45 protein-coding genes and 2 tRNA genes (2 of these 47 only partly in view) are annotated in these 57671 nt (G+C 39.6%); 38 read left to right on the top strand and 9 right to left on the bottom strand.

The features are described 5' to 3' along the window. From OQ267_RS20580 to OQ267_RS20515, 14 genes are all read left to right on the top strand, one after another. A protein-coding gene (locus tag OQ267_RS20580; RefSeq protein WP_265837825.1) for a GumC family protein crosses the window boundary here: on the top strand, positions 1 to 1051 show its final stretch. Its footprint begins 1310 nt before the window's first position; the window shows 1051 of its 2361 coding nt (coding positions 1311-2361); its start codon lies off the left edge, out of view; it ends in the stop codon at positions 1049 to 1051. A gap of 37 nt (positions 1052 to 1088) precedes the next feature. Next, positions 1089 to 2612 carry a lipopolysaccharide biosynthesis protein gene (locus tag OQ267_RS20575; RefSeq protein WP_265837823.1) on the top strand — a complete coding sequence of 508 codons (1524 nt, stop codon included), beginning with the start codon at positions 1089 to 1091 and terminating at the stop codon, positions 2610 to 2612. An 8-nt stretch (positions 2613 to 2620) separates the two neighbouring features. Further along, complete coding sequence (locus tag OQ267_RS20570; protein WP_088302401.1) at positions 2621 to 4261, top strand: hypothetical protein; 1641 nt, start codon at positions 2621 to 2623, stop codon at positions 4259 to 4261. A gap of 46 nt (positions 4262 to 4307) precedes the next feature. After that, positions 4308 to 5357 (top strand): CgeB family protein, encoded by a 1050-nt coding sequence (locus OQ267_RS20565; protein WP_265837822.1) that lies wholly within the window; start codon positions 4308 to 4310, stop codon positions 5355 to 5357. A 157-nt stretch (positions 5358 to 5514) separates the two neighbouring features. Next, positions 5515 to 6561, top strand: a complete 1047-nt coding sequence (locus tag OQ267_RS20560) for a CgeB family protein (protein ID WP_265837821.1) — start codon at positions 5515 to 5517, stop codon at positions 6559 to 6561. A 12-nt stretch (positions 6562 to 6573) separates the two neighbouring features. Beyond that, complete coding sequence (locus tag OQ267_RS20555; protein ID WP_265837819.1) at positions 6574 to 7125, top strand: hypothetical protein; 552 nt, start codon at positions 6574 to 6576, stop codon at positions 7123 to 7125. Between the two features lie 20 nt (positions 7126 to 7145). Further along, positions 7146 to 8333: a glycosyltransferase gene (locus OQ267_RS20550; RefSeq protein ID WP_265837817.1), complete on the top strand. Its 1188-nt coding sequence runs from the start codon at positions 7146 to 7148 to the stop codon at positions 8331 to 8333. A 9-nt stretch (positions 8334 to 8342) separates the two neighbouring features. After that, on the top strand, positions 8343 to 9356 hold the full coding sequence (locus tag OQ267_RS20545) for a glycosyltransferase (RefSeq protein WP_265837815.1): 1014 nt from the start codon (positions 8343 to 8345) through the stop codon (positions 9354 to 9356). 20 nt (positions 9357 to 9376) lie between these two features. After that, positions 9377 to 10612, top strand: a complete 1236-nt coding sequence (locus OQ267_RS20540; RefSeq protein WP_265837814.1) for a glycosyltransferase — start codon at positions 9377 to 9379, stop codon at positions 10610 to 10612. Positions 10613 to 10618: 6 nt separating this feature from the next. Further along, positions 10619 to 11185, top strand: coding sequence for a WcaF family extracellular polysaccharide biosynthesis acetyltransferase (locus OQ267_RS20535; protein ID WP_265837812.1), 567 nt, complete (start codon positions 10619 to 10621; stop codon positions 11183 to 11185). 174 nt (positions 11186 to 11359) lie between these two features. Further along, positions 11360 to 12676 carry a WcaI family glycosyltransferase gene (locus tag OQ267_RS20530; RefSeq protein WP_265837811.1) on the top strand — a complete coding sequence of 439 codons (1317 nt, stop codon included), beginning with the start codon at positions 11360 to 11362 and terminating at the stop codon, positions 12674 to 12676. A 19-nt stretch (positions 12677 to 12695) separates the two neighbouring features. Then, positions 12696 to 13409: an exopolysaccharide biosynthesis polyprenyl glycosylphosphotransferase gene (locus OQ267_RS20525; RefSeq protein WP_265837809.1), complete on the top strand. Its 714-nt coding sequence runs from the start codon at positions 12696 to 12698 to the stop codon at positions 13407 to 13409. 36 nt (positions 13410 to 13445) lie between these two features. Next, entirely contained in the window at positions 13446 to 14561 is a 1116-nt protein-coding gene (gene gmd / locus OQ267_RS20520) for a GDP-mannose 4,6-dehydratase (RefSeq protein ID WP_088302417.1), read from the top strand. Next, complete coding sequence (locus OQ267_RS20515; protein ID WP_322974892.1) at positions 14554 to 15552, top strand: GDP-L-fucose synthase; 999 nt, start codon at positions 14554 to 14556, stop codon at positions 15550 to 15552. Before gmd ends, OQ267_RS20515 begins: the two co-directional genes overlap by 8 nt. Positions 15553 to 15678: 126 nt before the next feature. On the opposite strand, the gene OQ267_RS20510 is transcribed toward OQ267_RS20515, so the two are convergent. Together OQ267_RS20510 and OQ267_RS20505 are read right to left on the bottom strand one after the other, a co-directional pair. Then, positions 15679 to 16239 carry a DinB family protein gene (locus OQ267_RS20510; protein ID WP_265820200.1) on the bottom strand — a complete coding sequence of 187 codons (561 nt, stop codon included), beginning with the start codon at positions 16237 to 16239 and terminating at the stop codon, positions 15679 to 15681. A 153-nt stretch (positions 16240 to 16392) separates the two neighbouring features. Then, positions 16393 to 17082: a helix-turn-helix transcriptional regulator gene (locus OQ267_RS20505; RefSeq protein WP_088302418.1), complete on the bottom strand. Its 690-nt coding sequence runs from the start codon at positions 17080 to 17082 to the stop codon at positions 16393 to 16395. A 124-nt stretch (positions 17083 to 17206) separates the two neighbouring features. On the opposite strand from OQ267_RS20505, the gene OQ267_RS20500 reads away from it, so the two are divergent. Then, positions 17207 to 19684: an ATP-binding protein gene (locus OQ267_RS20500; RefSeq protein ID WP_265837808.1), complete on the top strand. Its 2478-nt coding sequence runs from the start codon at positions 17207 to 17209 to the stop codon at positions 19682 to 19684. Between the two features lie 35 nt (positions 19685 to 19719). Here OQ267_RS20500 and OQ267_RS20495 read toward each other — a convergent pair whose 3' ends face one another. The 3 genes from OQ267_RS20495 to OQ267_RS20485 all read right to left on the bottom strand — a co-directional run bounded on the left by OQ267_RS20495 (position 19720) and on the right by OQ267_RS20485 (position 21856). Next, positions 19720 to 21051, bottom strand: coding sequence for a sigma-54-dependent transcriptional regulator (locus tag OQ267_RS20495; protein ID WP_265837806.1), 1332 nt, complete (start codon positions 21049 to 21051; stop codon positions 19720 to 19722). 68 nt (positions 21052 to 21119) lie between these two features. Continuing rightward, positions 21120 to 21434: a hypothetical protein gene (locus tag OQ267_RS20490; protein ID WP_265820198.1), complete on the bottom strand. Its 315-nt coding sequence runs from the start codon at positions 21432 to 21434 to the stop codon at positions 21120 to 21122. Positions 21435 to 21541: 107 nt separating this feature from the next. Then, positions 21542 to 21856 (bottom strand): hypothetical protein, encoded by a 315-nt coding sequence (locus OQ267_RS20485; protein ID WP_265837805.1) that lies wholly within the window; start codon positions 21854 to 21856, stop codon positions 21542 to 21544. Positions 21857 to 22135: 279 nt separating this feature from the next. Between OQ267_RS20485 and OQ267_RS20480 the strand changes: the two genes are divergently transcribed. The 21 genes from OQ267_RS20480 (at position 22136) to feoB (ending at position 51650) form a co-directional block, all read left to right on the top strand. After that, a tRNA-Thr gene (locus OQ267_RS20480) sits at positions 22136 to 22208 on the top strand. A 120-nt stretch (positions 22209 to 22328) separates the two neighbouring features. Further along, the gene (locus OQ267_RS20475; protein ID WP_265837804.1) at positions 22329 to 23495 is read left to right on the top strand and encodes an amidohydrolase family protein; all 1167 of its coding nucleotides are present in this window, start codon (positions 22329 to 22331) and stop codon (positions 23493 to 23495) included. 82 nt (positions 23496 to 23577) lie between these two features. Continuing rightward, entirely contained in the window at positions 23578 to 24537 is a 960-nt protein-coding gene (locus OQ267_RS20470; RefSeq protein WP_265837803.1) for an NAD(P)H-dependent flavin oxidoreductase, read from the top strand. Positions 24538 to 24619: 82 nt separating this feature from the next. After that, positions 24620 to 24907 carry an acylphosphatase gene (locus OQ267_RS20465; RefSeq protein WP_088302425.1) on the top strand — a complete coding sequence of 96 codons (288 nt, stop codon included), beginning with the start codon at positions 24620 to 24622 and terminating at the stop codon, positions 24905 to 24907. A gap of 135 nt (positions 24908 to 25042) precedes the next feature. Next, positions 25043 to 26530, top strand: a complete 1488-nt coding sequence (locus OQ267_RS20460; RefSeq protein ID WP_265820194.1) for an oligosaccharide flippase family protein — start codon at positions 25043 to 25045, stop codon at positions 26528 to 26530. Positions 26531 to 26560: 30 nt separating this feature from the next. Beyond that, entirely contained in the window at positions 26561 to 26995 is a 435-nt protein-coding gene (dut, locus tag OQ267_RS20455; protein WP_265837802.1) for a dUTP diphosphatase, read from the top strand. A 410-nt stretch (positions 26996 to 27405) separates the two neighbouring features. Continuing rightward, on the top strand, positions 27406 to 29028 hold the full coding sequence (locus OQ267_RS20450; RefSeq protein WP_265837800.1) for a tetratricopeptide repeat protein: 1623 nt from the start codon (positions 27406 to 27408) through the stop codon (positions 29026 to 29028). After that, a complete protein-coding gene (locus OQ267_RS20445) occupies positions 29006 to 29797 on the top strand; it encodes a DUF4292 domain-containing protein (protein WP_265837799.1) in 792 nt (263 codons plus the stop codon). Before OQ267_RS20450 ends, OQ267_RS20445 begins: the two co-directional genes overlap by 23 nt. 194 nt (positions 29798 to 29991) lie before the next feature. Next, complete coding sequence (locus OQ267_RS20440) at positions 29992 to 31296, top strand: murein hydrolase activator EnvC family protein (protein WP_088302430.1); 1305 nt, start codon at positions 29992 to 29994, stop codon at positions 31294 to 31296. A 49-nt stretch (positions 31297 to 31345) separates the two neighbouring features. Then, complete coding sequence (locus OQ267_RS20435) at positions 31346 to 31708, top strand: Sec-independent protein translocase subunit TatA/TatB (protein ID WP_265837798.1); 363 nt, start codon at positions 31346 to 31348, stop codon at positions 31706 to 31708. An 11-nt stretch (positions 31709 to 31719) separates the two neighbouring features. Further along, positions 31720 to 31920 (top strand): Sec-independent protein translocase subunit TatA/TatB, encoded by a 201-nt coding sequence (locus tag OQ267_RS20430; RefSeq protein WP_216359256.1) that lies wholly within the window; start codon positions 31720 to 31722, stop codon positions 31918 to 31920. A gap of 18 nt (positions 31921 to 31938) precedes the next feature. After that, complete coding sequence (gatA, locus tag OQ267_RS20425; RefSeq protein ID WP_265837797.1) at positions 31939 to 33357, top strand: Asp-tRNA(Asn)/Glu-tRNA(Gln) amidotransferase subunit GatA; 1419 nt, start codon at positions 31939 to 31941, stop codon at positions 33355 to 33357. A gap of 121 nt (positions 33358 to 33478) precedes the next feature. Next, complete coding sequence (locus OQ267_RS20420; protein WP_265820189.1) at positions 33479 to 34885, top strand: lytic transglycosylase domain-containing protein; 1407 nt, start codon at positions 33479 to 33481, stop codon at positions 34883 to 34885. Positions 34886 to 35011: 126 nt separating this feature from the next. Then, positions 35012 to 37333, top strand: coding sequence for an NADP-dependent malic enzyme (locus OQ267_RS20415; protein WP_088302434.1), 2322 nt, complete (start codon positions 35012 to 35014; stop codon positions 37331 to 37333). Positions 37334 to 37339: 6 nt separating this feature from the next. After that, complete coding sequence (ruvA, locus tag OQ267_RS20410) at positions 37340 to 37924, top strand: Holliday junction branch migration protein RuvA (protein ID WP_088302435.1); 585 nt, start codon at positions 37340 to 37342, stop codon at positions 37922 to 37924. Positions 37925 to 37936: 12 nt separating this feature from the next. Beyond that, positions 37937 to 45118, top strand: coding sequence for a cell surface protein SprA (gene sprA / locus OQ267_RS20405; RefSeq protein WP_265837795.1), 7182 nt, complete (start codon positions 37937 to 37939; stop codon positions 45116 to 45118). 76 nt (positions 45119 to 45194) lie between these two features. Next, positions 45195 to 45575: a glycine cleavage system protein GcvH gene (gene gcvH, locus OQ267_RS20400; protein ID WP_088302437.1), complete on the top strand. Its 381-nt coding sequence runs from the start codon at positions 45195 to 45197 to the stop codon at positions 45573 to 45575. A gap of 11 nt (positions 45576 to 45586) precedes the next feature. Next, entirely contained in the window at positions 45587 to 45985 is a 399-nt protein-coding gene (locus OQ267_RS20395) for a VanZ family protein (RefSeq protein ID WP_088302438.1), read from the top strand. Between the two features lie 256 nt (positions 45986 to 46241). Continuing rightward, positions 46242 to 49061: an outer membrane beta-barrel family protein gene (locus OQ267_RS20390; RefSeq protein ID WP_265837794.1), complete on the top strand. Its 2820-nt coding sequence runs from the start codon at positions 46242 to 46244 to the stop codon at positions 49059 to 49061. Positions 49062 to 49316: 255 nt separating this feature from the next. Then, positions 49317 to 49535, top strand: a complete 219-nt coding sequence (locus OQ267_RS20385) for a FeoA family protein (RefSeq protein ID WP_088302440.1) — start codon at positions 49317 to 49319, stop codon at positions 49533 to 49535. A gap of 6 nt (positions 49536 to 49541) precedes the next feature. Further along, complete coding sequence (gene feoB, locus OQ267_RS20380) at positions 49542 to 51650, top strand: ferrous iron transport protein B (RefSeq protein WP_265837792.1); 2109 nt, start codon at positions 49542 to 49544, stop codon at positions 51648 to 51650. Between the two features lie 149 nt (positions 51651 to 51799). On the opposite strand, the gene OQ267_RS20375 is transcribed toward feoB, so the two are convergent. Then, positions 51800 to 52276: an Lrp/AsnC ligand binding domain-containing protein gene (locus tag OQ267_RS20375; protein WP_025145395.1), complete on the bottom strand. Its 477-nt coding sequence runs from the start codon at positions 52274 to 52276 to the stop codon at positions 51800 to 51802. A gap of 340 nt (positions 52277 to 52616) precedes the next feature. On the opposite strand from OQ267_RS20375, the gene OQ267_RS20370 reads away from it, so the two are divergent. Both OQ267_RS20370 and OQ267_RS20365 read left to right on the top strand, forming a co-directional pair. Then, positions 52617 to 52760, top strand: a tRNA-Asp gene (locus OQ267_RS20370). A 149-nt stretch (positions 52761 to 52909) separates the two neighbouring features. After that, positions 52910 to 53929 carry a LacI family DNA-binding transcriptional regulator gene (locus tag OQ267_RS20365; protein ID WP_253249068.1) on the top strand — a complete coding sequence of 340 codons (1020 nt, stop codon included), beginning with the start codon at positions 52910 to 52912 and terminating at the stop codon, positions 53927 to 53929. Between the two features lie 49 nt (positions 53930 to 53978). Here OQ267_RS20365 and frr read toward each other — a convergent pair whose 3' ends face one another. The 3 genes from frr to OQ267_RS20350 all read right to left on the bottom strand — a co-directional run. After that, a complete protein-coding gene (frr, locus tag OQ267_RS20360) occupies positions 53979 to 54542 on the bottom strand; it encodes a ribosome recycling factor (RefSeq protein ID WP_088302443.1) in 564 nt (187 codons plus the stop codon). Positions 54543 to 54579: 37 nt separating this feature from the next. Then, positions 54580 to 55284 (bottom strand): UMP kinase, encoded by a 705-nt coding sequence (pyrH, locus tag OQ267_RS20355; RefSeq protein ID WP_088302444.1) that lies wholly within the window; start codon positions 55282 to 55284, stop codon positions 54580 to 54582. Between the two features lie 159 nt (positions 55285 to 55443). Beyond that, on the bottom strand, positions 55444 to 57671 hold the 3' portion of the coding sequence (locus OQ267_RS20350) for a TonB-dependent receptor (RefSeq protein WP_265837791.1). It continues 1042 nt past the right edge of the window; the window shows 2228 of its 3270 coding nt (coding positions 1043-3270); its start codon lies off the right edge, out of view; the stop codon is at positions 55444 to 55446.

Below are 57671 nucleotides of genomic sequence, written 5' to 3'. Positions count from 1 at the left end.
GGAGCGACAGTATGTGAGTTTCAAACGCCAAATGGATATTAAACAAGGGCTTTATATTTATCTTTTGCAAAAAAGAGAAGAGGTGGCGCTGAGTTATGCATCAACCCTTAAGGATGCACGGATTGTAGAAAATGCCTATGCCGGAAAACCTGAATCGAAGAAAAAGGGACCTTTAACCATAGCCATCTTGCTCGGCATGATTTTTCCGGTGGGCTTATTGTCTTTCAGAAAAAACCTGAGGAATAGAATTTTAACGGTGAATGATATTCAGTTGGGTACATCGGTACCTGTTATTGCTGAATTGATTCATGAAAGCGGTAAGAATGAACTGGTGATGTTGAAGAAAGGGGCTTTTGCCATTACGGAGCAGATCAGGAACCTGCGAACCAATATTTTACAACAAACCAGTGCTTCCAGTAACCAGGTTATTCTGTTTGGTTCGAGCGTTGCCGGTGAGGGAAAAAGTTTTGTCGCCAGCAATTTTGCCTTGTCATTAGCGGCCACTGGTAAGAAAACCATTATTCTTGAATTGGACCTTCGAAAGCCACGGATTGCAAAAATATTCAGGGCTAAAAATTCATCTCTTGGCTTGAGCAGCTTTTTGGAAGGTAAAGCCGCTTTGAATGCCATTATTGAGCCTTCCGTTTTTAATGAGAATCTATCTATTATAGGAGCAGGACCAATTCCGTTGCATCCGTCTGAATTGTTAGAGGGTGGCCGGATGGCTGATTTAATTTCGCAGTTGAGCGCAGAATATGATCATATCATCATCGATTCGCCGCCTATGCACCTGGTAACCGATGGATTAATTCTGTCGCAGTTTGCAGATGTATGTTTGTATATGGTGAGGCATAATCACACGGCCAAATCAGAACTCAGTTTTATTGAGAAACTGTACCAGGAAGAGAAAGTCAAAAATATGTTTATCGTTTTTAACGGCATTTACATGGATAGCAGATATGGTTATGCATTGGATTATGGTTACTATAGCGAGAAAAGCAATAAAAATCTGGTTTCAGGTGCCTTTACAGATCTTGCCTTAAGATTCTAATCTTTATATCCATTCCACTTTAATTATAAGCTATTTCATGTCCGCTTCAAAAAGAATTCTTTCCGGAACCATCGCGTCCTGGGTACAAATCGCAGTGGCTATGCTGGCGCAAATATTACTGGTGCCCTTATATTTAAGTTACTGGGATGCATCTACCTATGGGTTATGGCTTGCGGTGTTGTCTTTTTCAAGCTTACTCAGTGCCTTCGATCTTGGTTTTCAGGAGTATATGGCCTATGAGTTTTTGAAGCTGGGCAGCCGGGTGCCAAAGAAGATAAGTAAATTACTTTCTTCGGGTATGATGGTGGCCATTATTTTAGGCCTGATTCAAATCATTGTGGTCTTGCTGATTTACTGGCTGGATATTCTGCCTATGATTTTTAAAGATCTCGGATCGGCATTAAGGGCAAAGGCCATACAGGCTTTTTATATCCTGTTGATTCAGTCGATCATCTGGCTGCTTTGCAACACGGTTGGTGGTTTATTAAACCGGATCATGGCTACTTTCGGCTATTACCCCCGGATGGCATGGTGGAGTGTACTTACCAATACCGTTTTGTTGCTATCACCAGCCATTTCAGTTGTTTTTGGCGCTAATCTCTTAACCGCGGGAATGGTCATGGCCATTGCCAAAGTGGCTTTTGATCTTCCTGTTTGGTTTGATATGCTGAGGCTGTTGAAGAAACACCATGTAAAAGTGATCAGGCCATCTGTTGCATTGGGATGGACCAGTTTTCGGAAATCTACCAATCTTTCCATAACCGGATTTTTGGAAAATGTTCGTCAGCAGGGCGCAAGACTAATCATGTCGCCCATTATGGGTGCTACTGGTATTGCGGTATTTTCGACCATCAGAACCGGATCTAATGTAGCATTGCAAGGTTTAAGAACGATTATTAATCCACTGATGCCTGAGCTCATGAATTTTTTGCATAAACGCGATCAGGAAAAAACAGAAGTGGCATTTAGTACATTGTGGTTAGTGACCATCGCCATCATTGCGCCGTGTTTACTTGTGGTTCAAACTTTTATCCCACTAATTTACAACACCTGGACAAGGGGCAAGCTGAGTTTTGATCCCTGGTTATTTGCCTTGCTTTCAATAGGAGTACTGGTTTATGCATTATCCCAACCCAGTATTGCTGTGGTGAAAGGCAATAATTTATTGAAACCACAACTGATGATTTCTATAATGAGTGCAGTTATTGCTGTAGTCGGAATCTTAATCCTGGTTCCGGTATTGGGCATTAAAGGTGCTGGTATGGCTTTGCTGCTGTCAGAAATTGCGGCATCAGTGGCTTTTACAAAAATTGCAGAGAAGTGGTTAATCAATGCTGGTTTGGAATGGCCTCATCAGGGTTTTAATGTAGCCCTATTATCGGTAGCATTTACCAGTATTGGGGTTGTATTGATGATCATTTTACCAAATGATGAACATTTAATTCTCACCATAGCTTTATTGCTATTGGCCTTTAACCTTTATCGGTACTGGTTAACCTTACCACAATTAGCGCTCATCAAGGCGAAAGCCATTTTAAATGTTTTCGGACATAAAAACTAAACCATATCATGAATATTCCGGCATATCAAAAAGATAAATCCTATTCAAACAGGAAAACCATACCCTTGGTTAAAGTGATGGTGGGCTCTACATTTTTGGGGCAGGCCAAATTTTATTCGAGGGTAATCCTGCTTATTGCCTTGTTTTTTCAGTGTTATTTCTTCTGGACCACTGATAACATTATTGCCATCGCGAATATTGCGATTGTGTGGTTAATCGTAACAGAGTTTATCATTACGGATGATATGATCAGGAAATATCCGTTATCGTTATTTATTGTCATCGGCTTTGCTTCCACACAGTTTTATTTCCCTTTGCTGTTTACTTCACTGGAATTTAAACCCGTGGTTTATAATTTAGAAAAACCGCAGGATGTTTTTTTTCATGCGAGCCTGGTATTAATTGTACTGTTCATCGCACATTATATTTACCGCTGGTTGCCTTTGCAAAGAGATCGGGAATCTTCTATTTTAAAGCGACTTGGTTTTTTTGAAACCCCACAGAATTTACAATTGTGGATTATGGGATTAATTGGTTTTCTGGCCAATATTTATGTATTGGTTTTTAATCAGTCTTTAGCTACAGAAATCAGTGGTGATGCTTCCGGGAAAGCCATTCAGGCACTCTTTCCCTTTGCCTATGCACCTTACTTTATTCCTTTTAAAGGCTTGTTTGGTGGCGTGGGAAAGGTTAAAAAATCTACCATTTATCTTTTGGTTGGCTTTACGGTTATGCTGTTCATCGTGAGTATTGCGAGGAATAGCCGTGGTGTGTTCATGATCGGTTTCGCATCTATTGGTTTCGCTTACTTTTTAGGCTTGCTCATTGGTATTTTCCGCATTCCTAAAGTGAATTATAAAATAGTTGTTCTGGCGATTTTTGGAATCTGGTTTGTTAACGGCCCGCTTGGAAATTTAGGAACAGCCATGTTGCTTGTTCGCGCTGAACGTTCAGACATCAGTAAAAAGGAACTGATTGAGAAAACCTGGGTGGCGATGAAAGATGATCGGGCCATTGCTTTGCGCCGTTTAGAAGACAGACAGCTGGAAAGCGACTGGGATGAACGTTACCTCGACAATGCATTTGCCTCTCGTTTCGCCACGATCAAGTACAGCGATGCCAGCCTGGTGCAGGCAGAAAAAGTGGGTGAAAATAACCCGCAGATGCGATCACACACCATCAATTACGTATGGGGTGCGCTTCCTGATCCTGTACTTCGGGTAATTAAACCCGAAATTGATAAAGAAAGTTTATATGCCCAATCATTTGGCGATTACATTTATAATCTGGCCGGTGCAGGTAATTCAACCTTTGGTGGTTACCGGTTAGGAAATATGTCAGGCACGGGCATGGCAGCATTTGGATATTGGTACCTGGTTATTCTGGGGGTAGTGATGATCCCGGTATTTATGCTGTTTGATAAATTTATCATCAAAGGGACTTTAAAATACAGGCTTCACGGCCAGGTGGAACACAATATTATATTTAGTGTCTGTGGTTTACTGGCATTGACTTCTATTTTTCAGTACCTGCCCACAGAAAGTGTTGCCGGGCCATTTACTTTTTTAATCAGGGGATATATCCAAAGCCTGTTTCTATATTTTATCCTGTTTAAATTTTCTGGTTTATTCGTTAAATCCAGCAAATAAACAGCCTGATTTTATCCTCAATCATCCTCAAATTTAACCACAGGGAATGCTTAATATTTTATATTTCGGTGATCACCGCCATTTTTCTACCGCATTTCATCGTGCTAAGGCATTAGAAAGACTTGGTCATCATATCATTGGCTATCATAATCCGGAAGAAACCTTACCAGGGTATTTTAAATCTGCCGTAATGAGTGCCATCAATTTTCGGAGTGGCTACCGTTTATTGCAGGGGCATGTGCAGCGGGATCTGGAAAAAATTGTTCAATCGGGCATCAAACCAGATGTGGTTTGGGTAGATAACGGTGAATTTTTCGGAAAGAAATGCCTTCTGATTTTGAAAAAGTTTAATTGCCCAATCATCCTTTACAGCATTGATGATCCTACGGGAAAAAGAGATGGGCGACGGTTTGATAGTTTCTTATCGGCGATAAAATTATACGATTTAATTGCTGTCGTGAGAAAAGAAACGGAAGAAGAATGCAAATCACTTGGTGCTAAACAAGTGCTGAGGGTAATGAGAAGCTATGATGAAATGGCACATGCGCCTTATGAGGATATAGCTGAAATACCATTGAATTTTAAATCAGATGTAGCATTTATTGGCACCTGGATGCGCAATGAAAACCGGGATGAATTCATAAAGGTTTTAATTGATGCCGGGATTTCTGTTTCAATTTGGGGCGATAGATGGCCAAAGAGCCCGCATTTTGAACTGCTGAAACCTTATTACCGGGGACCAAACCTGGGTGGTAAAGATTATATCGCAGCCATACAAGGTGCAAAGATATGTTTGGGTCTGCTCTCTAAAGGAAACCGGGATTTACATACCACCCGATCTATGGAAGTACCTTATGCGGGAGGTTTACTTTGTGCCGAACGCACCAGCGAACATACCGATCTTTACGATGATGGTACGGAAGCTGTTTTTTGGAATGATGCCTATGAATGTGCTTCCATTTGTATAAAGCTGCTGGCAGGAAACGAACTGATGAATATTAAGAACGCCGGAATGAAGAAAGTACGTCACCTTAAATTAGGGAACGAAGATATCTGTAAACAGATCCTTGAAAAAGGATTGTCCATCGCGATTTAATTTCTGTCTTTGCAGTTCGCTGCTTTTAATGATCTCAAAGTATCCGTCACATGGAAGAGATGGCAAAACTTCACATTCCTGATGATAAACATTTAAAAGTTGATGGTTAAAACCATTTGAAGGTTAATGATTTTTCAAACTTATTTTGAATCATGTCATGCTTAACATATTATATTTCGGTGATAACTGGAATTTCTCTACCGCTTACCACCGTGCAAAGGCTTTAGAAAGAATAGGGCATCAGGTAATACATTACCATGCAGCAGAACATTTTCCGGAATTTTTTAAGTCTTCAATTATGAAGGCTATTAATTTCCGGAGTGGTTATCGCCTCGTTCAGCCTTCGGTTCAGCGTAAATTAAAAGAGATTTTACATTCCGGCATCAAGCCTGATGTAATTTGGGTAGATAATGGTGAATTTTTTGGCAGGAAATGTCTTCAGATTCTGAAGCAATTTAATTGTCCGGTGATACTGTACAGCATTGATGATCCGACAGGAAAAAGAGACGGACATCGATTTGATCGTTTGCTTAGTGCAGTGAAATTATATGATGTTATTGCGGTGGTAAGAGGCCAGGCTGCCGAAGAATTTAAAGCCCTTGGTGCCAAAAAGGTAATCAAAGTAATGATGGGTTATGATGAAGTGGCACATGCCCCCTACCTGCATAAAGATGAGATCCCTGCGGGATTTAAATCTGATGTTGCATTTATTGGTACCTGGATGCGCAATGAAAACCGGGATGAATTTATAAAGGTTTTAATTGATGCCGGGATTTCTGTTTCCATTTGGGGCGATCGATGGCCAAAGAGTCGGTATTTTAAATTGCTGAAACCCTATTACCGGGGACCAAACCTGGGTGGTAAAGATTATATCGCAGCCATACAAGGGGCGAAGATGTGTTTAGGTCTGCTCTCTAAAGGAAACCGGGATTTACATACCACCCGATCTATGGAAGTACCTTATGCGGGAGGTTTACTTTGTGCCGAACGCACCAGCGACCATACAAAACTTTACGTGGATGGTATAGAAGCTGTTTTTTGGAATGACGCCTATGAATGTGCTTCCATTTGTAAAAAGCTGCTGGCAGGAAACGAACTGATAAATATTAAGAACGCCGGAATGAAGAAAGTACGCCACCTTAAATTAGGGAACGAAGATATCTGTAAACACATCCTTGAAAAAGGATTATCAAATACGAATTAACTGCTCAATGATATGCTCAATGAAAGGGATAAACAAAGGCAAAGGCGACACCGCAAACGGTTTGAAGCCCGGATAGATGCTGCGGCAATGGTCATTGCAATCAATAGCTATTGCTTAAAACCAGCATTACTGAACATGATTCTTGCTATGCTGGCAGAACTGCCCGACCGTATCCGGTCAAGAATTCACCTGTATGGAATTGATCACGGAGAGGAAGATAATCTGTTTAAAGATCTCGACTTTAAGTCATACACAAAATATGGAGTGCCATTTCATCATGCTGGTCTGGATGGACAAGAGGATTTATCAGCGCATTATGCAGCGATTGACGTACTTATTGTTGCTGAAGATAATGAACCTGGTTTAAATGCCGTAAGATCTGCACTATCTGCAGGTTGCTCAGTCATTACAAAAAGTAAAATTGCTGATAAAATTAACCTCCATATCAAAGATCGTTTAAAGGTTATAGATCAGCCATCTGCCCTGGCACTTTCCGGTCATATTGCGGCACTTGCTTCAAAAAGAAGAAAATTTGATTGCGCCTTAGCCAGTGCGGTCATCTAAGTCTTCCTTAAATTAATTATATGCAAATAATATTTTTTTCAAATCCTGATTTCTTCGGATCAGAGAAAAGGCCCGCGTTCTCGAGTATGCCACGTTTTACGAACATGCTCGTTGATGGTATGAGGGATAAATCACATGAAGTAAGTGTATGGACACCAGGCTCTACCTGCTTTGATCTGCCTTTTCCTGCTAAAATGAGAAAATGGATGGGTTATATCGATCAATATGTATTATTCCCGATTCAGGTAAAAAAGCGGCTCAAGAAAGTTAGTCGGGAAACCATTTTTGTTTTTACCGATCAGGCGCAGGGCCCCTGGATGCCACTGGTTCAAAATAGAAACCATGTGATGCATTGCCATGATTTTCTGGCACAGTGGTCTGCCCTGGGCGAAATTAAGGGGCAGGAAGTAGGACTGACCGGTAGAATGTATCAGAAATTTATTCGTGATGGCTTTAAAAAAGGAAAAAACTTCATTACCAGTTCTTACAAAACGGATACTGACTTAAAGAAGCTTTTACCCGCAGCAAAAATGAATACTTACATGATCTATAATGGATTGGAAGCATTTTACAAACCACTGGATAAAGTGAAAGTGAGAGCATCTTTATCGCCGGCGCTGGGTGTTAACCTCAGTAATGGTTATATCCTTCACGTGGGCGGTAACCACTGGTATAAAAACAGAAAAGGGGTAATTGAAATTTACAATGCCTGGCGATCAATAACCAAAAAAAGAATGCCCTTGTTATTGGTGGGGCCACCTCCTGATGATTTTATTGCGAAATGTCAGAAAGATTCATCATACCGCCACGATATCCATTTCCTTATTGGTCAAACGGATGAAGTGGTCAGCCAGATTTATGCGGGTGCATCGCTATTTCTTTTTCCGTCATTTGCTGAAGGCTTTGGCTGGCCAAGTGCAGAAGCCATGGCTTGTGGATGCCCGGTGATTACCAGTAATGAAGCACCGATGACGGAGGTGGTGAGTGATGCTGGTTTTTTAATTCCCCTAAGGGATGAAGAAAATCCACGCCAATGGGCTACTGATGCAGCATTGGTGGTGGAAGAAGTTTTAAATATGCCAAATCAGGAAGCGGTGGTGTTAAGATCTTTAGAAAATGCCAAGCGGTTTAATAAAGAAAAGGCAATGGATGACTTTGAACAGGTTTATGATCGCATTGTCAGGTTAAATACATTAGAACCTGCTTAAATTATTGTTATGGTTACCTTAATCAGATCACAAATTCCAAAATCAAGTCCGGATATTTCACATTTAATCGCGTTTGAAGATTATTGCCAGCACAATAGCGGCTGGACAATTAAACAAGGTCCGGTACTTTTTAACCCGCGTTCATTTTCACTGCGGTTTTTTTCGGGTATTCAGGCACTATTAAAACCCATTTTAAGGCGCGTAAAAATAAAAGGAGCGGTGCTTTCACTGGGCCTTCCGTATTACCATTACCTTACTGCCAAAACATTCCCATACTTTGGGACCGATAGCGATTTGAGGGTGCTGTGGACCTATGATGTTTGGGCACCTGATTTTGATCGTGTGGAACAGCTGGTTAATAAGAGTAAGATTGATCTTTTATTACTTTCCTCTTACCAGGCCACCGCACACTTTCAAAAACTGAATCTGGGCAACTGCAAGGTTCACTGGGTGCCGGAGACCATTGATGTACACGCCTATCAGCATAAAGAATGGTCAGAAAGATCCATTCATGTACTTTCTTTTGGACGTTCCTGGCAACAGTATCATGAAGTAATTGTAGATGGATGTCATGAACATCACATCAATTACCAGTATCAGGAGCGGTCTGCAACACATGATGTTGCTGTTCACGGCTTAAAGAAGAAACTTCAGTTTCCAACCACTGCAGATTTTACAGCAGGTCTTGCTGATTCGAAAATCTGCATCTGTTTTCCACGTTGTGTTACCCATCCGGCACTGGCCGGAGAAGTATCTACGCTAACGATTCGCTATTTACAGGCCATGGCTTCAAAATGTGTTATCATCGGCGCAGCTCCGAAAGAGATTACCCGGTTGTTTGATTATAACCCGGTGATTGAAGTAGACTGGGAAAAACCTGTTGAACAAATCAGGCATATCCTTGATTATCCGGAAGAATACAGCACGATTGTAGAAAAAAATTATCAAATGGTTCATCAGCATTTCCACCATCAGCAGGCGATAAACCAAATCAATGAACTGGTTAAAGCCAATTTAACCTAAAATATAAATTTATAATACTAATGAGCCAGGAGCCAGTGCAAAAGATTCTTCATATCGTATCATCTATGGACCCTAAAGAGGGGGGGGTATGTCAGGCCGTAAGAACAATTATTTCGGGTTTAGCTACCCGTAACATTTACAGTGAAGTAGTGAGTTTAGATAATGCAGAATCATTTTTTTTTAAAGCGGATCAGTTTACGGTACATGCCTTAGGGCGTGGAACAGGACCCTGGAGATATAATAAAAGGCTTACCTCATGGTTTGTAACCAATTTATCTTATTTCGATAAGGTAATTGTTCACGGACTTTGGACGTATATGGGTTTTTCGCTACAGAAAGCAATCAAAGCCTTATCCTCAAAAAAAGAAGAGAAAATTCCGAAGGTTTTTGTGATGCCCCACGGCATGCTTGATCCTTATTTCCAGCGGGCTGCGGGCAGAAAACTGAAAGCCTTAAGAAATGTATTTTACTGGAAATTTATTGAACATAAACTCATTAACCTTGCCGATGGTATTTTATTTACCTGCGAGGAAGAGGCGGCCCTGGCAAAGCTGCCCTTTAAACCTTATCAACCAAAGAAAACTTATATCACCGGTTTAGGGGTGGAGCATCCGCCGGCATATGTAGAGGAAATGAAGGTGGAGTTTGAAAGCCGGTGCCCTCATTTGGATCATGCCCCCTACCTTCTTTTTCTCAGCAGGATAAATGAAAAAAAGGGAGTTGATTTATTATTGGATGCATATCAATCGATTGTAGAATCTGTTGAGGAAAATCCCCGTTCAGGGCTTGCGGGCCTGTTACCAAAACTAGTTATCGCGGGGCCGGATCTGGAAAGTGAATTTGGAAAGAAGATTCAAAACCAGGTTAACAGTAATCACTTGCTTAGAAAATCGGTCATTTTTACAGGCATGCTTTCAGGGCTTTCTAAATGGGGGGCTTTTTATGGCTGTGAAGCTTTTATCCTGCCCAGCCACCAGGAAAATTTCGGAATCGCCGTAGTGGAAGCTTTAGGGTGTGCCAAGCCGGTTTTAATTTCCAATCAGGTCAATATCTGGCGTGAAATTAATGAAGATGGTGGCTGTTATGTGTTTAACAATACCATTGATGGTACCCGTAAGCTATTGGAATCATGGGGGCAGAGCTCTTATAAAACAAAGAAAATGATGTCGAAAAATGCTTTTTATTCTTTTACCAAAAACTTTTCTACTACGCCGGCCACCACCCGGTTTGTAGATGCAATTTCTAATCCGAACTAAGCAATCATGGAAACATCAACCTTAATCGCCAGTGATCTTTCGAAATTTGAGATCGGAGATTATAATGCTGGCACCAAATGGAAAATTATACTTTGGTATCCCATCAATTACTTCATCTTTAACAGCAGTATTCCCTGGCCTAATATGTTTAAATCATGGTTACTTCGATTATTTGGAGCCCGTATTGGAACAGGCTTAATTATTAAGCCCAGGGTGATTATCAAAAACCCACAGAAGTTAGTCATTGGAGATAACTGCTGGCTTGGCGAATCTGTTTGGATTGATAACCTGGATAAAGTAACACTTGGTAATAACGTCTGTATTTCTCAGGGAGCGATGTTGCTTACGGGAAATCATGATTACAGTAAGATGGATTTTCCGTATCGCCTGGGTGCTATCACCTTAGCGGATGGCGTTTGGATAGGTGCAAAATCGGTTGTGTGCCCGGGCATCACCTGTTTATCACATGCTATCCTTACCGTAAATTCGGTAGCCACCAAAAACCTGGAACCCAGAAAAATATATTCAGGTAATCCAGCCGTTTATCTCCGTGATAGAAAAATCACAAACTAATATAACTGGTTTTTGCCAGAAAAATAATTCAGCTAACCACCTGTCATTCAGCTATGCCATCAATAATATTGATGTTAGCAAAGTTGATGATACCCATTAAACCTTGTTGCATTCATTAGCCTTAAGCATGTTATGATGCCTGATGCTGGATTGTAACCGCTCAATATTAACCTTATGGAACAAATCAACGTCGCTAAAAAACGCATTTTATTGCTTGGCATCAATTTCTCGCCTGAGCTTACCGGTATTGGAAAATATTCCGGTGAGATGATTGATTGGCTAATTAAGGATGGCTATGACTGTACCGTGGTCACTTCATTTCCATACTACCCAAACTGGAGTGTTCAAAAGCCATATAGCGGGCTGTTTTATAAAAAAGAGGTTAACGAAAATGGCGACCTAAGGGTATACAGATGCCCGCTTTATGTGCCTTCAGTACCTACGGGAAAGAAAAGGATTTTACATGACATCAGCTTTTTCATCACTTCATTGGTCATGATGCTTTATCTGCTGTTTAAACCCAAAAGTGATTATGTTTTTTGTGTGGCTCCACCTTTTCATTTGGGATTTTTAAGTGCATTCTACTGCTTTATAAAAGGAAGCAAAATGATTTACCACATTCAGGATTTGCAAATTGAGGCGGCCAGAGATCTTGGCGTCATTAAAAACCAGTCTTTATTTGCCATGATGCTTAAAATGGAGAAGTTCATTATGAAAAGAGCAACATACGTTTCAACCATTTCAGCTGGGATGTTAGCAAAGGTCGCCTTAAAAACAGATAAGAAAATCCTGATGTTTCCGAATTGGGTAGACGTAGATGAATTTCATCCCATGAACAGGAGGGCGGAGTTGAAACAACAATGGGGCTTTACTGCTGCAGATAAGATTGTGCTTTACTCTGGTAGTATTGGAGAAAAACAGGGCCTGGAAAGTTTAATTTCAATTGCCAGTGATTTTCAGCAGCATGCATCCATTCAGTTTATCATTTGTGGAAACGGACCATACCGTAACAAATTGCAGCAAATGGCCACTGATCAAAAGCTTTTTAATATTAGCTTTTTACCCTTGCAACCGCTCCATATTTTTAATGAATTTTTAAATATGAGTGATGTTCACCTGGTGCTGCAAAAGAAAAATGCCTGTGATTTAATGATGCCTTCTAAACTGGCCGGAATACTTTCTTCGGGTGGTTTGGCACTGGTTACGGCAGAGCAGGGAAGTACACTACATAAAATTATCAGGGAACATAACATGGGGGTGGTGATTAATTGTGAGGATGAAAGTCTGTTGGCCAGTACCATCCTGGCCTGTTGTTCTGGCGATCATCAGACCAGAACCTTGAATGCCCGTGCATATGCCATGCGGGAGCTTAACCGTGATGTGATTTTAAGACGCTTGTTTTTGGAATTGGAAACGGGCGTAGCATTAAAAACACTCCTTCCTGAGGTTAAAGAAATTAAAACGGAGCTGGTTTTTAGTAATCAGAATTAAGGCTCAACAATAACTGAACATGAATAATTTAAATCTACAAGACGAATCGATTATAAACCATTACCAAACTGAATTGACAGGCAATTTAAATGATCAGCTGATCTCAGATCCATCACTGGAAATGACAGACAGCTCATATGTATATCAGCAACAACTAAAAAGGCTTTTTGATATTCTGTTCAGTTTAACGGTATTAATTGCTTTTAGCTGGGTATACGTCATTATAGCCTTGCTGATCAGAACAGACAGCCGGGGCAAAGTGATATTTAAGCAGCAGCGCACAGGTAAAGATGACCAGGCATTTTGGTGCTATAAATTTCGAACCATGGTCGTTAATGATCATGCACACACCAATCACGCACAGAAAAATGATTCCAGAATTACCGGTATTGGCCGCTTTTTAAGAAAATCAAGTTTAGATGAACTGCCACAGTTTTTCAACGTACTGATGGGGACGATGAGTGTGGTTGGTCCGCGGCCGCACATGCTGAAGCACACACAGGAGTACCGTGAAACCATTGATCATTTTATGGTTCGCCACAGCATTAAACCTGGTATTACGGGTTGGGCACAGGTGAAAGGCTTTAGGGGAAATACCACCGGAAATGAAATGATGGAAAACCGGGTAAAGCATGATATCTGGTATATCGAAAACTGGTCAAATAAGCTCGATCTAAAAATTATCATGCTCACCGCAAGGCAGGTTTTGAGGGGACATGAAAACGCATTTTAAAAAGGAACATAAAATATTTTATAAATAAAAAAGACAATGAAAAAAAAGGCATTAATCACAGGCATAACCGGACAAGACGGTGCGTACTTAACTGAACTTTTATTGGAGAAGGGTTATGAAGTTCACGGTATAAAAAGAAGAAGCTCACAGTTTAATACCGACAGGATCGACCATTTATATCAGGGCCCTGAAGTTGAAAACAGAAGTTTGGTTCTTCATTATGGTGATTTAACGGATTCTACCAATTTGATCAGAATTATCCAGCAGGTTCAGCCTGATGAGATTTATAACCTTGGTGCGATGTCTCATGTTCAGGTAAGTTTTGATGTTCCGGAATATACAGCTAATGCAGATGGTATCGGAACATTAAGGATTTTGGAAGCCATCAGGATCTTAGGCTTACAAAAGAAAACCCGGATTTACCAGGCTTCTACTTCAGAACTTTATGGCTTGGTACAAGCCGTTCCACAAAGTGAAACCACTCCTTTTTATCCCCGTTCGCCATATGCAGTAGCTAAAATGTATGCTTACTGGATTACGGTGAATTACAGAGAAGCATATGGCATGTATGCTTGTAACGGCATTTTATTTAATCATGAAAGCCCGCTGCGCGGAGAAACTTTTGTCACCAGAAAAATTACCAGAGGTGTAGCCAAGATTGGTTTAGGGCTTCAGGATATGCTTTACCTGGGTAATCTGGATGCCAGAAGAGACTGGGGCCATGCGAAAGATTATGTAGAAGCCATGTATTTAATCCTGCAACAAGATGCACCTTCAGATTTTGTGATTGCTACAGGCATTACGACACCGGTTCGTGATTTTGTAAAGCTGGCTTTTGCCGAAATTGGTATTGAAATCGGTTTCTCCGGAACAGGTGTAGCAGAGAAAGGATTTGTGGTGTATTGTAACCATCCTGATTATCAATTGGAGATTGGAAGAGAGGTAGTGGCTGTTGATCCAAAATATTTCAGACCTACGGAGGTAGACCTTTTGGTTGGCGATCCAAAAAAATCAAATGAATTGCTTAACTGGACACCCAAATACAATTTGCAAATGCTGGTAAGCGAAATGGTTGAGGCTGATATTCAGCTTTTCAGAAAAGATCAATTGCTTAAAGAATCAGGCTATACCATAAAAAATCAATATGAATAAGATGAAACAGACAGATTTATTGAATTTAGATGCTAAAATTTATGTCGCAGGGCATAAGGGAATGGTAGGCTCGGCGATAGAAAGAACCTTAATCAACCAGGGCTATACAAATATAATTAAAAGAACATCCAAGCAACTGGATCTTACCGATAAGTTAGAAGTAGATCATTTCTTTGTTTCAGAAAAGCCTGAATATGTTTTCTTAGCTGCGGCCAAAGTAGGTGGTATCGTGGCAAACAACACCTATCCCGCTGATTTTTTATTCCAGAACATGAATATTCAAAATAATGTGATTCATGCATCAATGCTGAATAAAGTTAAAAAGCTTTTATTTCTGGGCTCATCCTGTATTTATCCAAAATTTGCACAGCAGCCTATTAAAGAAGAATATTTATTAACAGGTGACCTGGAGGCTACAAATGATGCTTATGCCATTGCCAAAATTAGTGGAATTAAAATGTGTCAGGCTTATGCCAAACAATATGGCATGAACTTTATCAGTGCGATGCCAACCAATTTATATGGCCAGAATGATAATTATCATCCGGAGAATTCTCACGTGCTGCCAGCCCTGATCCGTAAAATACATGAGGCAAAAGATACCGGAGCGGCTAACGTAACGGTTTGGGGTACAGGAACACCCAAAAGAGAATTTCTTTATGCAGATGATTTGGCAGAAGCCTGCATCCACCTGATGAAGGTGTACAACAGCAGTGATATTGTAAATATTGGTACAGGAGAAGACCTCACCATCAAAGACCTCGCTACCTCTATTGCAGAGGCTTTGGAATATGAGGGTGATTTAATTTTCGATGTGTCAAAACCTGATGGCACACCAAGAAAACTGCTTGATGTTTCCAGAATCAAAAACACGGGTTGGCAACCTAAAACAGGCTTACCGGAAGGTATTCTTCTGGCTTACCAGGATTATCTGAAACAAATAAACGAATCTAAAATGGCTGTTCGTCATGAAGTGCTTTGTGTATCATAAACACTGAGCAGTTTATACGGATGGTTTATCCAGTATAATAAAAAAACACTTTTTTTATAGTGTGTCACTGGGGACAATTGAAAAACCCTGTGCCGGATGGCCAGGGTTTTATTTTTTTTCTGCTGATTAAAAGCCCGGCTCGTCTGCGCTGGGTCCATAACTTCCCGGAATGGGAATGTCTAAAAGCCGCAGGTAAACACCTAACTGTGCCCGGTGATGAATCGTCTGGCTTATCGAAACGCGAATGGTTTCATATTTTGTCCATTCCCCTAAAATCATTTCGCCATGACGCAAAATCCAGGGTTTATCGAAATCTTCTACCAGCGCTTGCATTAACGCTGACCTGCCTTTGTTATAACTCTCTTCCAGCAGTTTCATCAAATCACCATTATTTTCTATTTGCTTTTCCTGATAGGGAGCAGTAGCAAAGTCCAACCCTTCGGTTGTCAAAGCCAGGCTAATCCATTCAGGAAGTTCTGCGATGTGGCTGGCCAGCGATTTCATTTTCATGCTTTTTGTATGTGGTGCCCAATCAAATTTATCAGTAGGTACCAACGCCATAAATTTTTTCGTGGTGTTAAATTCTGATTCCAATTCCTTTAATAATGCTTTAATAATGTCCATATGCTGTTTTTTTGATTTTTCAATTGATTGCAATTCCATCAGTAATAAGTCGGCGAAGCTCATCGTTTTTTCTTTTGTTTGTACAAAGAAAATAGGGGCTACTGACAACCCTATGGCAGTGCCAAAAATTAATTTTAACAGCTATATTCTATTTTGAAATTAAAGGTGGGAAACAGAATTGCATTGATAAGGTAAGTGCTTTGTTGAAATGAAGAATCAAAAATTAACCGGTAACAGACTCATATAATCGCTGAGGGGCATATGCTCTTTTTTGATAAAGGGTGTTCCCAGGTTTTTTAAACAAGCAATCCGCAATAAGTTAAAGTCACGGTATTCATTCCTGAAATGACACCAGGCAATTAAGTGCCAGCTGAAGGCATAAAAAATCAATCCAATGGGTTCAACAGTTCTTTTGCTTGAAATCTCCTTTGCGTTTTTATAGTCCAGCTCAATTAAGTTTTTCTCTGAGATGGCATGTTGAATCAGCGAAAGATACCCGTAATTGAAAGTTAAGCGCTCCGGAATCTGCAGTTTAATGTGCTGATTCATTTTTTCTAACTTTTCTTTCTGAGCCGTTTTTAAAACCGCTTTTACCTTTGTCAGTGCTGTGGAATAGTGAGAGCGAATGGAGTGATCTGTAAAACCATTTACCAGGCGCTCTACCAGAAGCAGGGCATTTGCCTCATCCATATTGAAAGATACAGGTGGGAGAAAATAACCCTGAACCAGGAAATAGCCTTTGTTTTGCTCAAAACTGATGGGAATCCCTTGTTCACCCAAGGCTTTTATATCCCGGTAAACAGTACGAACACTCATATCAAAACGCTGCGCAATCTGCTCTGCAGTAATGTGTCTGGTTGATTGAAGCAGGGTTAAAATTCCGAAAAGTCGATCGATACGGTTCATATGCTGAGGCGAAGTATAAAATTAAGAAATTATTCAAACCATTTCTGAATACAATTGTATTATAGTGTTCGATATGTCTTTTAAGCGAAAAATTCGTTTAAATATAGCAAACAAGATATAGTTCATGGCAGCCGCAATTCAGAAGCGTTTTTTCAGGGCAGTAAAAAGTAAAGTCATCATCGGATTTTTATTCGCTTGTTTTGCTTTGCTGCTGGCCTGGGTCATCAGCAAGTTTGCCTTTACCCGGATGCTGAATACGGTGGAAGAAATCTCTGCCCCGAACGACAGGTTAAGAATTGTAAATGATTTATCACATAAAACGGCAAGGCTTGATCAGTTGCAGCGCGATGCGGCTTTAAATAAACAGGGCAATAATAATTTTTTGCAGGAATCGAGAAGACTCAGGTCGAGCCTGGATACCCTTCGTAAACTTTATAAAGGCGATCCCTTACAGCTTAACAGAATCAAGTCAATTAAACGTTTACTCGTAGAGCGTGATAAACAGTTTATTGCCTATCTGAAAGTGCGTGAAACGCTGGTGAACACCAAGTCATTCTCTAATGAAGTAAAAAAACTTAATGATTTGGTGGCTACACGTTCCCGTCAGACCGATAGCGCAGTTTTAACCACCGAAACCACTACATCAACCACTACTGTTGCACCCGAAGAAGAAGAGAAATCAAGAGGTTTTCTGAGTAAACTGTTTGGTAAAAAGAAAGCCGACGTGTATAAAATCATAAATGAAGAATTTAAGGTTAAACGTGATACCCTAAATGCGAAAGCTGAAGACAGTATTATGAAAAGCATGACTGGCTCCCTAAAAAATATTGAGCTGGAGCAACGTCAGAAAAGCCAGAAATTTTTAAAACGCGAAGCAGATCTGTCTAATGCAAGTAATGCCTTAACCAACCAGATTCTTCAGATTTTAAGGGAAGTAGAAAGTGAAGCCGTTGCGCAGGTAGATTTAAACGGCATCCAGGCAAAGGAAGTTGTAAATGATGGAATTACCCAGATCACCGTCATCATCGTCATTTTCTTTTTTCTTACCGTAATCCTGCTTTACCTCATCCTGACAGACATTACTAAAAGCAATAAATATCGTAAAGCATTGGAGGAAGCTAAAGACCTGGCTGAATATCATGGCAAAGCGAAACAGCGGTTTTTATCAAACATGAGCCATGAGATCAGAACGCCCTTACAGTCTATTCTGGGCTATGCAGAGCTGATCTCACAGCAGGATGCTCCGGATAAAAAGGATGTGAATGCCATTTACCAGTCTTCCATCCATCTTCTTCAAATTGTAAATGAGGTGCTGGATTATAACCGCATCATTTCAGGTGAGTTCAGCTTTAACAACCAGGTTTTCGGGATTAAAAACATGCTTGATGAGGTCATTTCGGTTATCCGCCCGCTGGCCGAAAAAAAATCGCTCCGGTTGATTACCAGCTTAGACCTTGGCGGGGTTGAATTTGTTTGTGGAGATGCTTTCAGGTTGAAGCAGATTCTTTTTAATTTGCTCGGCAATGCGGTAAAATTTACGCTTAAAGGGGAAATTATGCTGACAGTATCCTGTAAAAAACAGGCCGGCAACCTTCATTTTAATTTTACCATTAATGATACCGGGATTGGTTTCGACAAGAAAGATATTCCTAAAATTTTCAATGAATTTGAGCAGATAGAATCTCCGGAAAAATATGTGCTCAATCAAACCGGAACAGGATTGGGGCTGCCTATTGTAAAAGCATTAATTGATGCGCAGGGTGGAAGAATCCATGTGAAAAGTAAAGCCGGGGTAGGAACAACATTTAATATTTATCTGACCTATCAGGAAACAGCTGAAAAAATCCCTGATCTGCTAGATCCGGAGCATTATGCCATTATAAATCCGGGAATGGTTTGGGTGATTGATGACGACAGGTTAATCCTCGATCTTTGCGGGCTGATTTTTGAAAAAAATAACATTCCGTTTAAGCGGTTCAGTCAGGTGGCAGATATCCTGCATGCCGATGCCGATCCGGAGTTAAAATATGTTTTGGTGGATATGCGTTTACCGGAAATGACCGGGATGGAACTCTGCCATATCCTGAAGAAAAAGCTGCCTGACCACGTTAAATTTTATGCGATTACTGCTCAGGTATTGCCAGAAGAGCGGGAAATGGTTTTGAGTGAAGGTTTTGATGGGTTGATTATGAAGCCTTTCCGTGCAGTGGACCTGCTGTCTATTTTTGATAAAACAGCACTTGTGAACAAGGCCCCGGAGTTTGATTTTTCGTCTATTGAAAAAATGACTTTTGGAGATCAGGAGATGCTTGAAAAAATATTGATCAGATTTAAGCAGGATTGCATAAATGATGCATCAGCATTAAAGGTACATCTGGAAGAAGGTGATCAGGATAAAAGCCGTTTGATCGTCCACCGCCTTGCCGGGAGGACGGCTCAAATGGGTGCTAAAACCCTGGCGCAGGCATTGCGGCAACTTGAAATAAGGATTGCGGAAAATGGCTTAAATCCGGAAATTAATGCAGCAGTGTTAGATGAACTTACTCAGCTGGATGCTTTAATTGCCGTGATGGAGGAAATGGAGCCTTCTGGTGGGCAATAAAAACAAATTGATTGGTTATACATAGCCTAAAGAGCTTATTCAATTCCGTACCGTTCCATTTTTGAATAAAGTGTTTTACGGTCTATGTTGAGCATTTTTGCCGCTTTGGACTTGTTATGTTTCGCCTTGATTAAGGTTTCGGTAATTAAAATTTTTTCGTTTTGCTCGTTTACCGCCTTTAAATCGGAAGCACTGCCGGGCATGGTCTGCTGGTTAACGGAGATCATCATTTCATCGGGCAGGGCATTTACCTGCGCTACCTCACCCGGTGTAAGCAAAACCATCCTTTTGATCACGTTGCTCAATTCTCTTAAATTTCCAGGCCAGTCATAATTCAACAGCAATGATTTTGCTTCTGCAGAAATACTTTTTACATTTCTGTTCAGGTCGCGATTGGAAAGCTGTACAAAGTGATTGATAAATAATTCGAGATCACTCCCCCTGTTTCGGAGCGGAGGCAGCTGAATTTTAAATTCGTTCAGGCGGTGGTATAAATCTTCCCTGAATTCACCACCGGAAATGCTGTTTAACAAATCATCGTTGGTTGCCGTGATGATCCGAACATCCACAGCAATCTGTTTCGTGCTCCCTAAAGGTTGAATCACCCGCTCCTGCAAAGCACGAAGCAGTTTGATCTGTACTTCATAGCTCAGGTTTCCCACTTCATCCAAAAATAAGGTGCCGCCATTGGCCGCCTCAAACTGACCTTTTTTGTCATTTAATGCGCCGGTAAAAGCACCTTTGATATGTCCGAATAATTCGCTTGCGGCTAAATCTTTTGATAGGGCACCACAATCAATGGCTACAAAAGGCTTACCGGCCCGTTTGCTTTGCTGATGTAAGGTTCTGGCTGCGAATTCTTTTCCCGTACCACTTTCTCCCTGAATAATCACTGACATATCAGTTGGTGCAACGAGGTCGATGTGCTCATATAGCCGATCTGCGATGGCACTTTTACCTTTAATCAGATCTGCTTCAACCACTTCGGTTTTTACATCATTTGATTCCTTTTTGGTTAAGGAATTTTTAATCACCATTAAAAGTTCATCCGGGTTTACGGGCTTGGTAATGTAATCAAAGGCACCCATCTGCATAGATTTTACGGCCGTTCTAACATCGTTAAAGCTGGTCATGATGATGATGGGCGTAGAGATCCCCAGGTTTCTGGCGTGCGTAATGACGTCAAAGCCAATGCCGTCAGGAAGGCGATAATCAATCAAAAATAAATCGAATGTTTCATTTTCAATTAATTTGAAAGAAGGTTTGATATGTGTTGCCAGTGTGATTTCATGACCTTTCTTAGTCAGAAAGCCCTCAAGCAATTGTGCAAATGTTGTATCATCTTCTAAAATCAGGATTTTCGCCATACAGCAAAAATAAGAAAAGCCAGTTAAAAACTGGCTCTCTTGTACTAGGTAGATGTAATATTTAGGGTTTATTCAACTGGTTTACCATCTTTATCGATTTTAATCGAACCAGTTTCGGCTTCTTTTTTTACATTAATGATGTAATATTCTTTCGCACCTTCTTTAACTGAAAATGCTTCAGTAGGCGTCCACCCTTTATAAGTATCAGATTTTAATGCGGTAGTAACCGGCTCCGGAAGTTCTTCCAGTTTAACTGGTGTTTTCACTGCACTATCCTGAACTGCAACAATTGCAGCATTTTTCATGGTATTTACTTCACTTGCCTGTACTGCTGAGAATCCTGCAAAAGCTAAGAACGCAGCTGATAAAATTAATTTTTTCATCTTTTTATAAATTTAAGGTGATGAAACTATATAGTTTCGTGATTCGTTTTAGTTGAGCATAGCCCGAAGGCTACGCTTATGGTTGATTATGCCTTCAGGGCATTTAGTTATTGAACTGGTTTACCGTCTTTGTCAATTTTCACAGAACCTGTTTCTGCTTCTTTTTTAACATTGATTAAGTAATATTCTTTTGTGCCTTCTTTAACTGCCCATGCTTCAGTAGCTATCCAGCCTTTGTAGGCATCAGATTTTAATGCGGTGGTTACTGGCTCTGGAAGCTCTTCTACTTTAACCGGAGTTTTTACGGCGCTATCTTGAACTGCAACAATTGCAGGATTTTTAATTGTATTTACTTCACTTGCCTGTACTGCTGAGAACCCTGCGAACGCTAAAAATGTAGCTGATAAAATGAACTTTTTCATAGTATGTAAATTTTAATATTTAATATGTGTAACAATACTTGCTAATGTTTCATAATGATGCCAAAGCTGGCATGAGTTATTAAGTATTTGTTTATCAGTTAATTAGTATTGTGCCAGAAATTATGAAATGGGGAATTTCTCCACAAGTTGTGGGTATTGGCCACAGATTGGTTTTGTGTTTCGTCATTGCTGGGCTGCTTTTTTAACTCAAAACTTCAAAAAATTAAAATAAATTTTATCCAAAGAATATTTTTTTCTATCATTGCAGCCCGATAAAAAGCCTCCTTAGCTCAGCTGGTAGAGCAACTGACTTGTAATCAGTAGGTCATTGGTTCGATTCCGATAGGAGGCTCTTTTTTATTTACGATGTAGATTTACAATTTTAAATTTATTCCAAAAGCCAAAATTTTCTTCCGGCATTTACTTATTCGCTACATTACAAATCGTGAATCTAAAATCCTAAATTCGCTTTATGCTAAGATATTTTTCAGCCGATTGGATTTTTCCTGTTGCTTCGGCTCCGGTTAAAGATGGGGCGGTTGCTATACGACCGGATGGCGAAATCTTTGCAATCTTAACCGAAGAAGAGATTGCGAAGCTTGACGTGGATGTCATAAAATACAAAGGCGCCATTGTTCCGGGTTTTATTAATACCCATTGCCATTTAGAACTTTCGCACATGTTGGGGCAAATCCCCGAGCACACCGGACTGGTCGAATTTGTGCGCAGCATTATTACAAACAGGCAGGCAGACGGAGAGCAGATTTTGGAGGCCATGTACAATGCCGACCAAAAAATGTTCGAAAATGGCATTGTGGCTGTTGGCGATATTTCAAACCAGGTTTCTTCCAAAACTGTAAAACAAAACAGTAAAATCCATTATCATACCTTTATAGAGGCATTGGGCTTTAACCCTGAAAGCGCTGCCTCCATAATGGATCATGTTAAAGGCATTAAAGAAGATTTTGAACCACTGCCGGCATCTATCGTTCCACACGCACCCTATACTGTATCGGCTGAATTATTTGAATTAATCCGGGATCAAGCTGAAAAAGGTAATGATTTTATGAGTGTCCATAATCAGGAAACGGATCATGAAAATGCTTTTTTCGAGAGTAAAACAGGAGGATTTTTAGACTTGTACAAATTTTTAGGACTGGATATCTCTTTTTTCGAGCCTACACACAAATCATCATTACAAAGCTGGCTACCTTATATTAAGGAACAAAAAACTTTATTGGTACACAATACTGTTTCAAACAAAGCTGATGTTGAATTTGCGAAAGCACATAATCAACATTTATATTGGTGCATTTGTCCGCAGGCTAATTTATACATTGAGAATACCTTGCCCAATGTTGATTTACTGATTGACGAAAAAGTGAAAATTACCTTGGGTACTGATAGTTTGGCCAGTAACCATCAGCTGAATATTTTAGCTGAAATGAAGACTTTACAGGAACATAAAAAGATTGCTTTTGAAAAGCTTTTGCAATGGTCTACCATTAATGGTGCTGAATTTTTAGCACTTAACCAACAGTTAGGAACTATAGAAATCGGTAAAAAACCGGGATTGAACCTCATTCAGTTATCGGAAGATTTTATCATTGTGAGTGATCAGGTGGTGAAATTATTTTAATCTGAAATATAAACCCGGATGTAATTTAAAAACATACCTACGTTTGGATTAGCTTAAAGCTTATCCGGCTAAATAAAATATTATGGAGTTAGAAAATGCCATATGTAAATGCTTTAATATCAAATATCCCATTATCCAGGCGGGTATGGTTTGGTGCAGCGGCTGGAAACTGGCTGCTGCCGTTTCGAATGCCGGAGGTTTAGGGATCATTGGTGCAGGCTCCATGTACCCGGAGGTTTTAAGAACACACATCCAAAAATGCAAATCAGCTACCGACAAACCTTTTGGGGTTAATATTCCATTGCTCTATCCGAACATTCAGGAAATTATTGATGTAGTAATAGAAGAAGGCGTAAAAATTGTTTTTACATCAGCAGGCAATCCGGCTACATGGACCAGTATTTTAAAAGAACAAGGAATTACCGTTGTTCATGTGATTGCGAATACAAAATTTGCATTAAAAGCAGAAGAAGCCGGTGTAGATGCGATTGTTGCCGAAGGTTTTGAAGCCGGCGGACATAACGGCAGAGAAGAAACCACCACCATGTGTTTAATTCCGATGATTAAGGAAGCTGTACAGATTCCGGTTATTGCAGCCGGTGGTATTGCCAGCGGAAAATCGATGCTGGCTGCTTTTGCGCTGGGTGCTGATGCGGTACAAATTGGTTCTGCCTTTGCCATTGCAGAAGAATCATCAGCACATCCCGCATTTAAGCATAAAATTATTTCATCGGCTGAAGGGGATACACGGCTGGCCATGAAAAAACTGGTGCCCGTGCGCTTGCTCAGAAATGAATTTGCAGATGCGATAGCAAACTCGGAAGCAGCAGGTGCAGACCAAATTCAACTTCGCGAAATGTTAGGTAAGGCGAGGGCAAAACTGGGTATGTTTGAAGGTGACATGGCGCATGGTGAGCTTGAAATCGGTCAGGTTTCAGCGATGCTGAAGGAAATCAAACCGGCAAAACAGATTCTTGATGAAATCTGGCAGGAGTTTACTGAACGGAAAAAATATTTATCAAGCTTAGATTTTTTATTTTAAGGAACAGATGGACACTAAATACTTAATGGTACGAGTTTAAAAAACAAGTGTAACATCACACAAAAAAATTAACTTTGCTGTCATGACGAAACACATCGATATCAAAGTAACGGGCAAGGTGCAAGGCGTATTTTTCAGGGCGAGCACAAAGGCTGTAGCCGATCAGATGGGTATTCGCGGATTTGTTAAGAACGAAAAGGATGGTTCTGTTTACATTGAGGCAGAAGCTGAACCGTTTATTTTAGATGCTTTTATAGACTGGTGCAAAGAAGGACCGGAGAAATCGGTTGTGGAAAATGTAGTGCTAAGTGATGGCGAACTTAAAGATTTCCGAAATTTCGAAGTAGTAAAAAAGAATTTACTCTGGTAAGGTTAAGGTTTTAAGTTGACGATCACGATTTCGCAGCTAAATTAAAATTATATATCAATATTATTAATCAGATTTTAGGTAGGTTGATGGATGATAAATTCAATCTAAAATCTAAAGTCCAAAATCTACAATCACTTGTCTGTATATAAAAAGTTTCTTGGACAAACCATGGTTTATGGAATCAGCACCATAGCTTCGCGGTTATTAAACTTTATTTTAACACCTATATTTACCAGGAGTTATGGTGCTGCAGCGCTAGGTGTTTTTACCAAGATGTACGCTTATGCTTCCATGACTAATGCGATTCTTGCATTTGGAATGGAAACCACTTTTTTCCGATATTTAAATAAGTATGAGGATAGAAAAGCCCAGGTTTACAATAATTCATTTTTAATTGTAGCTTTTATTTCGGTGCTATTTTTGATTACAGGCCTTGTTTTTACCGAGCCGATTACAAAATGGTTGCTTAACAATAACATGTCGCACTATCAGGATCAAAAAAGATATGTTCAATATTTTTTGTGGCTACTGTTTTCTGATGCCATTTGTGTGATTCCCTTCGCCAGGATCAGGGCCGATGGAAAGCCATTCCGATATAGCATTATCAAGTTTGTTAACATTTTAAGTTATGTATTGCTGAGCTTATTCTTTATTTATGGTATTCCTTTAATTATTCAACATGATTTGCCTGGGCGTGAATTTTTCCAGGGCTGGTTCCGTGATAGGTGGGTTGGATACGTTTTCATCTCAAACCTGATCGCCAGCGGAATTACTTTCTTGTTGCTTGTGCCCGAGTTTTTAAAGGTACAGTTCAAGTTTGATGCGGCCTTATTTAAAAACATGCTCTCGTACAGCTGGCCGGTACTGGTGGCCAACTTATCCTTTATCATTAACGAGAATTTAGATAAAATCCTGTTAGACCGTTACACCACCGAAGCCCAGGTAGGAATTTATGGAGCGGTTTGTAAACTGGCCATCTTCCTCAGTATTTTTAACATGGCCTTCAGGTTGGGGGCCGAGCCGTTTTTCTTTAGTTATGCAAAAAATGAAAATGCAAAAGTTACCTACGCCAAAATTCTCGAATATTTTGTCATTGCCCTTTCTATTCTTTTTGTGGCTTTAACAGCTAATATTGAGATTCTGAAATATTTTATCAGCAGAGATAAGGCCCACCTCGCTGAATATTGGGTTGGCTTGCCGGCTGTTCCGTATCTGTTAGTAGGTTATGTGTGTTTGGGTATTTACATGAACCTTTCCATTTGGTACAGGCTTTCTGATCAAACCCGTTTCGGACTATATATTTCTCTGGTTGGTGCAGTAATTACTATTGTGTTTAACATGATTCTGATCCCGAAATATAGCTACATGGGTTCTGCATGGGTATCAATGGCCACTTATGGCACTATGATGATCATCTCTTATCTCCTCGGGCAGAGATATTATCCAATTCCGTATAACCTTAAAAAAATTCTGGCTTATTTAATTATTTCCACTATTATCGTATTTTCATCGTTCTTTATTTTTGATAAAAACATTTATATCGGCAATGCCATGCTTATCGCATTTATTGGCGGAATTGCTTATTTCGAAAAAGACGATTTAAGAAAGATGTTAAAACGATAAATAAAATCATTTACACCACTAGTTTTTAAAATGACAATCAAAATCATCAATAAATCTGAACATCCACTGCCACAGTACGAAACGGCTCACGCTGCGGGGATGGATTTAAGGGCATCAATTGCGGCAGAAATTACGCTTAAACCTTTACAACGGGCGCTTATTCCCACAGGTTTGTTTATGGAACTGCCTGTAGGTTTTGAAGCACAGATCAGACCGCGCAGTGGTTTGGCCTATAAGCATGGTATCAGCATTGTAAATTCCCCTGGCACCATTGATGCTGATTATAGGGGTGAATTGAAGGTGCTTCTAGTCAATTTATCAGATACAGATTTTAAAATAGCAAATGGAGATCGCATTGCACAGATGGTTGTGGCCAAGCACGAGACTGTTCAATGGCAGGCGGTTGAAGCACTTGAAGAGACGGCCAGGGGTGAAGGTGGTTACGGACACACAGGGAAAAGCTAAGTTTAGAATGTGTGAATTTTGAATTAGTGAATAATAAGATCTTGAATGATTGAATGAGAGAATTTCGAGAAAGGAAATTTTTTTGCAATTTGTCTAAACATTCCATCATTCACTCCTTCTATCAATTATTTGTGATAAGATCTTGAATGATTGAATGAGAGAATTTCGAGAAAGGAAAATTTTTTGCAATTTGTTTAAACATTCTATCATTCACTCCTTCTATCAATTATTTGTGATAAGATCTTGAATGATTGAATGAGAGAATTTCGAGAAAGAAAAATTTTTTGCAATTTGTTTAAACATTCCATCATTCACTCCTTCTATCAATTATTTGATATATGTTAAAAAGGGTCATTTTTCTTACTTTGTTCTCCTTAACTGGCAAAGCATTCGGGCAAAGCCATGATACTATGTCACCAGGTAGAGACAGCAATATGGTAAAACAGTTGTTCTTTGCCGGACTGCGGGAAAAAATGACCGAGAATTATACCAGTGCGCTCAGCAATTTTAATAAGGTTGTTGTGGCTGACCCGGATCATGATGCTGCTTATTTTGAACTTGCCAATGCCAACCTGCGGTTAGAACGTTTATCAGAAGCAGAATTAAATATTAAGCGGGCCATTAAACTTAAACCTGACAACAAATGGTATTTGCGTTTGCTGGCGGAAGTAGATAAACGCACCAATAAAATGCCCGAACTCATTGAGGTATTCAATCAGTTGATTCGCATAGACCCGGAAAATGATGCGTATTACTTTGATAAGGCAAATGCTCAGTTTTTATCCGGTCAAACTGAAGCCGCCGGAAAAACCTACGATGAAATTCTAGCCCGATTTGGCGAATCCAATGAACTTTCAACCGCAAAAAAACGCTTACATGGAAGCGGAGGCACATCAGAAAGTGATATTGTAAAATTATTGGAAGGCAACCAGGCCGATATTAAAAACTATCTCTATGCCGCAGGTTTACTTCTTCAGAAGGGCAATGATGCCGAAGCCTTAAAAGTATTATTGAAGGCAAAACAGCTGGCTTCCGATAATTTTGGAGTGAACCTGGGACTGGCTGATATCTACCGGAAGCAAAAAGATGATGCTCAGGCATTTGCTTCACTAAAGGTGGCTTTTGAAAGTGCAGAAATGCCACTGGATGAAAAAATTAAGATTATTGCGGCATTATTCCCAAATTTAAGGGAGCCCGTTGTTGCAGAAAATGTGACGTTATTAAGTAAAATTGTTGCTGAAAAAAATCCGGCAGATGCAAAAGTACTTGCCCTTTATGGTGATGTTTTGTATCAGCAGCAAAAACTAAAGGAAGCACTGGTACAATATCAGGCTGCGTTAAAATTAAATGATCAGGTTTATGCCGTTTGGGAGCAAATTGTAAATATCCAAACCCTGTTAGGACATTATGCAGATGCGGTAAAATTAGGGGATGAAGCGTTAACCATTTATCCCAACCAGGCCAGTTTATATTATTATACGGCTTATGCCTTATTTAAAATAGGTAAGCTGGAACAGGCGCAAGATAACCTGAAAACAGCATTGCAGCTGGATGTTGACAATAAAAGTTTACAGGCACAGGTGCTTGCACTTCAGGGCGATATCTATATTAATCAGAATGATTTTACCCTGGCCAAAGCTGCCTTTGAAAAAGCCATTGCAATGGAACCCGATAACTATTTTATCATGACTAATTATGCTTACTACCTTGCATTGAAAAATGATGATCTGATCAAAGCTGCTCAATATTCAGAAACAGCTGCCAAGGCCATGCCGGATAATTCATCCATTACCGATACCTACGCCTATATCTTGTTTAAGCAACATAAATACGACCTGGCCAAGATCTGGATCGAAAAAGCATTGCAAAACAATACAAATAAGAATGGTGTTTATTTAGAGCATTACGGTGATATCCTCTTTATGAAAGGTGAGAAAGAAGCAGCATTGCTCCAATGGAAAAAAGCAAAAGATGCCGGAAACATTTCAGAAGTATTAAACAGAAAAATTAATGAAAAAAAGTATTTTAAATAGCTTGCTGATTGCAGGTACAGTTGTTTCTATTTCGGCCTGCAAACCTAAAAAGGCAATTGTGGTTGCACCGCCTGTAACAACTGAAGTTAAAACAGATAATACAAAAGCTGAAGCCCTGGCTTTATTAAACAGTAAGCAGCTTAAATTTAATACCCTTGCACTGAAGGCAAAAGCCACACTGGACATTGCCGGTAATGCAAACGATGTGACCATGAATTTCAGGATGAAGGATCAGGAAGTAATCTGGGTCAGTATTACCGCGCTGGGTGGTGCGTACGAACCGGCAAGGGCATTAATCACACCGGATAGCATCAAAATTATGAACCGGCAAAAGGGCGAATACCTGAGCAAGCCTTTCAGTTATATCTATAATTTTACCAATAAGCAAATCACTTTTAATACACTCCAGGCCATCTTAACCGGAAATGCAATGGGCGATTTTTTAACCGCTGCATCTAACCTGAAACAGGAAAATGGTGTTTGGGTGGTATCAGGCAGTAAAGAGGGTTTAGATTACAGGCTCTTATTTAACACCCTTTTAAAAGTAGATGAAACCAATTTAAATGATGAAAAATCCGGTCAGGCTTTAAAGGTAAATTATACAGATTACCAAAAATTAAATGAATCGCTATTTCCAAGTGCACTGAAAATCAATACCCTTTCGGGAACCAAGAAGGTTAATATTAACCTGCAGTTTGTAAAGATTGACGGGAATATTCCGGTTGAATTTCCTTTCAAAGTTCCAGGTGGATATAAGTTAGTCAGGTAATATTTTCTGAATCCCGGTTATAGGTTTAAAGCAGTCATCAGATCATCAGGTTGAATTTTTTCGTCTGTTATCTGATGACTGCTTTTGTATTGGTGAAAAATTTTCTGATGAAGATGAGGTGAAGATTATTTGTAATGCCTTTAGTATCTAAATTTTAATGTCTTTTACTATAAAATTTTTATACTTTTGGCTTAATGAAGCTACAGAAAATCATATTTATCCTGTTTTTGAGTGTTTTTGCTTATTCTGCCAGTGCACAAACCGAAAGCCAGTTAAGAAGGAAAAAAGAAGCTATACAGCGTGAAATTGAACAGCTACAAAAAAATTTAACTAAAACTGCCAATGGGAAGAAATTAACCCTGCAGCAGATTAATGCCATTAATGCGCAAATCCGTCTCCGTCAGGATAAAATCGGAACCATTAATTCTGAAATAAAAAACCTGGATAACCAAATCTCTCAGAATACAAATACCGTACATACATTACAAGGTCAGTTAGGTGATCTTAAAAAAGAATATGCGGGCATGATTCGTTTTGCACAACGCAACAGAAATGCCTATGAGAAAATGATGTTTATTTTTGCTGCGAGAGATTTTAATCAGGCCTACAAAAGGATCAAGTATTTGCAGCAGTTTAGTCAATACCGTAAAAAGCAGGCGGGATATATTGAAAATACGCAGCAGGATTTAACTGGAAAAATCAGGGTACTGGATAAAACCCTGAAAGAGAAAAGCAATTTGCTGAAGGAACAGGAAAAGGAGCAGGACCGTTTAGGGCAGGATAAGAAACAGCAGGCGGCAGCATTAAATAACCTCACCAAGCAAGAGCGGCAATTTAAGCAGGACATTAATGCCAAGAAAAAGGAACAGGCACAGATTAACCGGGCAATTGCAGCTGCCATCCAAAGGGCAATTGAAGAGGCCAGACGAAAAGCAGCTGAAGAGGCCCGTATAGCTGCAGCTAAAAGATTGGCAGAAGAACGTGCTGCGGCAGCAAAGGCAAAAGCAGAAAATAAACCTGCTCCGGCCACTACCACTGCACCAGCAACAAGAGAGAAAAGTACTTCCGAATTGTTAACCGCTACCCCTGAAGCAGCAAGGCTTTCAGCAGGTTTCGAAAATAACAGGGGAAGATTACCATGGCCGGTAGCTACCGGAACCATTACAGAAAGGTTTGGATTACATAAGGTAGATCAGGCATCTTATACCAACGATGGTGTAGATATTACTACCGCCGATGGTGCCGCGGTAAGAGCCGTATTCGCCGGGAAGGTCGTGATGGTGCAGAATATTATGGGTAGAACAGCAGTGGTTATTAATCACGGTGAGTATTTTACGGTTTACCAGAATTTAAGAGGGGTGAGCGTAAGTGTTGGTAACTCTGTAGATACCAAGCAAACCATTGGTACTGTTGCCAATACAGGTGATGATGCCATTTTGAAATTCCAGATCAGAAGAGGTCAGGGTGCTTTAAACCCGGAAGCCTGGATTAGTAAATAAGCAGGAATAGAGTTGTAAAATGTTTATATTTGTATAAAATAGATTAGTGATGTATCAAGGAACGTTATTAGAATTTTTAAATATGGGTGGATCGGAGATCGTACTCATTTTAGTCGTTGTCCTTTTATTATTCGGTGGTAAAAAACTGCCTGAACTGGCAAGAGGATTAGGGAAAGGGATCAGGGAATTTAAGGATGCCTCAGACGGTGTAAAACGCGAAATTCACCGCAATATTAATGCGATGGATCTGGATAAAGAAGAAGCGGAAGAAAAAGTGGCCAATAACAACAGTCAGCCTCAACATTCAACTGAAGAAACCGCTTCGGTAGATGAAAAGACAGCTCCGGCGGCAAATCATCCCTCCAGCACACCTATCGATCACAATATTGTAACGGACAGTCAAAAAGTTTAAATAAAAAAGTTATGTTAAATACAACAATAGCAGCAATGCTTGGAACACCGGAAATTATCATTATTGCTGTAGTGGTACTTTTATTATTTGGCGGGAAAAAAATTCCTGAACTCATGAGAGGTTTAGGTAAAGGAGTTAAAGAATTTAAAGATGGTAAGGATGGTGTTGATGGGGAACAGGCTGATCCATCAAACCGCGATAAAACCGTTTAATTGCTATAATTTTAAGTTTTGAAGAAATACAGCGCACTTAAAGAGATACAGGCACTCATTTCGCAAAAGCAATTTACTTTACCCGATTTATTGGCTTATTATTTTAAGCAAATTTCAGATAATGAACACCTCAATGCATTTAACGAGGTGTTTTTTTATTCGGCAGAAGTTCAGGCGAAAGCAGTACAGGAGAAAATGATGCAGGGAACCGCTGGTAAACTGGCGGGCATGGTTATTGGTATTAAAGATAATATCTGCTATAAAGATCATGTGGTAACCGCATCATCCAAAATGCTCGATGGCTTCGTATCACCTTATTCAGCTACTGTTGTTAAACGTTTATTGCAGGAAGATGCCGTGATTATAGGTCGCCTGAATTGTGATGAATTTGCAATGGGTGGCTCAAATGAAACTTCATACTTCGGACCTGCTAAAAATGCTGCAAATCCTGAGCTGGTTCCCGGCGGGTCATCCGGTGGGTCTGCAGTAGCGGTTCAGGCAGATATGTGTCTAGCTGCACTCGGTACAGATACCGGCGGATCTGTAAGGCAGCCTGCAGCTTTTTGTGGCCAGATTGGTCTAAAACCAACCTATGGCAGGGTTTCCAGATATGGCGTAATTGCTTATGCCTCTTCTTTTGATCAGGTAGGCCCTATCACTTCTTCAGTAGAAGATGCGGCCCTTCTTCTACAGGTATTGTCCGGAGCAGATGAAAATGATTCAACCGTTTCTGATCTAGCTGTTCCTGATTATCCGGCTCAGTTAAATAAACAAAAAAAACAAAAGATAGCCGTACTCAGAGAAACAATTGAGAGCAAGGCCCTCGATCCGGAAATTAAGTCAGCCATTTTATCATCAATAGAAAAATTAAAGGAAGATGGGCATCAGGTAGATGAGGTTTCTTTTGATTTGCTGGATTATCTTGTTCCGGCATATTATATTTTAACTACTGCTGAAGCCTCTTCCAACCTATCCAGGTATGATGGTGTGCATTACGGACACCGGAATACGGAAGCAAAATCATTAACTGAACTCTATAAACTTTCCCGTTCGGAGGGTTTTGGTGAAGAAGTAAAAAAACGCATTTTGCTGGGTACTTTCGTGTTAAGTGCAGGTTATTATGATGCCTATTATCAGAAAGCACAGCAGGTACGTCGTTTGATCAGAGAAAAGATAGACCATTTATTCGAAGAGTATGACCTGCTCTTATCGCCCGTGGCGCCAACAGCAGCATTTCCATTAGGTGATCACATGCAGGATGCGCTGGTGATGTATATGGCTGATATTTTTACAGTATTGCCCTCATTGAGCGGAAATCCGGCCATTGCGCTTCCATTAGGCAATAACGAGGCTGGTTTACCGTTAAGTATTCAATTTACAGCCAAACATTTTGAGGAAGATAAGCTTCTTGCTTTTTCTCAGGCATTTTTAAAATAAGCATATTTTAATGAATATGCACAGCGTTCACTTGTGTTTTTCCGGCTACACCGGATAAGCATTCTTTTAAAAGATTTCGGAAGGATAACCGAAAAACAGCGCTGAATAAACCGAATTGCCCATGATTAAAAAACTACTTCTTACCAGTGTATGTGCCCTCATCGGATGTATTTCTTATTCCTTTGCGCAGCAGAAAGTCAAAATTGATAGTCTACCTAAATTTCAGGAAAATATTTTCATCAATACCGATACGATATCTGTACCGCTGATTTATGAAAATCCCTTATTAATGGGGCAAAACTATATTTATAAACTCCGGCTTGATTCTATCGTTAAAACCGTTCCCCTTCCTTATAACGAATACGTTCAGCAATACATCGATATTTATGCCAAGCGAAAAGATTTGTTTGGCAAAATGATGGGCTTATCAAATTATTACTTTCCCATTTTTGATAAAGCCCTGAAGGATTTTAACATTCCGCAGGAAATTAAATATTTAACTATTGTAGAGTCGCAAATGAATCCGCATGCCATTTCGAGGGTGGGTGCTACCGGGATCTGGCAGTTTATGTTTGGAACAGGGAAAGCTTACGGATTAAAGATGGACAACTTCGTAGATGAGCGGAAAGATCCTATTCAGGCCAGTTATGCAGCTGCCCAATATTTCAGGGATGCTTACGAAGAGCTGGGTGACTGGCTTTTGGCTATCGCTGCTTATAATTGTGGCAAGGGTGCCGTTACACGTGCAATGGCCAAAGCCGAATCGCGTGATTTTTGGGAAATCAGGCAGTTTCTACCTAAAGAAACCAGAAATTATGTGCCTGCTTTTATTGCTGCGGTTTATGTGATGAACTATTCAGGCAAACACCAGATTACACCACAAACCTGCAGTCTATTTTTAAAAACCGATACTGTTCAAACCAACCATTTTGTTTCTTTAGCCGAACTGGCAAAAGCCTTGAATGTTGATGAGACAGCGCTTTTTGCCTTAAACCCATCTTATAAGAAAAAAATTGTAAATGGTACTGATGAAGAACCAAAGCGAATTATCATCCCTAAACTAAGGGATATTGATTACGCCGGCGTTTATGATGCATTGTATAATGCTGATCTCGATGTAAATATGCGTGTCGTTCAGGCCAGTACTGACGATGTAAGGGACTTAAGAAAATCAAGAATCCGCCAGGCTGTAACCCATCATGCCGCTATTATTCATCAGGTAAGTGCCGGACAATCACTAACCACAGTGGCCAATAAATATGGCGTTGAAGTGCAGGATTTAAGGGTTTGGAACGGCTTAAAAAGTAAAACCATTGTGCCCGGGCAACGGCTTAAAATATTTGCCAAAAATGTCAATCGCCTGAAAGCACCTGTTTCCTTTTTAAGTTATACCGTTAAACCCGGCGATACCCTTTCAGAAATCGCTGAAAAATTTAACGGCGCTACCGTTCAAAGTATTAAAAGAGATAACAGGCTTTCAAAGGCAGGTTTGCATGCAGGGATGATTTTAAGGATCAGCAAGGGCTAGGTCGTTATTTTGCTATTGGCTTAAATATCAATCAGAAAATTATACCCCTGAAGGTTTTTAAAACCCTCAGGGGTTTTTAATTCTTTTAAAGAATCGTACCTTTGCCCGTCACTAATAAGTTACTTAATGAGTAATATCAATAGAAAGCAAGATGCGCTCGATTACCACTCGCAAGGGCGGCCCGGAAAAATACAGGTAGTACCTACAAAACCAACAACTTCACAACGTGATTTAACCATGGCTTACTCACCAGGAGTAGCAGAGCCTTGTTTAAAAATAGCAGACAATACTGATGATGTTTACAAGTACACCGCAAAAGGTAATCTTGTTGCCGTGATCAGTAATGGTACGGCGGTTTTAGGCCTGGGGAATATTGGTCCGGAAGCCAGTAAGCCTGTAATGGAAGGTAAAGGTTTATTGTTTAAGATCTTTGCTGATATCGATGTATTTGATTTAGAGTTGGATACTAAAAATATAGATGATTTCGTAAAAATTGTGAAGGCCCTGGAGCCGACCTTTGGTGGCGTGAACCTGGAGGATATTAAAGCCCCGGAATGTTTTGAAATAGAAACCCGCTTAAAGCAGGAAATGAATATCCCGGTAATGCATGATGACCAGCATGGTACAGCCATTATTTCAGGCGCAGCGCTGTTAAATGCCTGTGAAATTCAGAAAAAGAAGATTGATAAAATTAAGGTTGTGGTAAGTGGGGCAGGTGCTGCTGCGGTTTCCTGTTCCAAGATGTATCTTTCTTTAGGTGTAAAAAAAGAAAATCTGGTGATGTTCGACATCAATGGATTGATTAATACGGAGCGGACTGATCTTGATGAGATGCGGATGTATTTCGCAACCAGCAGAAAAGATATTGGTACAATTGGCGAGGCCATGAAAGGTGCAGATGTTTTTATCGGCCTTTCGGCAGGAAACGTTATCCAGCCGGAGATGCTGATGGGCATGGCTAAAAACCCGATTGTTTTTGCCATGGCCAATCCTAATCCTGAAATTGCCTATGAACTGGCCATCAAAACCCGTAAGGATTTAATTATGGCCACCGGTCGTTCTGATTATCCAAACCAGGTAAATAATGTATTGGGTTTCCCTTACATTTTTCGTGGTGCTTTGGATGTTCGTGCCACAACCATTAATGAAGCCATGAAAATTGCTGCGGTAAAGGCCATTGCTGAACTGGCTAAACGCTCTGTACCAGAAGCCGTAAACCTGGCATATAATGCCCGTAACCTGAAGTTTGGCAGGGATTATATTATTCCAAAACCAGTTGATTTCAGGCTGATTACGGAAGTTTCAATTGCAGTAGCGAAAGCCGCCATTGAAAGTGGCGTGGCACGTAAGGTGATTACCGACTGGGATGCCTATTCAGAAGAATTAAGAAAACGTTTAGGTTTGGATGATGCCATTATGCGTTCCATTACCACAAAAGCTAAATCTGATCCTAAACGGGTGGTATTTGCTGAGGCAGACAATTATAAAATTTTAAAAGCAGCTCAGATTGTTAAGGATGAGAATATTGCGATTCCGATTCTTTTAGGTAACCGAGAAAAGATTCAGGCTATTATTGATGAGCACGCACTGGAACTGCATGGCGTAGAGATTATTGATCAGATGCAGAATCCGGCAAAAACCAAACAATACGCAGCAGCACTTTACAAAAAAAGACAACGTAAAGGTGTATCTATCAACGATGCAACAAAATTGTTAAGAGATCGCAATTATTACGGGGCATCAATGGTTGAATTTGGGGAAGCCGATGCGATGATTTCCGGATTAACCAAAAATTATGGTGATACCATTAAACCCGCATTACAGGTTATTGGTGTAGAGCCAGGCGTTAAGCGTGTGGCTGGGATGTACATGATGATGACCAAAAAAGGCCCGGTTTTCTTTGGTGATACAACGGTAAACGTTGATCCTACTGCCGAACAGTTAGTGGATATTACTTTGCTTTTGGATAAATCTGTTAAACAATTTAATATCAAGCCGCGTATCGCATTATTATCCTATTCAAACTTTGGTTCAAATGATGGAGTAACACCAAATAAGGTAAGGGAAACAGTGAGAATCCTTCACAAAAACCATCCTGAAGTTATTGTGGATGGAGAGATGCAGGGTAACTTCGCTATAAATAATGAACTTTTAAAAGATAATTTTCCATTTAGTACGCTGGCTGATGAACCTGCAAATACTTTGGTTTTCCCTAACCTTGAATCCGGTAATATTGCCTATAAGTTATTACAGGAACTGGGGGGGGCTGAAGCGGTAGGTCCCATTTTGCTGGGTTTAAATAAACCTGTTCATATTGTTCAGTTAGGAAGTTCGGTGAGAGAGATCGTAAATATGGTTACTATTGCAGTGGTAGATGTTCAGGCAAAAGAAGAAATTGCCGAAACTTCAAAACGAAAAGGTATATTTACAAAAACAACAAAGAAATAATACGCCATGTACGCCTATATTGATGGTAAATTAACATACAAAAATCCAGCATTTGTTGTGGTTGAAGCCGGAGGTGTAGGCTATCATATAAACATCTCATTAAATACTTACAGTGCGCTTGGCGATGCAGAACGGTGTAAATTATACACCTGGTTATATGTAAAGGAAGATGCACACACTTTATACGGCTTCGCTGATGAAGGCGAACGCCGTTTATTTTTACATCTCATTTCTGTATCTGGAATAGGACCCAATACAGGAAGAATGATTTTATCTTCCATTACCCCTGTTGAAATTCAAACTGCCATTGTCAAGGCAGATTTGCCGCTCATTCAAAGAATAAAAGGCCTGGGTGCAAAAACCGCACAACGTCTGGTTTTAGAGTTGCAGGATAAACTAAAAAAAGAAGGCGCAGATTCATTAATTTCTATGCCTCAGCACAATACAATTAAAGATGAAGCGTTATCAGCTTTGGTAATGCTCGGATTTGCCAAACAAACAGCCGAAAAAACTATCGACCAAATATTAAAACTCACAGAAGAAACACTTTCTGTAGAACAACTAATTAAACACGCTTTAAAAAAACTCTAGATCCTAACGCCTTTGAAGAGAATCTCTACACTTCTTTTTCTCATCTCCTTTTTCTTGCTCGCTCCCAAAAACGTAATCTCACAAGTTGTTCAGCGCAAGGCTGATACTGCTTTGTCGAAAAATAACTTCAGTTTAAAAGAAAAGCAACGCATCGGGATCAGATCGTCACAAAGTCCTTTTGCTCCACTGCCTAATAACCTGAAACAGGTTGTGGAATACGATGCAAAAAATAAAAGATACATTGTAAAGCAACTGGTTGGAGACAAGTATGTTACGCAAACCCAATATTTAACACTTGATGAATACAGCCGCCTAATTAACAGTGAAGTAAAACGTGGTAACTGGCGGAGTATTTCCAATGCAGAGGTAGACGATTTTAGAAATACAGGTATTATTCCTAAAATTCAGGTAAACAGCAAGGCCTTCGAGAAACTTTTTGGCGGAACAACCATTGATATTCAGCCCAGGGGAGAGGCCGAGCTTACTTTTTTAGGCCGCAGAAATAAAAATGAAAACCCTTTGTTCAATGAACGACAAAGGGTGCAGACCAATTTTGATTTCAATCAGCGGATTCAAATGGACCTGATTGGTAATATTGGTACGAAACTGAAAATCAAAAGCAATTACAACACCGAAGCACAGTTTGATTTTGAAAACCAGATTAAGCTGGATTATACTGGTGGAGCTGACGATATCATTAAAAAAATTGAAGCAGGTAACGTGAGTTTGCCTCTGAATACCAGTTTAATCACCGGAACACAAGCCTTATTTGGTGTGAAAACTCAACTGCAATTTGGGAAACTAAATGTGACCAGTGTTTATACGCAGCAAAAATCAGAGTCGAGAGAACTTCGTATCACCAATGGAGCACAGCAAAACGAATTCTCTGTTTCTGCAGATGGTTATGAAGCCAATAAACACTACTTTTTGGCCCAGTATTTTCGTAACAACTATAATAAGCATTTGGCTAATGCCCCGATCATTACCTCGCCTATTCAGATTACCAAAATTGAAGTCTGGATTACCAATAAAGCCGGTAGCACCACTGATTCAAGAGATGTATTGGGTTTTTTGAATCTGGGTGAAAACCAGCCTTTTAATCCGGGTGCAATAGCGGGAGGCGGTTCCGCACTTCCGGCAGGTTCAACAGCAACGGGATTTCCGCAGCAATCTAATAATTTATTGGCGAGTTTACCTGCTGATGCCAGACTCACTAATTCAAATGCCGTTATTTCATTTTTTCAGGGTAATGGCGGTACAGATCAGTATGCCAAACTTACCTATGCCAGAAAATTAACGGAACGTGAATTTACTTTCCAGCCACAGTTGGGCTATATTTCCTTAAATAATCCGCTCAATGCGGATGAGGTTTTAGCCGTTGCCTATCGCTATACCTATAATGGAGTAGAATACCAGGTAGGTGAGTTTTCTACCGACATCACTTTTGATGCTGCTAATCCTAAAGTGCTTTATGCAAAGCTGCTAAAAAATGAAACCACCAAAATCAATCTGCCCACCTGGGACCTGATGATGAAAAATATTTATTCCATTGGTGGGTATCAGATCAGTCCGATCAATTTTAAACTTGATATTTTTAGAATAGACAATGAAACAGGGGTTGAAAAACCCATCATGACAGAAGGGCAAAATACTGCAAACAGACAATGGATTTCGTTAACAGAATTTGACCGCCTGAACCAGCAAAATGAAAAGAAGCCTGACGGAATTTTTGATTTTGTAGCTTCAAACAATGCCTTTGGATCTTACTTCTCAAATAACGCTGCAAATAACAGCACTTTTGGGTCCAATTTATCTTTGAATGGCCTGAATGCATTAATCAGCAATACCAATTCAGGATATATCACCATCGACCCTGCTAACGGAAGGATTATCTTTCCCATTATTGAACCTTTTGGTCAGGATCTGGCCAGCAAATTTCTTCCAAGTGAGCAGGCTTTAATTGATAAATATACTTTTACGGCACTCTATGATTCAACGCAGTTGATTGCCAGACAATTGTTCCAGAATAAAAACAGGTATGTAATTAAAGGACATTATCAATCGGAAGTGTCTTCTGAATTTAGTCTGAATGCCATTAACGTTCCGGAGGGTTCGGTAAAGGTTTTTGCCGGAACAATGCCTCTGCAGGAAGGGGTAGATTTTACCGTAGATTATCAGGGTGGAAGGGTAAGCATCATCAATCAGGCATTGTTAATTTCCGGTCAGCCCATCAGGATCACGACAGAAAATAATGAGCTTTTTGGCTTGCAGCAACGGTCGTTATTTGGAACACGATTAGATTACCGGCTCAATAATAAGCTAAATCTGGGCGGTACATTTATGAACCTTACAGAGAAGCCGCTGACTCAAAAAGTAAATTTAGGTGAAGAACCCATATCCAATACCATTTGGGGTGCTGATGTGAATTACAGCTCCTCATCCAGGTTTTTAACCAAACTGGTTGATAAACTTCCGTTTATTTCTACCAAGGCACCATCAAGTGTAAATTTTTATGGAGAGTTTGCACAACTGGTTCCGGGGCATCCGAGGGCATTAAATTTTGCGGGCAGTAAAAATGGAGTCAGTTACCTGGATGATTTTGAGGCGTCGAGGTCAGTAATTGATTTAAAGAGTGCCATTTCCTGGCAATTATCGGGAACACCACAGGATTTTGCAGAATCGCAATTGATCAATGACCTTACTTATGGCTACAACCGTGCACGGATCGCCTACTATAATATTGATCCGACGTTTTATAATTCAAACGCCACCACTACGCCTGCCAACATCAGAAACAACAGGAACGAACTTTCCAACCATTATGTCAGGCAGGTGATTGAGCAGGAAGTTTTTCCGTTTAAAGAAACGGCAACTGGGCAGGCCCTAAATATTACAACCCTGGATGTAGCTTTTTATCCTACCATTCGCGGGCCATACAATTATGCCCCCACAGGTTTTTCTACTGATGGAAAATTAACAAACCCGCGGCAACGTTGGGGTGGCTTTCAGCGTAAAATTGAAACCAATGACTTTGAAGCGCTTAATGTTGGGTTTATTGAATTTTGGGTGATGGATCCCTTTATCTACAATAGAAATTCTCAGGGCGGTGATATTTATTTTAACTTAGGAAATATCTCTGAAGATATTTTGAAGGATGGCCGAAAATCACTGGAAAATGGATTGCCCGCTACGGATGATCCTACCAAATATGATGAAACAGCCTGGGGGCGTGTTCCGAAACTACAACCAGTTGTTCAGGCTTTTGATAATGATCCTGATGCGAGAAGGGCACAGGATGTTGGTTTGGATGGCATATCTGATGCCAATGAAAGGGCGAAGTTCTCCGCGGCTATTAACCAGATCAAATCGCAGCTAAATGCTACTGCAGCAGCAGAAATTGATCAGGATCCATCGTCCGATAATTACTCTTATTTCAGGGGTCCGGCTTTAGATCAGATCAATGCCGGCATTTTAAAGCGGTATGAAAAATATAATGGTCCGGAGGGAAATTCCAAAACTTCCCAGCAATCGCAGGCGGAACTGGGAATAGAAAATTCAGCATCTACCTCCCTTCCTGACGGGGAGGATATTAACCGCGATAATAACATGACGCAAAGCGATGAATATTATCAATATAAAGTAAGTATGCGGCCAGGGATGGATGTGGGCCAAACGCAATTTATTACGGATAAAGTCACATCGCAGGTAAGATTGGCGAATGGAAATACACAGGCCGTTACCTGGTATCAGTTTAGGATCCCCATTACACAATACGAGAAAAAAGTTGGGAACATCCAGGATTTTAAATCCATCCGTTTCTTCAGGATGTTTATGACCAACTTTGCCGATACAGCCATTATGCGTTTTGCAAAGCTGCAGCTCATCAGGGGCGAATGGCGGGAATTTAATGCTAAAAACACGGCCGATCAGGTTATTGTTGAACCCAGCCTGCCAGCTTTAACACCTGATAATTCCGTAATTGAAGTATCAACCGTTAATATTGAAGAAAACGGGAAAAGAAGTCCGATCCCTTATGTTACCCCTCCCGGTATTCTTCGTGAACGTGATTTCAGTAATTACCGTGGAGATACCCGTTTAAATGAACAGTCACTGTCCGTAACGGTTAAAAACCTGCGTGATGGTTATGGCAGGGCAGCATTTAAAACGGCTTATAGCGATTTCCGTTCATACAAACATCTGGAAATGTATGTACACGCCGAGGCCATTAATAATCAAACCCTGAGCGACCGTGACCTTAGTGCGTTTTTAAGAATCGGAACGGATAACCAGGATAACTACTATGAATATTTAATGCCTTTAAAAATTACCACACCCGGTACCAGCGATCCGAATGCCATTTGGCCTGAAGCAAACCGGATGGATATTGATTTAATCTTGTTTCAAAATGCTAAACTTGCCCGTAATGTGGCCAAACAGGCCAATGGACAGCCATGGCCAATAAATGTTCCCTTTACTTATACTGATGGCGACCGTACCATCATTGTAAAGGGACAGCCGGATATGAGTAAGGTACGGGTGTACATGTTGGGGGTGAAAAACCCTTTAAAAAATAACACGACAGCAGGAGGTGATGATGGCCTGGATAAAAATGTGCTGGTTTGGTTTAATGAACTTCGCTTAACAGAATTTGACGAAAGAGGAGGCTGGGCTGCTACAGCCAGGTTAAATTTAAAGCTGGCAGATTTTGCCGATGTAAATATTTCAGGCAGTAAATCAACTATAGGTTTTGGATCTATTGATTCGAAGGTAAGTGAGCGTAACCGGGCAGATAATGTTTTGTTGGATGTTTCATCTGCTGTAGAACTTGGTAAATTCTTACCGCAAAAATCAGGTGTAAAAATTCCAATGTTTGTGAATTATTCAAAACAGGTTTCTACACCACAATATAATCCACGCACGCCGGATATTGAATTAAAAAATGCCCTTGATCAATCAACTAAAGAACAAAAAGATTCTATTTTAAATTTTGCACAGGATTATACGGTTAGAAGGGGTATCAACTTTACCAATGTACGTAAAGAGCGAACAAATAACAGTAAACCGGCCCGGCTTTGGGATATTGAAAACTTTGCAGCCAGCTATGCATATACACAGTATAACCATCGTGATTTTATTAACCAGAGCAGCATTCAGAATACGTACAGGGCTTCACTGCAATATAGCTATGCGAAAGAGGCTAGAACATATGCACCGTTCGAAAAGATCATTAAGTCGAATATGCTGGGTTTGCTGAAGGATTTTAACTTTAGTATTTTTCCAAGCGCCATTAATTTTAGAATTGACGTAGACCGCCTGTATTCTGAAAATACGTTGAGAAATAATGATCCGGCCAATTCAATTCCAATTTATCAGAATGGTTTCGGAACCACTTTTAATAAAAATTTCAGAATGAGCCGGATTTATGGAATCGCCTGGAATTTAACCCGCTCACTTCAGTTAGATTTTAATGCCACAAACTATTCCATTATTGATGAACCAGATGGCCGGATTGATGGCATGAAACGGGATACGGTTTGGCAAAACCTGAAACGCCTCGGACGTACAACCGATTATAACCATAACCTGAATGTGACCTATACCTTACCCATTGACAAAGTTCCTGGATTAAACTGGGTAACGGTAAAAACAAGATATGGCACAAACTTTAACTGGCAAACCGAACCTTTGTCTACCCTGCTGGATCCAAATATAAATTTAGGCAATACGGTTCAGAACAGCAGAAATATTCAGGTTAACCCCGCGTTGAACCTGACTACCTTATATAACAAATTTGGTTTTATCAGAAATGCCGGTAATAGCGAAGAAACCGGCAATAAATTAAAGAATTTCTTTATCAACTTATTAACCAGCGTAAAAAATGTCAATGCCAATTATGTGCAAACAAAAGGAATCTTTTTACCAGGTTATTTACCAACGACTAAATATTTCGGTATAGATAATGTGACCGGAGCACCGGGTTTAGGTTTCGCATTTGGCAGTCAGAGAGACATCAGGGATATGGCACTTAACAACGGATGGTTAACAACCGATACGCTGCAGACACAGCTATACGTTAATACACTTCGCGAAGACTTACAATTTACCGGGCAAATTGAGCCGATCAGAGATTTGAGGATTACCATCAGGGCAAATAAATCGCAAACCAGGAACTTCTCCTCTAACTACAGGTATGTGGCCAGTGTATCTTCATTTGAGAATTTAAGTGCCATTACTACCGGTGATTATAGTATATCCTATATTGCTTTAGGTACCGCATTTAAAGAAAAAAACTCAAACGTTATTTCCACGCTTTTTAACCAGTTTATGTCTAACCGGATTCTGATTTCAAGAAGGTTAGGCGCACAGAATCCCAACTCTTCAGGTCAGACTGGTGGTTATGCTGATGGTTATGGTAAAGAAAGTCAGGATGTGATGATCTCCGCGTTTCTGGCGGCTTATTCTGGAAAAGATCCTAGTAAAATGAGCATGAATTCTTTTCCGCGGATTCCACTTCCAAACTGGACGCTAACATACAATGGATTAACAAAAATTGCTTTCATTGCTGATCGTTTCACATCCATTGATCTCCGACATGGTTATCGCTCAGCATACAACATTAATGGTTATAATTCATTGTTAAGGTACAGGGAAAGTAACGGGTTCTCGGTTAACCGGGATGTAAATAACAATTTTTTACCTGAGTTTCAGTTCGCGCAGGTAACCGTATCAGAATATTTTTCTCCATTAATTGGTGTAGATACCCGGTTTAAAAATAACCTGAGTGCCACTTTTGAATTAAACAGGTCACGACTGTTGGGCTTGAGTCTGGCCAATAGCCAGCTTGCGCAGTTATCAGAAAACAATGTGGTTTTAGGAATGGGCTACAGAACAAATAAATTCAGGTTTCCTTTTGGCTGGTTTAAAAGTTTAAAAATGGATAACAATATGGATTTTAAACTGGATGTAGCCATTCGTGATAATAAAACAGTAATTTACAGGGCTGATGTGGAAGAAGCTGAAATTTCCTCAGGTGCTAAAAACATTACTTTAAGACCAAGTGTTGATTATGTGTTGAATCAGAAATTTAATGTGAAGCTGTTTTATGATTCAAACATTACCAAACCATATACGTCGCAAACGTTTAATACTTCTTTCAGTAATTTTGGTTTTAGTTTGAGGTTTACATTAAATTAAATTCATCGGGAGAATCTTAATTATCGCTTCAACATTCCAACATAATATTTAACTTTGCCAAATAAATTAAAAATACATGAATTTTCCATCAGAATTAAAATACACTAAAGACCACGAGTGGGTTAAGGTTGAAGGTAACGAAGCTTACATCGGTATTACAGATTTCGCGCAACGTGAATTGGGTGATATCGTTTATGTTGACATTAACTCAGTAGGCGACGAAGTAGCAAAAGAAGAAGTTTTTGGTACAGTTGAAGCTGTAAAAACAGTTTCTGATTTATTTATGCCCGTAACAGGTACTGTATTGGAAATCAATTCAGAATTGAATGATAACCCGGAACTGGTAAATTCTGATCCTTATGGAAAAGGCTGGATGGTGAAAGTATCACTATCTGAAGTTGCTGAAATTGAAGATTTATTAACTGCAGAAGCCTACCAGGCATTGGTTGGCGCTTAATTTATACTATTTTGTACAAAGCACTGAAGCAGCAAAAATGGGCCATATTCTGGACACTGATCGTTTTGGTGCTTTGTAATATCAGGTTGCCGCATACGGAGGGTGATGGATTCTTTTTCGAAGGTTTCGATAAGATGACGCATCTTGGTTTTTTCTTTGTCCTGACAGTTTTCCTTTTTTATGGAAAGATAAAATATCAGCACAGTTACGGCTTCAGAACGTTAACCATTTTTAAAATCCTGCTTATTAACTTCATTATTGGTGGAAGTATTGAGTTATTACAATGGAAGGTTTTCACTTACCGCTCTGCAGAATGGTGGGATCTGGGCTGTGATATGTTGGGTGCCTGTATGGCCGTTTTTAGTTATATATTGCTTCATAAACTGAATTTCGATGAAAAAGATAATTAGTTCAGTGGTTGTAATTGCAACTTTATGTTTAAGTGGCTGCAGTATCTTTAAAAAAGATTGTAACTGCCCGAAAGTCTATTACCAAAGTTATCCTTCTCCAAATAGGTAATAAACATCAACTCCTCCTTTTTTATGAATACAGCTGATTCTTTTGCTGTATTTAAAATGTTACCAATCTTTTAGCGTTCCGCAACAAACCTTTAAGCATCTGGCTAGTCTGATTGCTTAGTTTTGTACATATAATCTAAATTTATTAATGAAAAGAAACGTTCAGAGGGCAATCTTCATAGTGCTTATTTTTTGTAGTTATCTGGCTCAGGCTCAGAATCCTGGCTCAATAAGTGGAAAAGTCATTAATGCCAAAGATAAACAGCCTGTTGATTTTGCCACCATTGCTGTTAGAAACCTAAAAGACTCTGTAGTTGTTGCATCAGGGCAAACGGCACCTGACGGATCTTTCACTTTCAAAGCCATTGCACCAGGAAAATACAGAATTTATGCGGCCTTTTTAGGCTTAAAAACAGCCACCAAAGATGTTGAGGTAGCGAAAGTGGCGGTAAATGCGGGAGATATTGCCATGACTGATGATGGTGTAGACCTTAATACGGTTAATGTAACGGCAAGCATTCCGGTAGTGGTAAAAACAGATACGCTTGAATTTGATGCAAAATCGATTAAAGTTCGTGAAAATGCCGTTGTTGAAGATGTAATCAAAAAACTTCCTGGTGTGGAAGTGGCAAAAGATGGCAGTATTAAGGCCCAGGGTGAAACAGTTACAAAGGTAAAAGTAGACGGAAAAGAATTTTTTGGTTCAGATCCTTTACTGGCAACCAAAAATTTACCTGCAGATATGGTTGATAAAATTCAGGTAATTGATGAGTTATCTGAGCAATCACAATTTTCCGGTGTGGATGATGGTACACGGACTAAAATCTTAAACATCACCACCAAAGCGGGGATGAAAAAGGGATATTTCGGGAATAGTACAGTTGGATATGGCACCCAGGATCGGTATGATGCCAGTATCAATGTCAATAAGTTTGATAATGACCAGCAATTTAGTGTAATTGGTCAGTTCAATAATGTAAATAAGCAGAATTTTGGACAGGGTAATGGTGTTGGAAACGGTTTCGGTGGCGGAGGTCGGGGTAATTTTGGCGGTGGTGGAAGTGGCGCAGGCAGTGGTGGTATTACCAATACGAATGCCGGCGGATTAAACTTTGCAGATACCTACAAAGATGGAACCCAGATTCAGGGCAGCTACTTTTTTAACCGCTCTGATGTATCTAACCAGCAGCAAAGCTTTACCCAGAATTTATTAGGCAATCGTGTTACTACCGTTTCAAATAATGCTGATAACAATACAGACCGCATCAATCACCGGTTTAATTTTATGATCGATACGAAACTGGATTCATCTACAACGATTAAAATTCAACCTAATGTTTCTTATACCGAAAGTGATGCCACAAACCTGAGTAAATATCAAAGGAATTTAATCGAATCTCAAACAATAGGTTCGCAACGGTATATTAGCAATAGTTCTTCGCCAAATATAACCAATAACTTATTGGTGAGAAAAAAGTTTAAAAGACGGGGCAGAACTTTATCACTAAATGTTAATACCTCGATCAATAACAACGATGCCGATAACTATAATTATATCTCCGAAGATAATACAATCAATAATAGAGACACATCAACAGTTACGGATCAGTTGAATAAAGTAAATACCAATTCCATTAATAATACCTCCAGGCTGGTTTATACTGAGCCATTATCCAAAACCACAAGTCTGGAATTTAATTATCAGAATGGATATAGCCATGATAATCAAGGCCGGCAGGTATTGGATTTTAATTCAGCCAGCGGTCAGTATGATTTGGTTAATGTTGATTATACCAATACCTATGAAAACCAGACTTTAACCAATGCGGGAGGCATCAGCTTCACCACCAATGAAAAAAAATATAACTGGAATATTGGTTTAGCCGCACAACAAACCAATCGTGTAAACACCAATCTGACCACTGGACTGGTACGTACCCAGAATTTTATTAATCTTACCCCATCTGCAAACTTCAGGTATAATTTCAGTAACTCCAGAAGATTAAATATACGCTACAGAGGAAATACGCAACAGCCAAGTATCAGCCAGATCCAGCCAATTCCGGATAACACCAATACACAAAGTGTTTTTATAGGTAACCCTACCTTAAAACCTTCCTTTAACAATAGTTTAAATATCAATTATAATAATTTTGATATTGCGAAGGGCAGGATGTTTTTTGCTTTCCTGAGTTTAAGTCAGACATTTAATGCCATTGGTAACAGCAGCCAGTTGGTTACTGATAGTACCGACAGAGACTATGGAAAAATCAGGACCACCTACGTAAATGTAGATGGGGTTTATTCCGGAAATGGTAGTGTTAATGTTGGCATTCCGCTGTTACCGGAAAGAAAACTTACTTTAAACGCATCTTTAAATGCAAATTATAGCCGTAATGTGAACTTCACAACTGGCAATGATAATCCCAATGATTTGGTCAGAAACATTACCAATACCATCGGCATAACCAACCGGTATAATTTTGTGACCAATTTTGATAAGTTTGATTTAACCGGCGGCATTTCCGGAACTTATAACCGGGCAACATATTCTGCTCAGCCCAATGCCAATACTAATTTTTATACCTTGAATCCAAGTTTCGATATCAGCTACGTTTTTCCGGGTAACATCCGTTTAGCTGTTGATCTGGATTATATTAAGAATACCGGAAGGGGAGAGGGCTATAATACACAGTTTACATTAGTCAATTCTTATATCAGCCGCCAGTTTTTCAAAAACAGGGGGACATTCAAAATTGCAGTGAATGATGCGTTTAACCAAAATCAGGGCATTAGCAGAACAGCTACAAATAATACCATTACCGATTTAAATTATAATGTATTAAAGCGATATTACATGTTCTCGTTCACCTACTCTTTAACCCGAATAGGCGGAAGAAATATGAGTGGTGATACGCCGCAAATGCCAACACCGGGGCAGGGTGGCGGACAGCGTTTCAGGATGTAATAAAATAGAATGATATTAAACAGAAGGCTCGTTAGAAAACGGGCCTTCTGTGCTTATAGAATTTTGAAAAGATAGATAAGCCCCGGTTGAACAATAAATTAATCATTGATGAGTCATACCTGTTTAGGATAAAAATCTCTATTTGGAATAAATCTAAAGAAAGGCTAACTTGCGTGCAATTTAGCACATGAACCCAAAGCGATTGAATCATTATTTGATCATGGAGGTCCCGTCTGAGCATAAAATTAGATACAGATGAAACTTTCAAATTTAAAAGTTGGCGAAAAAGGAACAATCATTTCATTTACAGACCTTGATCTTTCTGTAAAACTGATGGAAATGGGCTGTTTGCCGGGAGAAGTAGTAGAGGTTGAACGTTTTGCCCCGCTTGGCGACCCAATGGCTATTCGTGTTGCTGGTTATCAGCTATGCTTGCGTAAAAGTGAAGCTGAAGTCATTGTCATCAATAAATAAGCAGATTTGGATATTAAAGTTGCGTTAGTTGGTAATCCCAATACAGGTAAATCTACTCTTTTTAATCGTTTAACTGGTTTAAACCAGAAAATAGGGAATTTTCCTGGAATAACTGTTGATAAAAAGACAGGTTTTATGAAACTGGAAACTGGTAAAGGGGCTGAAATTATCGATTTACCCGGAACCTATAGCCTGTATCCAAAAAGCAGTGATGAAAGCATTGTATTTCAGGTTTTAGCGGATTCAAAAAACAGTAGTTATCCTGATGTGATCGTATTGGTGGTTGATGCCTCTAATCTTAAACGCAATATGCTTTTATATTCGCAGGTTGCCGATTTGGGAATCCCAATGGTACTGGCCTTAAACATGATTGATCTTTCTGAGAAACAAGGGATCAGGATTGATCTGGATAAACTTGCTGAAAAATTAGGTATTCAGGTGGTCTCTATTTCAGCCCGCAACAATATAGGTATTGATCAACTAAAGTCTGCAATAAGTAATACAAATAAAATAGCTACTCAGTTTCAGGATGTTGATGTAAATAGTCTCGCACCAGCAGCAATCAATGCCATTAAGTCGAAATTAAATTCGGATAATGATTATTATGCACTACAGGTATTGCATCAGCATGAGTATCTCAATTTTTTCACACCAAAGGAACAGGAGGAAATTGAAGCGATAGAGCAATCACATCATTTTGAATCGGCGAAAACCCAGGCCGCTGAAACCATTTTACGCTATAAAAATTTAAGTTTGATCCTCGCCGATGTCGTAACAGACAACGATTCAGCTAAAAAATTTACATTGAGTGATAAGCTCGATTCCATTTTGACCCATAAAATCTGGGGCTTTGCTATATTTTTATTAATCCTCTTTGTTATTTTTAATGCCATTTTTGCCTGGTCATCTTATCCAATGCAATGGATTGAGGCAGGCTTTGGTTTTATAACAGATACAGGTCATGAATATTTACCAGCAGGTATGCTCACTAATCTGGTATTAGATGGTATTGTTGCTGGGTTGGGTGGAATTTTTGTATTTATCCCTCAAATAGCCATCTTATTTGCCTTTATATCTATTTTAGAAGATACCGGCTATATGGCAAGGGTTACTTTTATGATGGATAAGATCATGAGTAAAGTGGGATTAAATGGTAAATCTGTTGTACCCATGATTGGCGGTCTGGCTTGCGCAGTGCCTTCCATCATGGCTGCCCGGAATATTGAAAACTGGAAAGACCGAATGATCACCATCATGGTCACGCCATTGGTAAGTTGTTCAGCAAGGCTTCCGGTTTATATCTTAATTATTTCTTTAATTATCCCATCAAAAAATATATTAGGCATTTTTAACCTGCAGGGATTGGCCTTAATGGTGATGTATTTGGTAGGTGTAATTGCAGCAGTACTGGTGGCCTGGATCATGAAGTTTTTGATCAAAACCAAAGAAAGGGCTTACTTCATTATGGAACTGCCTGTTTACCGAATGCCACGGTGGAAAAACGTGCTTTATACCATGTACGAAAAATCTAAAACTTTTGTTTTTGAGGCTGGTAAGGTAATCATTGCCATTTCTATTATTTTGTGGGTAATGGCTACCTTTGGACCAGGAAACCGCTTTGACCGCATTGATCAGAAATATGCATCGGCACTTGCTGATACGACAAGAGATAGCAAACATATCGAAACACTGATCGCAACAGAAAAGCTGGAAAACTCCTATGTTGGCATCTTAGGACATTGGATTGAACCTGCTATTCGTCCACTGGGTTATGATTGGAAAATAGGCATTGGTCTGATCACATCATTCGCTGCAAGAGAGGCTTTTGTGGGTACAATGGCAACCATTTATAGTGTTGATGGTGGAGATGAAGATACTTCAACCATTAGAGCAAGGATGTCTTCATCGGTAAACAGCCGTACAGGTTTGCCTGTATATACTTTTGCTACTGGTATTTCGTTGATGTTGTTTTATGCCTTTGCCATGCAGTGCATGAGTACTGTAGCCATCGTTTACCGGGAAACGAAAGGCTGGAAATGGCCTGTCATTCAACTGGTTTATATGACCGCTATGGCCTACTTTGCTGCGCTTATTGCCTATCAGTTGCTGAAATAGGAAAGTGGTATAAAGACTAATGGCGATTACCTGGATACTTCAGGCTACGACCTCACGATATGGAATGAATTGTATTATTAACTTTCAACCTGCAACATAAGACAATGGGCTGGAGACTTCCAGCTAAAGACTCCAGACTCTTTACTAAGCTATCCCAGTTCAATCTGCCTTTTAATACTCTCTTCCAGTGAAATCAATGTCTCTGTGCGCTGAATACCATTAACAGCCTGGATTTCTTCATTCAGTACATGACGCAAGTGATTAGTGTCTCTGCAGATAATTTTCGCAAACATACTATATGCCCCAGTGGTGTAATGAAGTTCTACCACTTCTTTTATTTTGCTTAATTGTGCCACTGCATCTTTATATTGAATCCCTTTTTCAAGGTAAATACCTAAAAAGGCACAGATATCATAGCCGGCTTTTTGGGGATCGATAATCAAGTGTGAGCCTTTAATGATCCCCATTTCCTGTAATTTCTTCATTCTGACGTGTATGGTGCCGCCCGAAACAATCAGATCTTTTGCAATTTCAGTATATGGTTTCGTAGCATCCTGCATCAGTTGTTTCAATATATCAATATCGAGGTTGTCAATTTCTAAATTGGAATTGTCTTTTTTAAGCATATTTTTGAATTTTGATAAGCGAATTTACAAATATTTATCAATATTATAAAAATAAAATTAAATGTTTAAAATATTTGTAAGGTATTGCTGCTTCCATTACATTTGTATCAAGCAATTAACAAAAAGGAACGTTCTTTAAAGCATTGCTAAACATACTGTAGGGTGGTGAAACAGGCAGACACACCTCCTTGTCTCGGTGGCGGAGAATAATGGGAATACCAGCAATGGCTAACCACTCCTTGAAGGTTCGATTCCTTCCCCTACAGCGGCTTAGTTCTAAGTCAAGAGTCCATAGTCTTTAGTAGACTTACGACTGTAGACTTTGGACTAAGGACTAAAATGTTGGGTGGTGAAATTGGCAGACACGCCTCCTTGTCTCGGTGGTGGGGAATAATGGGACAAACGCAGTTTATTGGGTTGACCACAATTAATTTTTTGAACTGTAGCTAACTACCCCTTGAAGGTTCGACTCCTTCCCCAACAGCATTTTTTATGAATAATAAGTTAGTTAATTGAGCAATCCTGGATAGGTTGCTCTTTTTCTTTTTATAATCTTCTGATCTGCCACTAAAATATTACATCACTTATCACTATATTACCCCGATAATACCAAATATTTTGTAGTTCCCCATAATGAAAAGAGTTTCAATTAAAGACATTGCCAAGCAATTAAATATTTCTATAACATCTGTTTCCTTTGTGATTAATGGAAGAGCAAAAGAAAAGAATATCAGTGATGCATTAACCAAAAAGGTATTGGATCTGGTGGCAGAGCTCAATTATCAGCCTAATTCTCTTGCTACCAGTCTGAGGACGGGCAAAACCCGGATTATTGGCTTTTTAGTTGATGATATATCAGAGCCATTTTTTTCTGGGATTGCAAAACGTATTGATGAAATTGCATCAGAGCTGGGCTATAAGATTTTATTTAGCAGTACAAGAAATGATACCAAAAAGGCAATTGAGCTACTTCAGATTTTTAAGGACAGGCATGTGGATGGTTATATCATGGCCTTACCTGAAGGATTGGAAGATGAAGTAAGAAAATTGATCTTAACAGATGCTCCGGTTGTACTGTTTGATCGGTATGTACAAGATGTTAAGGCTGACTATGTCATTATTAACAATAAACAAAGCACTGCTCATGCAACTGAGCACTTAATTTCAAATGGGTTTAAAAATATAGCATTCATTACCATTGATTCTGATCAGCAGCAAATGCTGGACCGGCTTTCCGGATATGAAGAAACCATATCACATCACAAGTTAAATTCATTTGTTAAAAAAATAAATTACAGCACGTCAGCAACTGCTATAAAAGAGATTACTGAATTTTTTAATGCAAATAAAAATCTGGATGCTGTTATTTTCGGAGCCAACTACATTAGTCTTGATGGTTTAAGAACTTTCCGTGCGATGGGTTTAAGGATTAAGAAAGACCTCGCTGTAGTATCATTTGATGATTTTGAAATTCTGGAATTTTGTGATCCACCGGTTACAGCGATAGCACAGCCGCTTGAAGCAATAGCCGAAAATATTATGAAAATATTAATGGAAAGACTACAGCAGCATGTTACCGATAAAAAATATAATGAAGTAGTGGTTTCAACCAAATTTAATATCCGGGAATCGAGTTTAAAATCATCATCATAAAAAAAGGGAACGGATGATTAATCTGTTCCCTTTCAATTTAACTTTTTTATTAAACCGTCATTACATCTTTTTCTTTTGCTTCGGCGTGTTTATCTACTTTTATGATATAGGCATCGGTTAATTTTTGGACTTCTGCCTCACCGGTCTTAATCTCATCATCAGAAACACCTTCGCCTTTTAGTTTTTGAATTTTGGTGTTGGCATCTTTACGGATGTTACGCACTGTGATTCGTCCGCGTTCAGCTTCTTCCTTTACCTTTTTAACCAGGTCCCTTCTGCGTTCCTCAGTTAGGGGAGGTACTACCAACCGGATTACAATACCATCGTTTTGTGGGTTGATGCCAATATTTGCCACTTGAATAGCTTTTTCGATCGGTACCAAAAGTGATTTTTCCCAGGGCTGGATCACAATTGTTCTGGCATCAGGTGTGTTGATGCTGGCCACCTGCGATAATGCTGTAGAAGCACCATAATAATCTACAAAAATACCATCAAGCATTCCTGCTGAGGCTTTACCTGCCCTGATTTTAGTAAGTTCTGATTCACAATGATCGATTGCTCTCTCCATAGCAGATTCAGCATCCATCAATTGTAACTGTATGAGTTCGTTCATAATGTGTGTATATCTAAAATATAATTATTTTTATGGTTTATTTTACTAAAGTACCGATTGATTCACCATTGGCAATTTTCATAAAGTTTCCATGTTTATTCATGTCAAACACAATAATTGGCACTTGGTTTTCCTCGCAAAGGGTAAAGGCGGTCATATCCATCACGTTTAAGCCTTTATCGTAAACCTCTCTGAAAGAAATTTCTTCATATTTTGTGGCTAACGGATCTTTTTCAGGATCTGCCGTGTAAATACCATCAACACGAGTCCCCTTTAAAACAACATCAGCTTTAATTTCAATAGCACGTAAAGCAGCTGCAGAATCAGTGGTGAAATAAGGGTTACCCGTACCTGCTCCAAAAATCACAACACGGCCTTTTTCTAAATGACGCACTGCCCTTCTGCGGATAAATGGCTCACAAATCTGTTCCATTTTAATCGCTGTAAGCAAGCGGGTTTTAATTCCGACTTTCTCTAATGCATCTTGTAAAGCCATGGAATTGATTACGGTAGCGAGCATACCCATATAATCGGCCTGCGCCCTGTCCATTCCACTTTTTTCCGCACTTAAACCCCTGAAAATATTTCCTCCACCAATAACGATTGCAATTTCCAAACCTTTATCGTGAACTGCTTTGATATCTTCTGCGTATTGTTTAACGCGTTCATTATCAATGCCATATTGTTTCTCGCCCATTAGCGATTCGCCGCTAAGCTTTAGCAGGATGCGTTTGTATCTCATGACCTCAAAAATATTAACATTTTTTTAATACCTGGCTATCCTTTAAGATAATTGATGTAAATTTTTACGCAGACCAATGACTTTATGGCATTATTGGTTTTCATAAAATAAAAATGGCTGAGTTAATGCTAACCCAGCCATTGATCATGTGTTGTAAGTTTATTGATTAAACCTATACCTTAATCCAAATTGAATCCTCCAGCGTGCAGTTTCATCAACGCTGCTGGAAAAAGTATTTACTAAAGGCGTATTATTATCTGCATTTAAGTATGGGAAAGAGAATGTAGGCTTACCCGTTGCATCAACTCCTTTAAAGTTCAGCAATCCATTTGCCCTGTTCGCAAACTTTGGAACACCCCATGTTTTGTTAATCATGTTTCCGAAGTTAAAAACATCAAAAGTAAGTTGGAGTGAATGTTTCTTACCCTTCAAACTTCCAAATAAATCTTGCGCAATACGGATATCTAATGTTCCGATCACATTACCAACTAAACCATTTCTTTCTGCATATTGGCCTCTTCTCTGATTTAAATAGCTATCTTGAGTAATGTAACTGTTCAATTGTGACCATAACTGATCTGTGGTCCTCGTATCTGCGGAATTTTCAGGTACTAAAACAATATCAGCTTTATTTGCCGGAACAAAAATTAAGTCATTGCCGCTTAAACCATCGTTATTTAAATCATTGCCATAAGTGTACGAATACCGGAAACCATCTTGTAACTGATAAAACATTGAAAATGTTGTTCCTAAATGTTGGAGATATTCTTTTCTGTAGACAACGGATGCAATGAAACGGTTTTTAACCATGTAGCTTGAATAAGAAAGCGCATCTGTATTTGGACTGCCAGAAACCTGACGGTCTCTCCACATGGATTGCGCGATGGAACCACCATCATTAACTGATCTCGAATCGGTATAAGTATAACCTGCCGTGGCAAATAATCCTCCGGCGAATTCTTTAGATAAGGTTCCGGTAATGGATAAACTATGCCCTTTATTGGTATTGGTCATTACAATGGCATCAGATATATTTGGGTTAGCAGGTGTTGGAGTAGCTGAACCATAAATTCTTGAAGCGGTATACCTTGGGCGGTTATCTGCACCCTGAAGAAGTGTATAGGCAGACGTATTTAAATTCGCATTGCGGAAATAAACAGAGTTGATGTCTTTTGAGTATAAGGCTTCCAGTGTTCCGGTAAAGCCTGCTGGTAATTTCTGATCAACAGCTAAATTGGAACGCCAAACCTGCATGAATTTGAAATTCTGATCGGCCACTGCAAGGTTATAAGCTGTATTATTTGCTGCGGTAGATTTGTTTAAATTTCGGTAAGCATCAACATTAGGCGTAAACGGTCTGTTTGTAGGATTCGCAATGGATTCTGATCCAAACTGAACACCATTATTACTTGCCTGGTTTGAGATCCAGACCAATGGAGGCCGTCCCGTAAATAATCCTGTTCCACCTCGAACCTGTGTTTTGCCTGTGTTATTCACATTCCAGTTAAAGCCCAGGCGTGGCGACCATAATATGGCATTTTTAGGAAATCTGCCCACATCGATTTTCTCACCATTTTCAAAGGTTAATTTTTCAACATTAGGATTACTAAGTAATGAAGGGGAAGAAACATTTGTTAAATCTGCACGTAAGCCAGCCGTTAATTTTAGCTGGTCACTAACCATAAAAGCATCCTGTGCATATAAACCATACATATTGGATTGAATTTCTGCATAAGGAAATGATCCATCTGGCAATACGGAATATTGAACCTGATAGCGCGTAGCATTGGAAATGCCATTGTTGGCACTATTATAAAAATCATCTAAACTTTTGAAAGTGTACGTTCCGTAGTAGTTAGGTGCGAAACCATTACTGGTTCTATATCCTTCATAATTGGCTCCAAGCGTAATTTCATGACGGCCAGCATAAATGTTAAAGTTATCTGTAACCTGATAGACTTTGGTTTTTAAACTGTTAAATGCTGTAAAAGGTTCGTAGCCAAAAGCGGTATAAGAGCTGCCATCAGGATTCATGATATCAACCAGCGGAAAAGGTTTATTCCCTTTTGATTCCCGGAAATCGTTCATGTTATTATAACCCACTGTTAACTGGTTAGAGAATTTATTGTTGAAACGTGTTCTGAATTCAAGGTTAACATTATCCATGTTATTGTTAATGCCATATCCGGCAGACTGGAATGGAAGACCCAGTTGCGATGGCTGACGGTTGTTTTTCGGTGCTCCACTGTTGCTGGGTAAGATATCCTTGTATGATCTGAAGTAAAAATATTTTAAGCTTAGAGTATTTTTATCATCAATATTATAATCCAGTTTGGCAGATAATTTATCACTTCGGGTTTTTAATGCATAGTTTTCATATCCACCAG

The sequence above is a fragment of the Pedobacter sp. MR22-3 genome, assembly GCF_026240075.1.
Lineage (GTDB): Bacteria > Bacteroidota > Bacteroidia > Sphingobacteriales > Sphingobacteriaceae > Pedobacter.
This window is presented reverse-complemented; position numbering and strand designations above follow the sequence as displayed.

Bases quoted from the DNA above. Each gene is read 5' to 3' on its own strand.
- OQ267_RS20470 (WP_265837803.1), top strand. From the start codon at position 23,578: ATGGAGTTAGAAAATGCCATATGTAAATGCTTTAATATCAAATATCCC.
- OQ267_RS20435 (WP_265837798.1), top strand. From the start codon at position 31,346: ATGTATCAAGGAACGTTATTAGAATTTTTAAATATGGGTGGATCGGAG.
- dut (WP_265837802.1), top strand. From the start codon at position 26,561: ATGACAATCAAAATCATCAATAAATCTGAACATCCACTGCCACAGTAC.
- OQ267_RS20570 (WP_088302401.1), top strand. From the start codon at position 2,621: ATGAATATTCCGGCATATCAAAAAGATAAATCCTATTCAAACAGGAAA.
- OQ267_RS20485 (WP_265837805.1), bottom strand. From the start codon at position 21,856: ATGAAAAAGTTCATTTTATCAGCTACATTTTTAGCGTTCGCAGGGTTC.
- OQ267_RS20375 (WP_025145395.1), bottom strand. From the start codon at position 52,276: ATGCTTAAAAAAGACAATTCCAATTTAGAAATTGACAACCTCGATATT.
- gcvH (WP_088302437.1), top strand. From the start codon at position 45,195: ATGAATTTTCCATCAGAATTAAAATACACTAAAGACCACGAGTGGGTT.
- OQ267_RS20430 (WP_216359256.1), top strand. From the start codon at position 31,720: ATGTTAAATACAACAATAGCAGCAATGCTTGGAACACCGGAAATTATC.
- OQ267_RS20560 (WP_265837821.1), top strand. From the start codon at position 5,515: ATGCTTAACATATTATATTTCGGTGATAACTGGAATTTCTCTACCGCT.
- OQ267_RS20530 (WP_265837811.1), top strand. From the start codon at position 11,360: ATGGAACAAATCAACGTCGCTAAAAAACGCATTTTATTGCTTGGCATC.
- OQ267_RS20555 (WP_265837819.1), top strand. From the start codon at position 6,574: ATGCTCAATGAAAGGGATAAACAAAGGCAAAGGCGACACCGCAAACGG.
- OQ267_RS20495 (WP_265837806.1), bottom strand. From the start codon at position 21,051: ATGGCGAAAATCCTGATTTTAGAAGATGATACAACATTTGCACAATTG.
- OQ267_RS20420 (WP_265820189.1), top strand. From the start codon at position 33,479: ATGATTAAAAAACTACTTCTTACCAGTGTATGTGCCCTCATCGGATGT.
- OQ267_RS20385 (WP_088302440.1), top strand. From the start codon at position 49,317: ATGAAACTTTCAAATTTAAAAGTTGGCGAAAAAGGAACAATCATTTCA.
- OQ267_RS20535 (WP_265837812.1), top strand. From the start codon at position 10,619: ATGGAAACATCAACCTTAATCGCCAGTGATCTTTCGAAATTTGAGATC.
- OQ267_RS20525 (WP_265837809.1), top strand. From the start codon at position 12,696: ATGAATAATTTAAATCTACAAGACGAATCGATTATAAACCATTACCAA.
- OQ267_RS20500 (WP_265837808.1), top strand. From the start codon at position 17,207: ATGGCAGCCGCAATTCAGAAGCGTTTTTTCAGGGCAGTAAAAAGTAAA.
- OQ267_RS20445 (WP_265837799.1), top strand. From the start codon at position 29,006: ATGAAAAAAAGTATTTTAAATAGCTTGCTGATTGCAGGTACAGTTGTT.
- OQ267_RS20505 (WP_088302418.1), bottom strand. From the start codon at position 17,082: ATGAACCGTATCGATCGACTTTTCGGAATTTTAACCCTGCTTCAATCA.
- OQ267_RS20365 (WP_253249068.1), top strand. From the start codon at position 52,910: ATGAAAAGAGTTTCAATTAAAGACATTGCCAAGCAATTAAATATTTCT.
- gmd (WP_088302417.1), top strand. From the start codon at position 13,446: ATGAAAAAAAAGGCATTAATCACAGGCATAACCGGACAAGACGGTGCG.
- OQ267_RS20440 (WP_088302430.1), top strand. From the start codon at position 29,992: ATGAAGCTACAGAAAATCATATTTATCCTGTTTTTGAGTGTTTTTGCT.
- OQ267_RS20515 (WP_322974892.1), top strand. From the start codon at position 14,554: ATGAATAAGATGAAACAGACAGATTTATTGAATTTAGATGCTAAAATT.
- OQ267_RS20550 (WP_265837817.1), top strand. From the start codon at position 7,146: ATGCAAATAATATTTTTTTCAAATCCTGATTTCTTCGGATCAGAGAAA.
- OQ267_RS20510 (WP_265820200.1), bottom strand. From the start codon at position 16,239: ATGAGCTTCGCCGACTTATTACTGATGGAATTGCAATCAATTGAAAAA.
- OQ267_RS20465 (WP_088302425.1), top strand. From the start codon at position 24,620: ATGACGAAACACATCGATATCAAAGTAACGGGCAAGGTGCAAGGCGTA.
- OQ267_RS20390 (WP_265837794.1), top strand. From the start codon at position 46,242: ATGAAAAGAAACGTTCAGAGGGCAATCTTCATAGTGCTTATTTTTTGT.
- pyrH (WP_088302444.1), bottom strand. From the start codon at position 55,284: ATGAGATACAAACGCATCCTGCTAAAGCTTAGCGGCGAATCGCTAATG.
- frr (WP_088302443.1), bottom strand. From the start codon at position 54,542: ATGAACGAACTCATACAGTTACAATTGATGGATGCTGAATCTGCTATG.
- OQ267_RS20545 (WP_265837815.1), top strand. From the start codon at position 8,343: ATGGTTACCTTAATCAGATCACAAATTCCAAAATCAAGTCCGGATATT.
- OQ267_RS20415 (WP_088302434.1), top strand. From the start codon at position 35,012: ATGAGTAATATCAATAGAAAGCAAGATGCGCTCGATTACCACTCGCAA.
- OQ267_RS20475 (WP_265837804.1), top strand. From the start codon at position 22,329: ATGCTAAGATATTTTTCAGCCGATTGGATTTTTCCTGTTGCTTCGGCT.
- OQ267_RS20490 (WP_265820198.1), bottom strand. From the start codon at position 21,434: ATGAAAAAATTAATTTTATCAGCTGCGTTCTTAGCTTTTGCAGGATTC.
- OQ267_RS20540 (WP_265837814.1), top strand. From the start codon at position 9,377: ATGAGCCAGGAGCCAGTGCAAAAGATTCTTCATATCGTATCATCTATG.
- OQ267_RS20450 (WP_265837800.1), top strand. From the start codon at position 27,406: ATGTCACCAGGTAGAGACAGCAATATGGTAAAACAGTTGTTCTTTGCC.
- ruvA (WP_088302435.1), top strand. From the start codon at position 37,340: ATGTACGCCTATATTGATGGTAAATTAACATACAAAAATCCAGCATTT.
- OQ267_RS20565 (WP_265837822.1), top strand. From the start codon at position 4,308: ATGCTTAATATTTTATATTTCGGTGATCACCGCCATTTTTCTACCGCA.
- OQ267_RS20575 (WP_265837823.1), top strand. From the start codon at position 1,089: ATGTCCGCTTCAAAAAGAATTCTTTCCGGAACCATCGCGTCCTGGGTA.